The sequence below is a fragment of the Antribacter sp. NEAU-D49 genome, from assembly GCF_057158775.1.
The window spans coordinates 55,955-112,006 of record NZ_JBXTSN010000017.1 but is presented as its reverse complement, the minus strand read 5'-3'; the positions used below and the strand labels follow the sequence as shown (position 1 = coordinate 112,006).

General features: G+C 74.2%; 51 protein-coding genes. 20 read left to right on the top strand and 31 right to left on the bottom strand.

Going from position 1 to position 56,052, the window contains the following annotated elements:
• Positions 1-28 precede the first annotated feature (28 nt).
• From AC060K_RS14400 to AC060K_RS14385, 4 genes are all read right to left on the bottom strand, one after another.
• Positions 29-484 (bottom strand): MaoC family dehydratase, encoded by a 456-nt coding sequence (locus tag AC060K_RS14400; protein ID WP_483766086.1) that lies wholly within the window; start codon positions 482-484, stop codon positions 29-31.
• Positions 481-1,242: a 3-oxoacyl-ACP reductase FabG gene (gene fabG / locus AC060K_RS14395; RefSeq protein ID WP_483766085.1), complete on the bottom strand. Its 762-nt coding sequence runs from the start codon at positions 1,240-1,242 to the stop codon at positions 481-483. The genes AC060K_RS14400 and fabG overlap by 4 nt, the downstream gene beginning before the upstream one ends.
• Entirely contained in the window at positions 1,239-2,354 is a 1,116-nt protein-coding gene (locus AC060K_RS14390; protein ID WP_483766084.1) for a zinc-binding dehydrogenase, read from the bottom strand. Before AC060K_RS14390 ends, fabG begins: the two co-directional genes overlap by 4 nt.
• 115 nt (positions 2,355-2,469) lie before the next feature.
• Positions 2,470-3,552: a hypothetical protein gene (locus AC060K_RS14385; protein ID WP_483766083.1), complete on the bottom strand. Its 1,083-nt coding sequence runs from the start codon at positions 3,550-3,552 to the stop codon at positions 2,470-2,472.
• A 214-nt stretch (positions 3,553-3,766) separates the two neighbouring features.
• On the opposite strand from AC060K_RS14385, the gene AC060K_RS14380 reads away from it, so the two are divergent.
• From AC060K_RS14380 to AC060K_RS14365, 4 genes are all read left to right on the top strand, one after another.
• Positions 3,767-4,834 carry a hypothetical protein gene (locus AC060K_RS14380; protein WP_483766082.1) on the top strand — a complete coding sequence of 356 codons (1,068 nt, stop codon included), beginning with the start codon at positions 3,767-3,769 and terminating at the stop codon, positions 4,832-4,834.
• Positions 4,831-6,669, top strand: a complete 1,839-nt coding sequence (locus AC060K_RS14375) for a Y-family DNA polymerase (RefSeq protein WP_483766081.1) — start codon at positions 4,831-4,833, stop codon at positions 6,667-6,669. The genes AC060K_RS14380 and AC060K_RS14375 overlap by 4 nt, the downstream gene beginning before the upstream one ends.
• 83 nt (positions 6,670-6,752) lie before the next feature.
• Positions 6,753-10,058: an error-prone DNA polymerase gene (locus AC060K_RS14370; RefSeq protein ID WP_483766080.1), complete on the top strand. Its 3,306-nt coding sequence runs from the start codon at positions 6,753-6,755 to the stop codon at positions 10,056-10,058.
• A 19-nt stretch (positions 10,059-10,077) separates the two neighbouring features.
• Positions 10,078-10,713: an N-acetyltransferase family protein gene (locus AC060K_RS14365; protein WP_483766079.1), complete on the top strand. Its 636-nt coding sequence runs from the start codon at positions 10,078-10,080 to the stop codon at positions 10,711-10,713.
• A 9-nt stretch (positions 10,714-10,722) separates the two neighbouring features.
• Here the strand turns inward: AC060K_RS14365 and AC060K_RS14360 are convergent, their stop codons facing one another.
• From AC060K_RS14360 to AC060K_RS14345, 4 genes are all read right to left on the bottom strand, one after another.
• Positions 10,723-11,124, bottom strand: coding sequence for a hypothetical protein (locus tag AC060K_RS14360; protein WP_483766078.1), 402 nt, complete (start codon positions 11,122-11,124; stop codon positions 10,723-10,725).
• Between the two features lie 118 nt (positions 11,125-11,242).
• Positions 11,243-12,280, bottom strand: a complete 1,038-nt coding sequence (locus tag AC060K_RS14355) for a fatty acid desaturase family protein (RefSeq protein WP_483766077.1) — start codon at positions 12,278-12,280, stop codon at positions 11,243-11,245.
• 232 nt (positions 12,281-12,512) lie between these two features.
• Positions 12,513-13,313: a serine protein kinase RIO gene (locus AC060K_RS14350; RefSeq protein WP_483766091.1), complete on the bottom strand. Its 801-nt coding sequence runs from the start codon at positions 13,311-13,313 to the stop codon at positions 12,513-12,515.
• A gap of 447 nt (positions 13,314-13,760) precedes the next feature.
• Complete coding sequence (locus tag AC060K_RS14345; RefSeq protein WP_483766076.1) at positions 13,761-16,229, bottom strand: protein kinase domain-containing protein; 2,469 nt, start codon at positions 16,227-16,229, stop codon at positions 13,761-13,763.
• A 195-nt stretch (positions 16,230-16,424) separates the two neighbouring features.
• Between AC060K_RS14345 and AC060K_RS14340 the strand changes: the two genes are divergently transcribed.
• Positions 16,425-18,068, top strand: a complete 1,644-nt coding sequence (locus AC060K_RS14340) for a MinD/ParA family ATP-binding protein (protein ID WP_483766075.1) — start codon at positions 16,425-16,427, stop codon at positions 18,066-18,068.
• A 91-nt stretch (positions 18,069-18,159) separates the two neighbouring features.
• Here the strand turns inward: AC060K_RS14340 and AC060K_RS14335 are convergent, their stop codons facing one another.
• Positions 18,160-19,338: a benzoate/H(+) symporter BenE family transporter gene (locus AC060K_RS14335; RefSeq protein WP_483766074.1), complete on the bottom strand. Its 1,179-nt coding sequence runs from the start codon at positions 19,336-19,338 to the stop codon at positions 18,160-18,162.
• Between the two features lie 74 nt (positions 19,339-19,412).
• Positions 19,413-20,252 (bottom strand): metal-dependent hydrolase, encoded by an 840-nt coding sequence (locus tag AC060K_RS14330; protein ID WP_483766073.1) that lies wholly within the window; start codon positions 20,250-20,252, stop codon positions 19,413-19,415.
• Positions 20,253-20,831: 579 nt separating this feature from the next.
• Here AC060K_RS14330 and AC060K_RS14325 point away from each other — a divergent pair.
• Both AC060K_RS14325 and AC060K_RS14320 read left to right on the top strand, forming a co-directional pair.
• Positions 20,832-21,299, top strand: coding sequence for an HNH endonuclease (locus tag AC060K_RS14325; protein ID WP_483766072.1), 468 nt, complete (start codon positions 20,832-20,834; stop codon positions 21,297-21,299).
• Between the two features lie 173 nt (positions 21,300-21,472).
• A complete protein-coding gene (locus tag AC060K_RS14320; protein WP_483766071.1) occupies positions 21,473-22,591 on the top strand; it encodes a hypothetical protein in 1,119 nt (372 codons plus the stop codon).
• 15 nt (positions 22,592-22,606) lie between these two features.
• On the opposite strand, the gene AC060K_RS14315 is transcribed toward AC060K_RS14320, so the two are convergent.
• From AC060K_RS14315 to AC060K_RS14305, 3 genes are all read right to left on the bottom strand, one after another.
• Entirely contained in the window at positions 22,607-23,632 is a 1,026-nt protein-coding gene (locus AC060K_RS14315) for a DUF2804 domain-containing protein (RefSeq protein WP_483766070.1), read from the bottom strand.
• A gap of 127 nt (positions 23,633-23,759) precedes the next feature.
• Entirely contained in the window at positions 23,760-24,038 is a 279-nt protein-coding gene (locus AC060K_RS14310) for a WXG100 family type VII secretion target (protein WP_483766069.1), read from the bottom strand.
• 94 nt (positions 24,039-24,132) lie between these two features.
• Positions 24,133-25,197, bottom strand: coding sequence for an LLM class flavin-dependent oxidoreductase (locus AC060K_RS14305; RefSeq protein WP_483766068.1), 1,065 nt, complete (start codon positions 25,195-25,197; stop codon positions 24,133-24,135).
• 74 nt (positions 25,198-25,271) lie between these two features.
• Between AC060K_RS14305 and AC060K_RS14300 the strand changes: the two genes are divergently transcribed.
• The 4 genes from AC060K_RS14300 (at position 25,272) to AC060K_RS14285 (ending at position 30,428) form a co-directional block, all read left to right on the top strand.
• Positions 25,272-26,102 carry a TrmH family RNA methyltransferase gene (locus AC060K_RS14300; RefSeq protein ID WP_483766067.1) on the top strand — a complete coding sequence of 277 codons (831 nt, stop codon included), beginning with the start codon at positions 25,272-25,274 and terminating at the stop codon, positions 26,100-26,102.
• A 161-nt stretch (positions 26,103-26,263) separates the two neighbouring features.
• Entirely contained in the window at positions 26,264-27,994 is a 1,731-nt protein-coding gene (locus tag AC060K_RS14295; protein ID WP_483766066.1) for a purple acid phosphatase family protein, read from the top strand.
• A 159-nt stretch (positions 27,995-28,153) separates the two neighbouring features.
• Complete coding sequence (locus AC060K_RS14290) at positions 28,154-28,606, top strand: N-acetyltransferase family protein (RefSeq protein WP_483766065.1); 453 nt, start codon at positions 28,154-28,156, stop codon at positions 28,604-28,606.
• Between the two features lie 88 nt (positions 28,607-28,694).
• A complete protein-coding gene (locus AC060K_RS14285) occupies positions 28,695-30,428 on the top strand; it encodes a glycoside hydrolase family 13 protein (RefSeq protein ID WP_483766064.1) in 1,734 nt (577 codons plus the stop codon).
• Here the strand turns inward: AC060K_RS14285 and AC060K_RS14280 are convergent.
• Entirely contained in the window at positions 30,425-32,203 is a 1,779-nt protein-coding gene (locus AC060K_RS14280; RefSeq protein ID WP_483766063.1) for an ATP-dependent DNA ligase, read from the bottom strand. The genes AC060K_RS14285 and AC060K_RS14280 overlap by 4 nt on opposite strands.
• Positions 32,204-32,401: 198 nt before the next feature.
• Between AC060K_RS14280 and AC060K_RS14275 the strand changes: the two genes are divergently transcribed.
• Complete coding sequence (locus AC060K_RS14275; protein ID WP_483766062.1) at positions 32,402-33,328, top strand: RNA polymerase sigma-70 factor; 927 nt, start codon at positions 32,402-32,404, stop codon at positions 33,326-33,328.
• A 14-nt stretch (positions 33,329-33,342) separates the two neighbouring features.
• Here AC060K_RS14275 and AC060K_RS14270 read toward each other — a convergent pair whose 3' ends face one another.
• From AC060K_RS14270 to AC060K_RS14260, 3 genes are all read right to left on the bottom strand, one after another.
• Positions 33,343-34,083, bottom strand: coding sequence for an SDR family oxidoreductase (locus AC060K_RS14270; protein ID WP_483766061.1), 741 nt, complete (start codon positions 34,081-34,083; stop codon positions 33,343-33,345).
• 85 nt (positions 34,084-34,168) lie between these two features.
• Entirely contained in the window at positions 34,169-34,891 is a 723-nt protein-coding gene (locus tag AC060K_RS14265) for a VIT1/CCC1 transporter family protein (RefSeq protein WP_483766060.1), read from the bottom strand.
• 76 nt (positions 34,892-34,967) lie between these two features.
• On the bottom strand, positions 34,968-35,954 hold the full coding sequence (locus AC060K_RS14260) for an ArsR/SmtB family transcription factor (RefSeq protein ID WP_483766059.1): 987 nt from the start codon (positions 35,952-35,954) through the stop codon (positions 34,968-34,970).
• Between the two features lie 89 nt (positions 35,955-36,043).
• On the opposite strand from AC060K_RS14260, the gene AC060K_RS14255 reads away from it, so the two are divergent.
• Positions 36,044-37,237 carry an MFS transporter gene (locus tag AC060K_RS14255; RefSeq protein ID WP_483766058.1) on the top strand — a complete coding sequence of 398 codons (1,194 nt, stop codon included), beginning with the start codon at positions 36,044-36,046 and terminating at the stop codon, positions 37,235-37,237.
• Between the two features lie 65 nt (positions 37,238-37,302).
• Here AC060K_RS14255 and AC060K_RS14250 read toward each other — a convergent pair whose 3' ends face one another.
• Entirely contained in the window at positions 37,303-37,959 is a 657-nt protein-coding gene (locus AC060K_RS14250; protein ID WP_483766057.1) for a hypothetical protein, read from the bottom strand.
• A 348-nt stretch (positions 37,960-38,307) separates the two neighbouring features.
• Here AC060K_RS14250 and AC060K_RS14245 point away from each other — a divergent pair, with 348 nt between their 5' ends.
• A complete protein-coding gene (locus tag AC060K_RS14245) occupies positions 38,308-39,570 on the top strand; it encodes a GNAT family N-acetyltransferase (protein ID WP_483766056.1) in 1,263 nt (420 codons plus the stop codon).
• 12 nt (positions 39,571-39,582) lie between these two features.
• On the opposite strand, the gene AC060K_RS14240 is transcribed toward AC060K_RS14245, so the two are convergent.
• A complete protein-coding gene (locus AC060K_RS14240; RefSeq protein WP_483766055.1) occupies positions 39,583-40,527 on the bottom strand; it encodes a proline dehydrogenase family protein in 945 nt (314 codons plus the stop codon).
• Between the two features lie 85 nt (positions 40,528-40,612).
• Between AC060K_RS14240 and AC060K_RS14235 the strand changes: the two genes are divergently transcribed.
• Both AC060K_RS14235 and AC060K_RS14230 read left to right on the top strand, forming a co-directional pair.
• On the top strand, positions 40,613-41,281 hold the full coding sequence (locus AC060K_RS14235) for a hypothetical protein (RefSeq protein WP_483766054.1): 669 nt from the start codon (positions 40,613-40,615) through the stop codon (positions 41,279-41,281).
• Positions 41,282-41,306: 25 nt separating this feature from the next.
• Positions 41,307-41,768, top strand: coding sequence for an HtaA domain-containing protein (locus AC060K_RS14230; protein WP_483766053.1), 462 nt, complete (start codon positions 41,307-41,309; stop codon positions 41,766-41,768).
• 80 nt (positions 41,769-41,848) lie between these two features.
• Here AC060K_RS14230 and AC060K_RS14225 read toward each other — a convergent pair whose 3' ends face one another.
• From AC060K_RS14225 to AC060K_RS14215, 3 genes are read right to left on the bottom strand one after another with little or no spacing between them, the layout of a single operon-like run.
• Positions 41,849-42,226, bottom strand: coding sequence for a VOC family protein (locus AC060K_RS14225; RefSeq protein ID WP_483766052.1), 378 nt, complete (start codon positions 42,224-42,226; stop codon positions 41,849-41,851).
• 28 nt (positions 42,227-42,254) lie between these two features.
• On the bottom strand, positions 42,255-42,608 hold the full coding sequence (locus AC060K_RS14220; RefSeq protein WP_483766051.1) for a hypothetical protein: 354 nt from the start codon (positions 42,606-42,608) through the stop codon (positions 42,255-42,257).
• Entirely contained in the window at positions 42,605-43,075 is a 471-nt protein-coding gene (locus AC060K_RS14215) for a hypothetical protein (protein ID WP_483766050.1), read from the bottom strand. The genes AC060K_RS14220 and AC060K_RS14215 overlap by 4 nt, the downstream gene beginning before the upstream one ends.
• A gap of 87 nt (positions 43,076-43,162) precedes the next feature.
• Between AC060K_RS14215 and AC060K_RS14210 the strand changes: the two genes are divergently transcribed.
• Positions 43,163-43,789 (top strand): class I SAM-dependent methyltransferase, encoded by a 627-nt coding sequence (locus tag AC060K_RS14210; RefSeq protein WP_483766049.1) that lies wholly within the window; start codon positions 43,163-43,165, stop codon positions 43,787-43,789.
• Positions 43,790-43,846: 57 nt separating this feature from the next.
• On the opposite strand, the gene AC060K_RS14205 is transcribed toward AC060K_RS14210, so the two are convergent.
• Positions 43,847-44,809, bottom strand: coding sequence for an LLM class F420-dependent oxidoreductase (locus AC060K_RS14205; RefSeq protein WP_483766048.1), 963 nt, complete (start codon positions 44,807-44,809; stop codon positions 43,847-43,849).
• Between the two features lie 99 nt (positions 44,810-44,908).
• On the opposite strand from AC060K_RS14205, the gene AC060K_RS14200 reads away from it, so the two are divergent.
• On the top strand, positions 44,909-45,454 hold the full coding sequence (locus tag AC060K_RS14200) for a GNAT family N-acetyltransferase (RefSeq protein ID WP_483766047.1): 546 nt from the start codon (positions 44,909-44,911) through the stop codon (positions 45,452-45,454).
• A gap of 9 nt (positions 45,455-45,463) precedes the next feature.
• On the top strand, positions 45,464-46,156 hold the full coding sequence (locus AC060K_RS14195) for a hypothetical protein (RefSeq protein ID WP_483766046.1): 693 nt from the start codon (positions 45,464-45,466) through the stop codon (positions 46,154-46,156).
• A gap of 10 nt (positions 46,157-46,166) precedes the next feature.
• On the opposite strand, the gene AC060K_RS14190 is transcribed toward AC060K_RS14195, so the two are convergent.
• Positions 46,167-46,715: an AAA family ATPase gene (locus AC060K_RS14190; protein WP_483766045.1), complete on the bottom strand. Its 549-nt coding sequence runs from the start codon at positions 46,713-46,715 to the stop codon at positions 46,167-46,169.
• A gap of 112 nt (positions 46,716-46,827) precedes the next feature.
• Between AC060K_RS14190 and AC060K_RS14185 the strand changes: the two genes are divergently transcribed.
• Positions 46,828-49,266 (top strand): beta-galactosidase, encoded by a 2,439-nt coding sequence (locus AC060K_RS14185; protein ID WP_483766044.1) that lies wholly within the window; start codon positions 46,828-46,830, stop codon positions 49,264-49,266.
• Between the two features lie 10 nt (positions 49,267-49,276).
• Here the strand turns inward: AC060K_RS14185 and AC060K_RS14180 are convergent, their stop codons facing one another.
• The 7 genes from AC060K_RS14180 to AC060K_RS14150 all read right to left on the bottom strand — a co-directional run bounded on the left by AC060K_RS14180 (position 49,277) and on the right by AC060K_RS14150 (position 55,940).
• On the bottom strand, positions 49,277-50,008 hold the full coding sequence (locus AC060K_RS14180; RefSeq protein ID WP_483766043.1) for a phosphotransferase: 732 nt from the start codon (positions 50,006-50,008) through the stop codon (positions 49,277-49,279).
• A 23-nt stretch (positions 50,009-50,031) separates the two neighbouring features.
• Positions 50,032-51,594, bottom strand: a complete 1,563-nt coding sequence (locus tag AC060K_RS14175) for a hypothetical protein (protein WP_483766042.1) — start codon at positions 51,592-51,594, stop codon at positions 50,032-50,034.
• 47 nt (positions 51,595-51,641) lie between these two features.
• Positions 51,642-52,268, bottom strand: coding sequence for a hypothetical protein (locus tag AC060K_RS14170; RefSeq protein WP_483766041.1), 627 nt, complete (start codon positions 52,266-52,268; stop codon positions 51,642-51,644).
• A complete protein-coding gene (locus tag AC060K_RS14165; RefSeq protein ID WP_483766040.1) occupies positions 52,265-53,005 on the bottom strand; it encodes a MerR family transcriptional regulator in 741 nt (246 codons plus the stop codon). The genes AC060K_RS14170 and AC060K_RS14165 overlap by 4 nt, the downstream gene beginning before the upstream one ends.
• 131 nt (positions 53,006-53,136) lie before the next feature.
• A complete protein-coding gene (locus AC060K_RS14160) occupies positions 53,137-54,099 on the bottom strand; it encodes a DMT family transporter (RefSeq protein WP_483766039.1) in 963 nt (320 codons plus the stop codon).
• A 272-nt stretch (positions 54,100-54,371) separates the two neighbouring features.
• Positions 54,372-54,827, bottom strand: coding sequence for a nitroreductase/quinone reductase family protein (locus tag AC060K_RS14155; RefSeq protein ID WP_483766038.1), 456 nt, complete (start codon positions 54,825-54,827; stop codon positions 54,372-54,374).
• A gap of 126 nt (positions 54,828-54,953) precedes the next feature.
• On the bottom strand, positions 54,954-55,940 hold the full coding sequence (locus tag AC060K_RS14150) for a nuclease-related domain-containing protein (protein ID WP_483766037.1): 987 nt from the start codon (positions 55,938-55,940) through the stop codon (positions 54,954-54,956).
• Between the last annotated feature and the right edge of the window lie 112 nt (positions 55,941-56,052).

Here is a 56,052-nt window from a genome sequence, read left to right as displayed (position 1 = left end):
CGCCACAGCCATACCCACAGCGAACTTGTCAGGCGGGGACGTACAGGGACAGCGTCTGCGCCACCAGCGCCGGCTTGTCGCCGCCCTCGATCTCGATCGTCACCGTGGAGCTGAGCCGCACGCCCATCGACGTCGGCTCCGCGCCCGTGATCTCGGTCGCCGCCCGCACCCGCGACCCGGCGGGCACAGGGCTGAGGAAGCGCACCTTGTCCAGGCCGTAGTTCATGGCCATGGCGATCCCGTCCACCTCGACGAGCGACGCCGCGAGGTGCGGCAGGAGCGACAGCGTGAGGTACCCGTGCGCGATCGTCGCCCCGAAGGGGCCCTCCGCGGCCCGCGCCGGGTCGACGTGGATCCACTGGTGGTCCTCGGTGGCGTCGGCGAACGCGTCGATCCGCGCCTGGTCGATCGTGAACCACTCGCCCGTGGCGCGGGAGCCCACGGCGGCGGCCAGCTCGGCGGGGCTCGAGACGTGGATGGTCATGCGCGCGGCCCGCCCGCCACGTACAGGACCTGACCGGACACGAAGCCGGCCTCCTCGGAGCAGAAGAACGAGATCGCGGCGGCGATGTCCTCCGGCTGCCCCACGCGGCCCACGGGCACCTCCTTGGCCATGCCGGCGAGGAAGTCCTCGAACGGTACGCCCACCCGCTCCGCGGTCTCACGGATCATGTCGGTCTGGATCACGCCGGGCGCCACGGCGTTGGCGGTGATGCCGAACTTGCCGAGCTCGATCGCGAGCGTCTTGGTGAAGCCCTGCATGCCGGCCTTGGCGGCGGCGTAGTTGGCCTGGCCGCGGTTGCCCAGCGCCGAGGTGGACGACAGGTTCACCACCCGGCCCCACTTCGCCTCGACCATGTGGGCCTGGAGGGCCCGGGTCATGAGGAACGCGCCGCGCAGGTGCACGCTCATCACGGAGTCCCAGTCGTTCTCGGACATCTTGAACAGCAGGTTGTCGCGCAGGATCCCGGCGTTGTTCACCAGGATCGTGGGCGCGCCCAGCTCGTCGCGCACCCGGGCCACCGCCGCCTCGACGGCCGCGGCGTCGGCGACGTCGACGCCCACGGCGAGCGCACGGCCGCCGTCGGACACGATCTGGGCCGCGGTCTCGGCCGCCTGCTCCTCGAGGAGGTCGAGGACGGCGACGGCGTGGCCGTCGGCGGAGAGGCGGCGGGCGGTCGCGGCGCCGATGCCGCGGGCGCCGCCGGTGACGACAGCGACTCGGGGGGTGGGGGAGGTCATGCGGGGGTCCTTTCGTCGAACGTGATGAGCTGGCGGAGCTCCTCGCCGGCGGCGAGGCGGTCGAGGGCGGCGGGCAGGTCGTCCAGGCCGATGCGGGCGGAGACGAGCCGCTCGAGCGGCAGGCGCCCGGCCCGCCACAGGTCCACATAACGCGGGATGTCGCGTTCCGGCACGGCGGACCCCAGGTAGGAGCCGACGACGGTGCGCGCCTGGGCGGTCAGCGTCAGCGGGGAGATGCTCGCCCGGGCGTCGGGGGCGGGCAGGCCGACGGTCACGGTGGTGCCGCCGGGGGCGGTGAGGGCGAACGCCGTCTCGAAGGCGCGGGCGGACCCGGCAGCCTCGACGACGACGGGGGCGGTGACGCCGGCCGCGAGGGCGTCGGCGGGCGTGTACGCGGCGGTGGCGCCGAGGGAGCGGGCGAGGTCGAGCTTGGCGGGCACCATGTCGACGCCGACCACCTCGTGCCCGAGCGCGGCGGCCACGAGGACGGCGGCCATGCCGACCCCGCCCAGCCCGACCACGACGACGGGTTCACCCGGGGCCGGCCGTCCCGCGTTGAGGACCGCGCCGCCACCGGTGAGGACGGCGCAGCCGAGGAGCGCGGCGACGTCGGCGGGCACGTCGTCGTCGACGGGCACCACGGAGGTGCGGCTGACGACGGCGTGGGTGGCGAACGCGCTGACGCCGAGGTGATGGTTCACGGGGACGCCGTCGCGGTGCAGGCGGAGCCCGCCGCCCACGAGGGTGCCCGCCGCGTTGGCCGCGCTGCCGGGGGAGCAGGGGAGGCGGCCGTCGGTGCGGCACTCGGCGCAGTCGCCGCAGCGGGGGAGGAACGTCATGACGACGCGCTGCCCGGGGGCGAGGCCGGCGCCGGGGCCCGCCTCCTCCACGACGCCCGCGGCCTCGTGGCCGAGGAGCATGGGGGTGGGGCGGACGCGGTTGCCGTCGACGACGCTGAGGTCGGAGTGGCACAGGCCCGCGGCCTCGATCCGGACCAGGAGCTCGCCGGGGCCGGGCGGGTCCAGGTGGACGCGCCCGACGGTCAGCGGGCGGGACGTGGCGTAGGGCGCGGGGGCGCCGCAGCGTTCGAGCACGGCACCGGTGATCTCCATCGATCCGACCTCCTCGTCGTAGGTCCCGACAGCATACCGACTGTACGGTATGTTCCGGTACACCGGGTGCTGCGATACCTCCGGTGCTGCGATGGTCGGGGGACCCGGGAGCGGACTACGTCCCGGCGGGGGCCGGGGTCGCCGCGGCCCGGCGCTCCGCGTTGCGCTCCTCCCAGGTCTGCACCACCCAGAAGGCCAGGAAGCCGAGCAGGAGGACGAACTCGAGGTTCCAGAACCAGCGGGAGTCCTCGTCCACCCAGCCGACGAGCCGCGCGCCCGCGGTCGCCACCAGGCCGACCAGGATGGCGAGGAAGACCGCGACGTACGCCGCGGAGACCACGACCTGCCGTGGGTCCGGCGCCGACGCGTTCGCGGCGTGACGGCGCACCCCGGTGAGGCCGCCGATCGACCCGAGCCCGCTGAGCAGCGCGACCACGGCCATCGGGGCGAAGACGAGCACCGCGGCGGCGTCGTGGGCGTTGAGGAGGAACGAGCTGTCCTCGGCCGGCCCGGCGTTCTCGACGGCGAACCAGACGATCCAGGCGATCCACACCGCCCAGGCGAGGCTCGCGCCGGCCAGCTCCTCGTTCCTCGTGGGCTCCCGGTCGCTCGCGTCGAGGACCCGCTCGCGGAACCACGACCACAGCGTCCAGCGTGCCGGGCTCGCGGCGGCCCGCGGGCGCGTCCAGATGTAGATCGTGGCGAGGGCGAGCCCGACGGTCCCGATCGTGAGGTAGCAGGCCGTCGTGAACTCCGCCCGCAGCACCCACTCGGCGCACGCGGCCGCGTCCCAGCCGGGCTCGGTGGGGCGCGGCGGCAGCTGCGCTGCGAGCGTGCCCGTCTCCTGGCCGAAGCACCGCAGGCTCGCCGGGTCGTGGGTCGGCACGAACGCGACCAGCGGGGCGAAGAGGCCGGCGAAGTTCAGCAGCGGCTCCTGGAGGCCGCGGCCCCGGATGGCGATCATCGCGGCGCCCACCGCCACCAGCACCCCCACGAAGATGCTCTGCACCGGCGTGTACCAGGAGGCGCTGATGGACCCGAGCGGGACGTCGTTCAGTGGCGAGCGGTCCCAGACGATGACGGCCCCGGCCAGCAGGACGATCATCAGGATGATGGCGACGCGCAGGTAGAGGTAGGTCGCCGCGGCGTGGCTCGCGGTAGCGAGCGGTTCCGCCGGGGTCTGGGGGGTTTCGTCCACGATCGATCATCCTGCCAGCGCCCGGTCCTTCGTGCCCAGGGCCGGGCTGCGGCGTCCGGGCCCGGCTCGGCCGCTGACCTGCGCGGTTGACACCCTTGCAGCGCCGGAGTGTACTGGTGTTCTATCGAACACTCGTTCGAGTTGGGTCGGGTACGTGCCGCCCCGAACAGAGCTAGACCGGGTCACCACCGGCAGCACCATCGCTGGAGGGTCCATGACCGTCGTCGTCCCCGACCACCCGCCGGACAGCACCGCCACCGACCGGCACGACCGGGCGCGCGCCGCCCTCCAGGCGGCGGAGCTACGGACCGGCGTGCGGCGTGGCGCCCGGCGTCACGGGGCGGCGGTGGTGCCGCTGCAGGCGGCGGCTCCCGGGCCGACGCCCGCACCGCGGCGGACGGCCGGCCCGGCGCCGGGTCTTGCTCTTGCCCCGGTGGCTGGGCCGGCCCCCGCCCGTCGGCACGACGGCGTGGTCGGCGAGAGCCCCCGCCTGCACCCCGTCCACCCCGACCTGGCGGGGCTCCTCCCCGACGGCGGCCTGAAAGAGGGCAGCACCGTCGTGGTGCGCAACTCCACCACCCTTCTCCTGGCCCTCCTCACGGAGGCGTCGAGGGCGGGGGCGTGGGTCGCGCTCGTGGGCCACCCCGCGGCCGGCCTCGCGGCCGCGGGCTGGGGGCTCGACCTCGACCGCACCGTGACGGTTCCCACGCCCGGCCCCGATGCGCCGGCCGTGGTGGCGGCGCTGCTCGACGGCATCGACCTCGTCGTCGTGGGACCAAGGACCCCGTTGCTGGAGAGTGACCGACGGCGGCTCTCGGCGCGCGCCCGCGAGCGCGGCAGCGTGCTGATCGCCGTGGACGAGGCCGCCGACCTCGCCGCACCCGGGCGCGGCAGAACGCCGTCGCGATCAGGCGATCGTGCACCGGAATCAGGCGTTGACGGTGCACGATCGCCTGATCGTGGCGCCCACGTGGTGCTCGACGTCCGGGGTGGCTGCTGGTCCGGCTCCGACCGCGGGGCCGGCTGGCTGCGCCGCCGCAGCCTGACCGTGCACCGCACGGGCCGGGGCGCCGCCGCGCGCCCTGTCGACCTGGAGGTCGAGGTGCCGCTCCGGGTGGAGGTCGTGGTGCCGGGGACGCGCGTCGGCAGGGTGGTGAACGCGCGCCCGTCGCCCGCCCGCCTCCACGCGGTGCCCGACGCCGGCCCGGCGCCTGCTCCCGCCGGGCCGGCGCCTGCTCCTGCCGGCCCGGCCGAGGATCCCGACGAGCGGCTCGCCGGATGAGCACGCACACCACCCGTACCGCCGTCCTCTGGGTGCCGGACTGGCCGGTCGTCGCGGGGCTCGCGGTCGCGGGCCTGGGCTCGCACGTGCCGGCGGCGGTGCTCGGCGGGTCGAGCAGCAGCGGCGCGGGGGCGGGCACGGGCCAGCGGCTGGTCGCGGTGTCGGCGGTGGCGCGCGCGGCCGGGGTGCGGCGCGGGATGCGGCGGCGCCAGGCGCAGGAGCGCTGCCCGGACCTCGTCCTCCTGCCGGTCGACGACGGCCGCGACGCCCGCGAGTTCGAGCCCGTCGCCGTCGCGGCGGAGACCGTCGTGGCGGGCCTCGAGATCGCCCGCCCGGGCCTTGTCCTCCTGCCCGCCGACGGCGCCGCGCGCTACCACGGCTCCGAGGAGGCGCTGGCGCATGCGCTGGTGGAGCAGGTCGCCGACCGCACCGGCCACGAGTGCCAGGTGGGCGTCGCCGACGGCTTCCTCGCCGCCGTGCTCGCCGCCCGCGAGAGCCACGTGGTCCCGCCCGGCGGGTCGCGGGCCTACCTCGCGCCCCGGCCGGTGGGTGACCTGCTGCACGCGTCGACGGTGCCGGGCGCTACCCGCTCCCCGGGCGAGACGGTGCCGGGAGGCGCGCGACCGGCGTCGGGCAAGGGCATCGACGTGGGAGACGTCGCGGAGCTGACCGACCTCTGGCGCCGCCTCGGCCTGCACACGCTCGGCGACCTCGCGGCCCTGCCCGAGGCGAGCGTGCTCGCCCGGTTCGGTGCCGCCGGGACCTGGGCGCACCGGCTGGCGTGCGGCGAGGACGTGCGTCCGCCGGCGCGCCGCCGCATCGAGGGCGAGCTCACCGCAGGGCAGGAGCTGGACCCGCCGGCGACCCGGGTGGACGTCGCGACCTTCGCGGCCCGCCGCCTCGCCGACGACCTGCACCACCAGCTCGCCTCCCGCGGCCTTGCGTGCGGCCGGCTGCGGATCACGGCGCGCGCCGTCGACCCCGTCAGCGGCGACGCCCGCACCCTGGAGCGGCTGTGGCGGGTCGACGACGGCGCCCTCGGCGGGCTCACCGCCGCCCGGATCACCGACCGGGTGCGCTGGCAGCTGGAGGGCTGGCTCACGGCGTCGGCGGTGGGGCGGGCCCGCCGGGCCCGGGAGCACGCCGGGGTGAACGCCCCAGACCGCTTCCAGGATCGCGAAGAGGCCGTTACCCGGACCTGGAAGCAGTCTGGCGCGCACCCCGAGGACCAGCCCGCCCTCGAGATCGCGCACCTCGCCCTGACCGCCGAGGAGGTCGCGCCCGCCGGTGTGCTCCAGCCGCGGCTGTGGGGCCCGAGCGCCGGCGAGGACCTCCGGGCCCGCCGTGCGCTGGAGCGCGTCCAGGGCCTGCTCGGCGGCGACGCGGTGCTCACCCTCCAGGTCCAGGGCGGTCGCGACCCGCGCGACCGCGTCCACCTCGTCCCCTTCGGCGAGGAGGCACCCCCCGCGCGCGAGCCCGGCCGTCCCTGGCCGGGCGCCCTGCCCCCGCCCGGGCCGTCGCTCGTGCTGCCCGAGCCGGTCCCCGCCGTCGTCCTCGACGCCGAGGGGCGCCCCGTCGTGGTCAGTTCCCGCCTCGCCCTCAGCGGCGCCCCCGCCCGGGTGCGGGTGGAGGCCCCGCCCGGGGCGGCCCCGGCGTCAGCCCGGGACCTGGCCTGCGCCGTCGTGGACTGGGCGGGACCCTGGCCCGTCGCGGAGCGGTGGTGGTCGGTCGCGGCGCGGCGCCGCGTCTTCCTGCAGGTGGTGTCCGACGACGGCCGCGGCCTCCTGCTGTCCGCCACCGCGGGCGTCTGGTCGCTGGAGGCGCTGTATGACTGAGCCGAAGGTGCAGCGGAACGTGGGGCCGCAGCGAAGCCCGGGCCCGCGTGGAGCGGAACCGCAGGCTCAGGCATGGAGGGGCGATGACTGAGCACGGGTACGCCGAGCTCCACGCCCACTCCGCGTTCAGCTTCCTCGACGGCGCCTCCCACCCGGAGGAGCTTGCCGCCGAGGCCGCCCGCCTGGGGTTGCGTGCCCTTGCGATCACCGACCACGACGGCCTGTACGGCGTGGTGCGGTTCGCGCAGGCGGCCAAGGCCGTGGGGCTGCGGGCGGCGTTCGGCGCGGAGCTGCACCTGCCCGCGCCCGCCGACCCGGGCGCGCCCGAGGGCAGCCCCGGCAGCCGCCCGGTGCTCGACGAGCCCACCGGCATCCCCGACCCCCGCGCCACCCACCTGCTGGTCCTGGCCCGCGGGCCGGACGGCTACCGCCGCCTGTCCAGCGCGATCGCCACAGCGCACCTCGCCACCGGGGTCAAGGGCGCCGCCCGCTACCGGCTCGAAGAGCTGGGGGAGCACGCCCGCGGCGAATGGCTGGTCCTCACCGGCTGCCGCAAGGGCGCGGTCCGTCGTGCCCTCGTCACACGGGGGTACGACGCCGCCCGGGGCGAGCTCGGCGCCCTGGTCGCCGCGTTCGGCCGGGACAACGTCGCCGTCGAGGTCACCGCCACCGGCGACCCCCGTGACGCCGACCTGCACGCCGCCCTCGCGGACCTCGCCGCCGACGCCCGCCTCCCGCTCGTCGCCACCACAGCCGCCCACTACGCCCACCCCCGGGACGCGGACCTGGCGGGGGCGCTCGCGGCGATCCGCGCGCGGTCCTCGCTCGACGACCTGGACGGCTGGCTGCCGGGCGCGCCGACGGCGCACCTGCGGTCGGCCGACGAGATGCTGCGCCTGCACCACCGCCACCCCGACGCGGTCGGGACGGCGGCCGCGCTGGGGGAGGAGTGCGCGTTCGACCTCGAGCTCATCGCGCCCCAGCTGCCCCCGTACCCGGTGCCGCCCGGCCACGACGAGGCGTCCTGGCTGCGGGAGCTCGCCTACCGCGGGGCGGAGGAGCGGTACGGCCCCCGGGCGGGGAACGCGCGCGCCTGGCAGCAGGTGGACCGCGAGCTGCAGGTCATCGTGGACCTCCACTTCCCGGGCTACTTCCTCGTGGTGTACGACCTGGTCGAGTTCTGCCGCACCCGCGGGATCCTCGCGCAGGGGCGGGGCAGCGCCGCCAACTCGGCGGTCTGCTACGCGCTCGGCATCACCGCCGTCGACGCAGTGCGGCACAACCTGCTGTTCGAGCGCTTCCTCGCCCCCGAGCGGGACGGACCGCCCGACATCGACGTGGACATCGAGTCGGTGCGCCGCGAGGAGGTGATCCAGCACGTCTACGAGCGGTTCGGGCGCACGCACGCCGCGCAGGTGGCGAACGTGATCTCGTACCGGCCCAAGTCCGCCGTGCGCGACGCCGCCCGTGCGCTCGGCCACGACGTGGGGCAGCAGGATGCGTGGTCCAAGTCGATCGAGCGGTGGGGGTCGCTGCGGGGGCCCGCGGGCCGGTTCGTCGATCCCGTCGCCGCCGCCGACGACCCGGTGCGGCGCGCCGACGACGCGCACGACGTGGTGCCGTTCCGCGCGCCGCCCTCGGCCGAGCAGGAGGGCGAGATCCCGGACGACGTGCTCGACCTGGCCGACCGCCTGCTCCGCCTGCCCCGCCACCTCGGCATCCACTCGGGCGGAATGGTGATGTGCGACCGCCCCGTGATCGAGGTGTGCCCCGTGGAGTGGGCCCGCATGGAGGGCCGCACGGTGCTGCAGTGGGACAAGGAGGACTGCGCCGACGCCGGCCTGGTGAAGTTCGACCTGCTGGGCCTCGGCATGCTCACGGCGATCCGGTACGCGTTCGAGTTCATCGAGGAGCACACCGGCGAGCGCCTGACGCTCCACGGGCTGCCCCCGGAGGACCCGCTGGTCTACGACCTGCTCTGCGCCGCCGACACCGTGGGCGTGTTCCAGGTGGAGTCGCGCGCGCAGATGGCGACGCTGCCGCGCCTGCAGCCGCGAAAGTTCTACGACATCGTCATCGAGGTGGCGCTCATCCGGCCCGGCCCCATCCAGGGCGGGTCGGTGCACCCGTACATCGAGCGGGCGCGCGGGCGGCAGCCCGTGACCTTCCTGCACCCGCTGCTGGAGAGCTCCCTGGGGCGTACCCTCGGCGTGCCGCTGTTCCAGGAGCAGCTCATGCAGATGGCGATCGACGTGGCGGGGTTCAGCGGCGCCGAGGCGGACCAGCTGCGGCGCGCGATGGGGTCCAAGCGGTCGGTGGAGCGCATGGAGGCGCTGCGCGAGCGGCTGCTGAAGGGCATGACGGAGCGCGACGTCCCGCCTGACGTGCAGGAGCAGATCTACGACAAGCTCAAGGCCTTCGCCGACTTCGGCTTCCCCGAGTCGCACGCCTACTCCTTCGCGTACCTCGTGTACGCCAGCGCGTGGCTCAAGGTGCACCATCCGGCCGCGTTCTGCGCGGGCCTGCTGGCGGCGCAGCCCATGGGGTTCTACTCGCCGCAGTCGCTCGTCGCCGACGCGCGCCGGCACGGCGTCACGGTGCTGCGCCCGGACGTGAACGCGTCCCGCGTCCTCGCCTGCGTGGAACGCCTGCCGGACGGCGGTGAGGGTGGCGGTGAGCTCGCCGTGCGGATGGGCCTCGACAGCGTGCGCACCGTCAGCAAGGAGCTGGCGGAGAAGATCGTCGCCGCCCGCGCCGTCCCTGCGGCGGAGGCGGGGTTCCGGGACCTGCGCGACCTCGTGCGGCGCGTCGACCTGAGCACCGCCCAGCTCGAGGCGCTCGCCACGGCGGGTGCGCTGGAGAGCCTCGGCGTGGGGCGCCGGGAGGCGCTGTGGGCGGCGGGCGCGCTGGGGCAGGAGGGGCCGGGCACGCTGCCGGGCGTGTCGGTGGGCGTGGACGCGCCCACGCTGCCGGGGATGAGCGAGGTGGAGCTCGCCGTCGCGGACGTGTGGGCCACGGGCGTCATGCCCGACTCGTACCCGACGCAGCACGTGCGGCCGGGGCTGGCCGCCGCCGGGGTCCTCACGGTGGCGGAGGCGTGCGCGACCGAGCCGGGGCGGCGCATCGCCGTCGGCGGCGTCGTGACGCACCGGCAGAGGCCCGGCACCGCCGGGGGCGTCACGTTCCTCTCGATCGAGGACGAGACGGGGCTGCTGAACGTCATCTGCACGGTGGGGCTGTGGCAGCGGTTCCGGCGGGTCGCGCGGTCGTCGCCCGCGCTGGTGGTGCGAGGACGCGTCGAGTCGGCCGACGGCGCGGTGAACCTCCTGGCCGAGCACCTGTCGCCGCTGTCGCTGCGGGTGGCGGCGACGTCGAGGGACTTCCGCTGAGCGGGAGTACGGTGCCGGTATGACGGCAGAGACTCTTCCCGTCACCGTCGTCCCCGCGACCGAGGACCGGTTCGACGACGTGGCGGCGGTGCTCAACCCGACCGGCCGCGAGCAGGCGTGCTGGTGCATGCACTGGCGTCTGCCCCCGCGGGAGGACGCCGCCCGGCGCGGTGAGTACCTGCGCGACCTGACCACTCGCGAGCCGGCCCCGGGCATGCTCGCCTACGTCCGGCCGGGCGGCACGGGTGGCCTCGCTGCGGACGACGGTCCAGCCGGCCCGGAGGTCGCCGGCTGGCTCGGGTTCTCGCCCCGGTCCCTGGCGCGGTCGCTCCAGCGCTCGCGGGTGCTGCCGCCGGCCGAGCCGGAGGAGTGGCCCACCACGTGGGCGGTCATGTGCGTCACCGTGCGCCCCGGCTTCCGCCGCCGCGGCGTGGCGCGCGAGCTGCTGCGCGGCGCCGTCGACTATGCCGCCGCGCACGGCGCGCGCGTGATCGAGGGCTTCCCGGTGGACCCGGGTCCGGGCGCGCGGGTACCGGTCAGTGCGGCGTTCGTCGGCACGGTGGGGCTGTTCGAGTCGGTGGGGTTCGACGTCGTCGGGCCCACCTCCTCGACGAGCGGCCGGCTGACCCGGTGGCACGTCCGCCGCGAGCTCTGAACCCTGCGTTCAGGAACGCAGGGGCACGATCACGCAGACCTCGAACCCGTCCCGGCTCCGCCGCAGCAGGTAGCGGACCTCCTCGGCCGCGCCCTCGGCGGCGTTCTCGTCGCGGTAGCTCCAGCGCACGCCCGCCCAGAGCAGCTCGTCCGTGACCTCCTCGACGGACCGAAGGTCGGCCACCGCCGCCACGAGGTCCTCCTCGCGGTGCGCGGCGAGGCGCTCCCGGTGGGCACCGAGCACCGTCTCGGGATCCGTCACGAGGACCGAGCGGTCCGCCGCGACCTGGAGGGCAGGAAAGGAGAACCGCTGCGCCACACCGTCGAGGTCGCCGGCGCCGAGCGCGGCGCCGTAGTCGGCGAGGAAGCGGGTGAGGTCGTCACGGTCATAGACGTCGGCGGGGAGGACCATGCTTCTCACGCTATGCCCGACGCCGCCCCGCCGCCCGGCCGCCGCCCGCCCCGCCGCCCCGCTCCGGACAGCACGAGACCCCGGGACGCCGTCGTCCCGGGGTCTCGTGTCGCGGAGGTCAGACTCCGCGCATCTGCTTGTACATGGGGCAGTCGAAGGGGTCGCGTGCCGAGAGGCCGACCCGGTTGAGGTACTGCACCACGATCCCGTAGGACGCGATGAGGTTGGTCTCGGTGTAGGGGAGACCGAGGTTGGCGCAGTGCTCACGCACGATCTCGCGTGCCCGGCCCAGGTGCGGGCGAGGCATGTTCGGGAAGAGGTGGTGCTCGATCTGGTAGTTGAGCCCGCCCATGAGGATGCTCATGGCCCAGCCGCCGGTGATGTTGCGCGACGTCAGGACCTGCTTCGACAGGAAGTCGATCTTGGAGTCGGCGGGGATGATCGCCATGCCCTTGTGGTTGGGGGCGAACGACGCACCCATGTACACGCCGAAGACGGCCATCTGCACGCCGATGAACGCGAACCCGAGCCCGATCGGCAGCACCAGGAAGATCGCGGTGACGTAGAGCGCCAGGCGTAGCACGATGGTGACGAGCTCGCCGATCCGCGACCGCAGGGTCTCAGGCGTGCCGGTGAACAGCGACCGGATGGACGTGTAGTGCAGGTTGATGCCCTCCAGGGTCAGGAGGGGGAAGAACAGCCAGCCCTGGTAGCGCGTGATGAGGGCCATGAAGCCACGGTGCTCACGGGCGCCTTCCTCGGTGAAGACGATCGTGTCGTTGGCGATGTCGGGGTCCTTGCCGACCCGGTTCGGGTTGGCGTGGTGACGGGTGTGCTTCGTCATCCACCAGGAGTAGCTGATGCCGACCACGCCGTTGGCGAGGAACTTGCCGAGGCGGTCGTTCGCGGGGCCGGAGGTCAGCACCTGACGGTGCGATGCCTCGTGCGCCACGAAGGCGAACTGCGTCAGGACCAGTCCGAGGCCACCGGCCATCAGGAGCTGGAACCAGGAGTCGCCGAGGAGGATGAAGCCGGTGACGAGCCCGCCGAAGCCGAGCGTCAGGGCGGCGAGCGTCCAGAGGTAGTAACCGTGCGTGCGGTGGAGCAGCCCGGCCTCGCGGACCGTCTGTGACAGAGCCGTGTAGGTGCTGGTCACAGGCTGTTCGCCGGTCCGGCGGGGTTGGGTCGGCCGGAAGCCCGGGCGAACGGCGGCGGAGGAGGTCATGGGCGCCTCGCAGTGGTCGGTGTCGACTTCCCAGCCGCGGAGTTGGGCAGGTTCGCCCGGTGGTGCAGATGGCCTGATCGTACGGGCATGCGGGAGTGTGCGTCGCGCACCGCGCGTGAACACCTGGCGAAGGTTCCCGCGCGGTGCGCTGGAGGGGCGATCTTTACCAAGCCTGCGCGAGCAGGTCGGCGAAGAGCGCGTCCGGGTCATGGTCGAGGCCGCGGGCGGTGAACCAGGCGCACATGGTGCGGCAGTCGCGGAGCAGGAACTCCGAGGCGAACGGGTTTGCGGCCAGGTCCACGACCTGCGGCAGGTCGATGATGACGAGCCGTTCGCCGTGCGCCAGCACGTTGTACGGGGAGAGGTCGCCGTGGGCGTACCCCAGCCGTGCGAGGACGGACATGCCGTCCACGAGCTGCTCCCAGTACGACTCCAGGAGGTCGCGCCCGGGCCTGGCCTGGTGGAGCCGGGGTGCGGCGACCGCGCCGTCGGGCCCCTCGTCGCCGACGAACTCCATGAGCACCTCCGTGTCGTCCACCTGGACGGGGTACGGCACGGGGGCGCCCGCCTCCCAGGCGGCGCCGAGCGCCATGAACTCGGCGTCGGCCCACTGGGTGGCGGCGACGGCGCGGCCCCAGGCGGACTTGCGGTCCGCGACGGCCCGCTGGTCGCGGGTGCGCCGAGAGGTACGGCCCTCGGTGTAGCCGGCGTCGCGGTGGAACAGCTTGTGCTCGGCGCCGCGGTAGCGCTTGGCGACGAGCAGCATGCGCTGCTCGTCGTCGCCGGGCACGGCGCGCTCCAGCAGGTAGGCGTCGGCCTCTTTGCCCGTCTTGAGGATGCCGAGATCGGTGTCGATCGCGGCGTCCGACGTGACGAGCCAGTCGGGGCGCGGCTCGGGGCCGCGCTGGCCCTTGGCCACGAAGGTCCAGGTGGACCAGCGCTGCCCGGGCCCGGGCTGCCCGATCTCCCCGGGGTCCTCACGAAGCTCCGCGGTGAAGGCAGGGCTTTGTGGCGTGGGGGCGACGTCCGTGGCGGCCTGGTCGTCGGGGTGCGGCCCCTCGAGGTCGAGGCGTGCGGACGCGCGGCGCGCGCGGAGGTACGGGGTGGACGGTGCTGCGGGAAAACGGGACACGATGTGCTCCTCGGGAGGTGAGGAGCGCGGCCGGCGGTGCCGGCGGGCCCGGCCGCGTCAGCGGCTGGCGGGCATGGCGCTCCTCGGTACGGGGGAGAGGCTGTGTGCCGGGTCGGTGTTGACACGGCGCGGCGAGACAGTGACGTCAGCCATGGCTCGACCTCCCCTCCGTACGGCCTCCCGGAGCGTGCCGGGCAGGCGAATCTTGCCGGTCCCCCGTCGGGGACCGTGCGAGGAGCATGTCACGCGGCCGCGGGGCCGCTCAACGGAATTACGGGGTCAGCCGCCCCAGCCGCCGAACATGTTCTGCAGTGCCTCGTCGACGGTGCTCTGGACGGTGTCCGCGATGTCCTTCTGCGCGTCCTCCACGCCCTGGTTGATCTCGTTCTCCACGTCGTCGCGGGCTTCCTCGATGCTCTGCTCGACGGCCTGCTCGGCGTCCTCGCGCACCTGCTGGGCGAAACCGACGAGCGCCTGGACCGCCACCAGGATCGACCAGACGATGAGGATCAGCACGTACGGCCAGATCTTGCGGCGCTTGCCGCCGCGCAGCGAGCCGACGGCGTTGACCAGGATCGAGAGCAGCAGCCCGACCACCGGGATGGCCATGTTGGACACGTACGGGGTCCAGGCCGGGCCGAGCCCGAAGGTGGCCACCGCGAGGTCGCCGAGGGCAGTGAAGAGGGGGAACGTCGAGGCGTCGGGCATCACGTCACCCGGCAGCATCAGCCGCACCACCTGGTAGAGGGACAGCGTGAGCAGCAGCCGGGGGATCCAGGTGCCCAGGACCACGCCGACGAGCCGCCAGCCGGTGTCCGTGCCGTCGTCGCCCCGCCGGTCGTCGCGCGAGCCGTCCCTGCGGTCGTCCCGGCGCGGGTCGTCGCGACGGTCGAGGGCGCCGGGCCCGTCCGGACGGCCACCCGGTCCTGCCGGGCCACCGCCCGGGCCGCCGGGGTGCTGGGGGCCGGGCTGCGCCGTCGGGCCGCCGGGTGCGCCTGCCTGGAGGGGGCGTCCGTACTGGTCCACCTGGCCGGGGGCCGGGTAGCCCTGCGGGCCGTACCCGGCGGGCTGCGGGGCATACCCGGGGCCGCCCGGCGCGGTCTGCTGCGGCGCGTACGCCGGGGCGACCCGCTGTGCCGGACGGGCCGCGGGCTGCTGCGGCAGCCGGGTCGTCGCACCCGGACCGGTCGCGCTGAGCCGCGCCGTCGCGGCGGGGTCGTGCGCGGCGCGGGGGTCGAGGCGCTGGGTGGGTGCGCCGCCGTCGTGCGCGGCGGCTGCGCCGAGGCCGGCGGCGCCTGCCGCACCCAGCGCGCCGCGGGACCCCGCGCCGCGTCCGGTGGCGTCCCGGAACGCGGTCCAGCCGCGGTAGGAGTTCTCGTACCCGGGCGGCGGGGCGGCGGCGGTCCACCGCATCGCCGACCAGACGAAGTCCTTGATCTCGCCCGGCGTGCGCCCCCCGGCGCGCTGACGGCCGACGGCGGCCACGTGGTCGGCGACGACCTGCTCCGCGGCGCCGTCGAACCCGTCGGCGTGCAGCTCGTGCAGCCGCCGCATGAGCGCCTGGTCGTAGACGAGGTTGGTCATGGGCTCGCCCGGCTGGACGGGTGCGGACACCACGGGAGCCGTCGCGACGGGCGCGGCGGGAACCGCGCTCGCGGTGAGCACCTCGGTGACGAGCGACCGCTCGGCGCGCGTGGCCTCGGTGGCGTCGAGGAGGCCCGGGTCGGGCTCCTCCTGCCCCAGCAGGGCGAGCACCGTGCGCGCGATGTTGTGCAGCGGCGGCCGGTCCTCGGGCAGGTGCCGGGTCATGGCCAGCACGAGGGGCAGCAGCCGCTCGTCCACGGGGCCTACGTCCTCGGCGGTGAGGTCGCGTCCCAGGAAGTTCACGCTGTCGGGCAGCGTGCCGGTGGCGAGGAACACGAGCAGCAGGCCCAGGCTGTACACGTCGGAGCGGGCGTGCGGCTTGCGCGCGAACAGCTCCGGCGCCATGTAGGCGATGGTGCCCGCCGCGTGCGTGGACGTGGTGGAGCCGTGCCCCTTGGCGATGCCGAGGTCGATCAGCACCGCCCGGCCCTCGCTCGCGATGATGTTGGCCGGCTTCACGTCCCGGTGCAGGTAGTGCTCCTCCTGGAGCACGGCGAGGGCGCCGGTGACGTCGTCGGCGACGCGGAGGACGTCGCGCCGGGAGAGCGGGCCGTTCTGCTGCACGAGCTGCTGCAGCGTGGGGCCGGGCACCAGCTCCATGGCGAACCACGGGGTCTCGGCGTCGAGGTCGCCGCGGACGAACTGCGGGAAGCCGCGGCCGCCGAGCCGCGCCAGCAGCGTGGCCTCGCTGACAAAGCGTTCCAGCGTGCCGTGCTCGGAGTTGGTCAGGACCTTGAGAGCCACCTCGCCGTCCTGGTCGGACGACGCGCGGTACACGTGCGCGAACCCGCCGTGGCCCAGCGACTCGTGGAGGGTGAAGCCGCCCAGGATCTCGCCCGTGGCGGGGATGCGGCTGCGGCCGGTCGGCGTGACCGGCGGTGCGGGAGGCGGCGGGGCGGGAGGGCCGCCGAGCGCCACGGTCGGTGCGATGCCGGGCGGAGGAGCGGGGCGCTCGTCCTGGATCCGCACCGTCGCGGCGGGCCCGGGGGTCATCCGGACCGTCGGGCCCTGGGGCGGCGCCACCCGGACCGTGGGCTCCTCGGCAGGACCGGGGGGAGGCACGGTGGGCTGGCCACCGGGAAAGCGGACGGTCTCGTCGGACAAAAGGAGCTCCTCGGGCACGCACACCGGACCTAACCGGCGGATTACCTGCAACCTATCAGGAACGAGAGGGCCCGCCGAGGCCCCCTGGATCCGCAGGTTCCGCCCGTTCCGGTCGACCGCGAGCGCACTTTGCCCCAGGCTGGCACGGGGTGGTTCCCCGCACCCCGGACACCCACGGATCCCCAGGAGATGGCAATGAGCACCGACACCGTTCCACTGTGGCCCCACGTCCAGGCGGTCGTCCGCGAGGACGGCACCGGCGAGGTGGTCGTGGACGGGACGCCGTACCCCGTCTTCGCCGCGGGGCTCGAGGAGGCGCGGGTCGAGGTGCTGCGCCGGGTCACGCTGACGGCGGCCCAGGTGGGGCGGGCGGTACGGGCCACCGCCGAGGGGCCGGAGGGGGTCTGGGCGCTGATCGTGCACCCGGACGGCACGGTGGTGCCGCAGGACACGGCGCCCCGGCCCGCGGTGCCGGTCGCCGCACCGGTCGCGCCCGAGCCGGTGGCCGTTCCGGCTCCGGTCGCCGAGACGGTGCCCGTGGCCTCCGTGGCCACGGCCGGGCCCGACGGCGCGCCGGTGACCGACCCCGTGACCGAGCCCATGATCGACCGGGTGCCGCCCGCGGCGTCGCCCGAGGTCGCACCCTTGGAGGCTCACCAGCAGGAGCCTGCGCAGCTGGAGCCTGACTACGTGGAGGTCGACTCCGAGATCGACGCCACGACGACGGTCCGGGGGAGCGCCCCCTCGGGCGTCGCGGAGTGGATGCGGCACCAGTCACCGTCGGTCGGGCCGGTCGGGCCGGTCGGGCCGACGGCGCCTGTCGCGCTCGCCCAGCCGACGTCTGGCCAGCCCGCCCCGGCTCTGGTGCCGTCGCGGCCCGAGGCGGCCGAGACGACGTCGGGCAGCCCGCGGACCCGGCGCGAGGCGCGTCAGTCCTTCCTGCAGCGCGAGCAGGTGGAGGAGCCGGCCGCACGCGGGCTGCGGGGTGCCCTCGCTCGCGTGGGCATCCGGCTGGGCCCCAGCGAGTCCGAGCGTGCCGAGCGCGACGACGAGCGCTCCGTCAGCCAGCACTGGCCCGGCCCCCGGACCGTGGCGGTCGTGAACGGCAAGGGCGGCGCCGGCAAGACGCCGTCGACGGTGCTCCTCGCCGCCGTGTTCGCCCGGTACGGCGGCGCCGGCGTCGTGACGTGGGACAACAACCAGACCCGCGGCACGCTCGGCTGGCGCACCGAGCAGGGTCCGCACGGGTCCACGCTGCTCGACCTGCTGCCGCAGACCGACCGGCTGCTCGGCACGTCCGCCCAGGCGGCGGACCTGGCCCGGTTCGTCCACCACCAGACCCGCGACAAGTTCGACGTGCTGCGCTCCAAGCCCATGGCCCTCGCGCACGAGCAGCGAGTGGAGCCGGAGGACGTCGACGCCATCCACTCCGTGCTGTCGAAGTACTACCGGATGATCTTCATCGACTCGGGCAACGACGAGTCCGACCCGATGTGGCTGCGCATGATCGACCACACGGACCAGCTCGTGGTCGCCACCACCACCCGCGACGACCACGCGGAGGCCGGGGCGCTGCTGCTGGAGGCGCTCGCGGCCCGCGACGGCCGGTCCGCGTACCTGGCGCAGCAGGCGGTGACCGTCGTGTCTCAGGCGGACCCCAAGGCGACCCCGGACGATGTGCGCCGGGTGGCCGAGGGCTACAGCTCGCTGGCGCGCGACGTCGTGACGATCCCGTTCGACCCGGCCATGGTCGACGGCCACCTGCGGTTCGGCGCCCTGCGCCCGACGACGCAGCGGGCCTGGCTCGCCGCGGGCGCGGCGGTGGCGCGGGGCCTGTAGCGGCGACCGCCGAGGGAGTGTCTTCGTCGGACGGGCTGACTGTCTCGGCGGGGAGGCCTTGCCGAGACAGTGACGTGGCCCGACGGGCGCCCTATCTCGGCGGGGGCGGCGCGGGCTTCCGGCGGAAAGACAGCGCGAACCGGACCGCCAGGCCCGCCGCCAGCGCCCAGAACGCCGCGCCCACGCCGAGGAAGGTCACTCCGCTCGCGGCCACCACGAAGGTGACGACGGCGGACTCGCGGCCGGCGGCCGGTCCGGCGGCGGCCGCGAGCGACGACCCGAGGGTCGCGAGCAGGGCGAGGCCGGCGACGGCCTCCACGATGCCGTCGGGACCGCTGCTGACCAGAGTGGTGAGGGCCGCGGAGAGCAGCGCCAGCACGAGGTACGCCCACCCCGACGTGTGCGAGGCGATCCAGCGCCGGCGCGGGTCGGGGTCGGCGTCGGGCGACGCGGCGAGCGCGGCCGTGATCGCGGCCAGGTTGATCGCGTGCCCGCCGGCGGCGGCTCCGGCCGCGGTGCCGAGACCCGTGACCACCATCGTCTCGCGCCAGGGCACCTTGTACCCGTAGGAGGCGAGGACGGCGACGCCCGGCACGTTCTGCGACGCCATCGTCACGACGTACAGGGGCACGGCGATGCCGAGGGTCGACGCCCAGGTGAGCTCCGGCGTCGTCCACTCGAGGCGCGGCAGCAGGGCGCCCGTGACCCCGTCGCCCTGCGCGGCCGAGGTCGCGATCACGGCGAGGGCGACGGCGAAGGCCGCGGGGACCGCCCATCGCGGCGCGAGGCGGAGGAGGACCAGCCAGGTCAGCACCACGGGGCCGACGAGCAGGGGCTGGGCGGCGAACGCCCGGACCGGCTCGAGGCAGAGGGACACCAGCACGCCCGCGAGCATCGCCTGCGCGATCGGCGTGGGGATCGACGCGATGACCTCGCCGAGACGCGGCCAGGCCGCCGTGAGCAGGATGAGCGCACCGACCAGGAGGAACGCGCCCACGGCGGCGGGCCAGCCGCCCGCGACCACGCCGGTGCTCGCGAGGAGGGCCGCCCCCGGCGTGGACCACGCCAGGGTGAGCGGGATGCGGTGGCGCGTGGTGAGCCACAGCATCCCGAGCGCCTGCACGACGCACACCGCGAGCAGGCCCGACGCCGCCTGGGCCGGTGTGGCGCCGACGGCCCGCAGCCCCGCGAGCACCACCGCGTACGAGCTGGTGAAGCCCACGAGGGCGGCGAGGAGGCCCGCGAGGACAGGGGTGGTGAGGCCGTGCATGGGTCGGACCCTAGCCCGCCGGCGGCCGCCGGGCCCAGGTGGCGGGCCCTCCGGTCAGCACAGGTGGCGGGCCGTCAGGCCCAGGTGGTGACCATGGTGCCGACGCCGTCCACCACAGCGTTCCACACGCTCATCGTGTCGAAGCCCATCTGGTCGAGGGCCGCCCACACGACGCCGACGATGGCGTACAGCGAGACGGGCGTCATGAGGATCCACTCACGCTTGGAGCCGGCCGAGCCCAGGATCGGGAAGGCGAAGTTGCCGCCGTAGCGCCACATGTCGTCGAACGGCAGCCTCTTGTTGGCGCGGACCCAGCGGGGCGAGCGGACGCGGATGGGCCAGAGCAGCGGCACACCCTGGGTGGTGATGAAGTCGCCGAGGATGTGGACCACGCAGCCGAGCGCCACGGAGAACGGCATCCAGTACCACTCGCTGGGCGCGAAGATCGCGATGAGCACGGCCATGCTGACGGAGGCCGTCCACGGCAGGATCTTGGTGTCCCGCGTGATCTTGAGTGCCTTGAGCGCGAACGCGACGAGCAGGATGCAGACGATTCCGGGGCCGATGAGGATCGTCGCGAGGTCACCCTCGAGCCCCGTGTCGATCGCGAGCATGCCCACGAGCCAGGCGATCGCCGTGAAGACGAGCACGCCGACGATCGAGTGGGTGCCCTTGCGGTGCCCGCCCGAGACCGTCTCCACGACCTTGACCACCGCGTCCGAGACGGGCGACAGCGAGTTCGCGATGGTGCCGCTGTGGTGGTCGGCGTCCGGCAGCAGGGCGGCACCCGCGCACACGACGGCTCCCGTCATGATCCCCACGTCCGAGACGGGATACCACCCGAAGGCGATCGGTGTGGTTGCGGTCACTGCGACCCAGGCTGCGGCTCCCGACGCGGCGTGGTGGCCTCCCATCATGGCGGTGTGCGCTCCACTTCCTTCGGGTGTCCCGAATGTTCAGGTTCCCCCGGTTGGTCCGGGGCGGGAGCCACCCTAGCGCGGGGTACCGACACAGCCCGGTACCCGCTGTACGGCGGGTCGCCACGCCGGTCCCCGACCGCCACGCCGGGGCCTTGGCGCGCTCATGGGTCACGGATCGGGTAAACCTATAGACGGTGCCAAGGTGGGGTGTGTACCTTTCTTCACACACGGCCTCGGCCGCCGCAGCATCGAGTGAGCCCGCAGGACCCATCAACAGACCAGCCTGAGCACGGAGAGGACGAGGAACCCATGGCACGCACGTCGCGCACGGACCAGGCGATCAGCCTGCGTCGCGTCGGTGATGCCACCGCCTCGTCCTACCCCACCACCGCGAAGCACCTTCGGGACGGCCGTGAGGCCATCCGGGGCGCTATACGACCCTGACCCGGCGCACGCCGGACCAGTGCTCGTGAGCCGCCTCGGGATCTTTGTTCCCGGGCGGCTCTTGTCGTCCCGGGAGGTAGTACCGACAGTCCGGCACACGCACGACGACGACCAGTAAGGAGCAGGCCCGTGGCAGACGTCCTCATACTCAACGCCGGCTACGAGCCGCTGCACCGGGTCTCGGTGCGCCACGCGATCCACATGCTGGTTCGCGAGGTGGCCGTGGTGGAGGAGGCCGTCGACGGAGCGACGTTCGGTCCCTTCCCCTTACCCCGGGTGCTGCGGCTCGTCCGGTACGTGGCGATGCGCTGGCGCTACAAGGCCAACGGCGCGCCCACGTGCACCAAGCAGGGCGTGAAGCGCCGCGACGGCGAGTGCGCCTACTGCGGCGGCCCCGCGGAGACCGTCGACCACGTGCTGCCGCGCTCGCGCGGGGGCCCCTCGACGTGGCTCAACCTCGTCGCCGCGTGCTACCCGTGCAACTCGTTCAAGGCGGACCGCACGCCGGCCGAGGCCGGCCTGGTGCTCCAGCTGACGCCGTACGTGCCGCACAGCGAGTACGCGCGCTCGATCAGGCGCGCGGCCACGGCGGCCTGATCGCCACGGTCACCTGATCGCCACGGTGCCCGACGCCGGTCTGGTCGCCTTCTCCGGAAGGCGACCAGACCGGCGTCGGGCATCCGGGCGTTGTACGGGGTTTACCTCATTGTGGGCAGTTTGAGGAGAGACGTACGGTCACCAGGTCAGTGCGGACGAACCTGGGAGGCATCATGCGTCGTCGGTCCCACCTCGTCGCGGCCCTCGCGACAACGCTCCTGCTCGCGAGCCCCGCGGTGCTCCCGTCGGTGGCAGCCCCGCCCGGCCCCGCCGACGGGCCCGTCGCCCAGGCCGCCTCGCTGCAGGTCTTCGGCACCTGGCACTGCGGCGACGACTACTGCACCTGGTCGACCGTGCGCGACATGGCCGACTTCGACGCCAAGAACCACTGGATCGTGGACCGGGGCGACGGGCGCCCGTCGGTCAACCTGGTGGTGCTGAGCTTCGTGAACCCGCTCGACCTGCTGCAGGGGACGGACGACGCAGCGCACGTCGACGGGGTGCCCGTCGGCATGAACCAGGCGGTCGTGGACTACTTCACGTCACGTGGGATCCGGGTGCAGCTGTCGGTCGGCGGGATCACGTACACCGACGACTGGAACGCGGCCCTCGCCACCGACCCGGCAGGACTGGGACGTGCGGCCGCCGCGGCGGCGACCCGGCTCGGCGTCGGCATCGAGATCGACTACGAGGAGAACACCGCGCCGAACCTCGCGGGGCTCCAGGCGTTCATCGACGCCTACCGCGCGGTGCATCCCTACGACGCGACCGGCGCCGACCCCCGCGCCCGCCTCACGATCGACCTCGCCGCGGGCGACCGCTACCTCCAGGGGATCACCCGGAAGGCCACCGCGGACTGGCTGCGCACCGACCTGCCGGTGCTGGACTACGCCAACGCGATGGTGCCCGCCCGTCAGCCCAGCCCGTCCACGGCGATCGCGAACTGGCAGGAGCACATCGACGGCAAGGCCCAGTACGCGCCGCCGATCCCGCCGCTCGCCCCGGCGAAGTTCACCGGCTCCCTGTACCTCACCGGCCGGAACGCGGTGGAGGCGGACTGCAACAGCTTTGCGTCGTCGGTGATGAAGGCGACGAGCTCGTGGGTGACGACGGCAGCGCCGAACGGGGCGGGGACCACGACCGGCCTGCTCGGCTACATGTTCTGGGCGGCCGAGCGGCCGTCCGTGCGGGGGTCGTCCACGGTGCCGCCGAGCTCGTGCGAGGGCGGGGTCGGCGTGGGGGCCACGACCTTCGGCATCCCGATCCCGATGCCGGCGCTCCGCCAGAGCTGAACCGGCAGGGCCGGGTCAGAGCCGCGCGCGCATGCTCTCGCACACCCCGTGGACGCCGTCGAGCACGTGCGGGCGTCCGCCGGCGAGGAGGGTGCCGTCGTACCGGCCGAACATCTGGAAGTAGTCGATGGCGAAGATGCCGAGCTGGTGCGTCACGTGCTTGCGCCCTTGCGGGGTGAAGGTGGCGTCGAGGCGGCCGTCGGCGGACGCGACGTGCCAGGGCGCGGTCTCCGGGTCACCGGTGGGCGTGAAGGTGACGTCGGCGAGCGGCTCGACGCCGTCGGCCGCCCAGATGCCCGACTCCTCCTCCTGGCCGGGCACCTCCGGCCGGTCGGCGAAGTTGGCGCCCACCGGACCGTCCGGTGTCGGGAACGCGAACGTTCCCCAGATCCACCGCGTGCGGTAGGGCAGGAGGGAGCGGTGCTCGTCGAGGATGGCGAGGTCACGCTTCGGGTCGAAGACGATCTCCCGGTCGCCGGCGCGCAGGCTCCCGCTCACCGGGTAGAGCACCTTGTGCGTGTACATCCGGTTGCGCCCGCCCGGCAGGCGGGAGCTCACGGACAGCGGGCCGGACGCGCCGCCGTGGTGGAGCACCAGCTCGCCCGTGAACGTGGGCGCCGTCGCGCTGGCGTCGATGTCGATGCGGACCACGTGCCGCACGTCGTCCCCGGTCTCCGGGGTGTCGAGCTCGTACCCGATGCGGTAGCCGGGCCGGTCGAACGACATCTCGCGCCCGTAGAAGCCCGCGGGCAGGCGGAGGGAGCCGCCCCGGGCGTTCGCCGCGTGCTCGAACCGGGTGCCGTCCGTGCGGTGAGCGACGTAGATCTCGGAGCTCGCCAGGTAGTGGGCGTCCTGGATGATCATCGAGGACGCCCAGTCCGGATGGACCAGCGTGAAGCCGACCCACTCCTTGAGGCGCAGGCGGCGCAACGGCCGGGCGAGGGGGCCGAACTCGGCCAGGGGATCGACGCGCGCGGGCCGGCTGGTGAACCGGCCGTACAGGCGGGTGCGTCCGTCGACGACGTTGTCGGGAGCGTTCATGGCGTCACAGTAGTGCTGGCGGGGGTTGCCGGTGGACCGGCCACGATCACCACGACCTGACCGGCGGCACGCACAAGGACAGCCACCCCGCAGCGCGGGGTGGCTGTCCGTGACTCGATGCAGAGCGTCAGCTCTGGTTCGAGGTCTGCTCCTGCATCTGAGCGTTCTTGGTCGCGTTGCGGCCGGCCTCGCGCAGCGACTCGGCAGCCTTCTTCAGCGCCACCTTGTGCTGGCTGTTCCACTCGTTCTTGAAGCGCTCCGCGTCCGGGCCCTTCCACGAGACGGACTCGACCTGCGAGGAGACCTGGTTCACGATCTGGTCCACCTCGTCAGCCTTCTGGGTCAGACGCTGACCCAGCTCACGAACCTGCGAGACATTCAGACCCCACATGCCGCCATCAGCCATGATGTACTCCCTCAGTCAGGGCCGCCCCCTGCGGGCGACCGGCTTCCATGACCCGTACTCAACCAGACGCCGGGCCGGAGGGACATGGGGAGGACTACCCACCGAGCTCCCGGGTGAGGAGCTCGAGCGTGGCGACGCGGCCGGGGGTCGCGTCGAGGGGCTCGTCAGCGCGTGATCCGGCGGCCGGCACGAGCATGACCTCGCCTATGCCGTGCCGAGCAGCGAGGCGTCGCACCTCGGCCGCGGCGCCCGCCGGGTCGGACACCAGCCAGCGCGCCCGCATCGCCTCGACCGCCTGGTCGATCACCGCGTCCGCCGGGGCGGCGAGCGCCTCCTCGACGGTCTCGAGCCGGCCGAGCGGCCGGCCCGACCGCAGCCGCGCCATCTGCCGCAGCTGGGGCAGTGCGCGCTCCTGGGCTTCGGCCTCGGTGGGCGCGACGACGGCGTTGAGCGTCAGGAACGTCTGGGGCGTGGGGTGCGCCTCGCTGGGCCGGTAGCGGTCGCGGTACAGGGCGAGGATCTGGTCGAGACCCTGTCCGGAGAAGTGGTTCGCGAAGACGTAGGGCAGCCCGAGCTCCGCCGCGAGGCGGGCGGAGAAGTCGGACGATCCGAGGAGCCACACGGTCGGCACGGAGCCGGCGGCGGGGGTGGCACGCACCTGGTACAGGTCGCCGGTGCCCAGGCGGAGGGATGCGCCGTCGGGCCCCAGGAGGGCCAGGATGTCGGTGACGTGCTGGTCGAAGCGGTCCACGTCCGCCGTCGGGCCCGTGGCCCGGAGCAGCGCGGTGACCACGGGGTCGCTGCCGGGCGCGCGCCCGAGCCCGAGGTCGATGCGGCCGGGCGCCAGCGCCTCCAGTGCGGCGAACTGCTCGGCGACGACCAGAGGCGCGTGGTTGGGCAGCATCACGCCGCCCGACCCGACGCGGATCCGCGACGTCCGCGCCACGGCGGCCGCGATCATGACGGGCGGGGTGGACGCGGCGACGGCGGCCATGTTGTGGTGCTCGGCGAACCAGTAGCGGGTGAGACCCAGCCGGTCCGCGGCCTGGACCAGGTCGAGGGACGCGGCGAGCGCCTGGGCGCTGGTCTGGCCGGTGCGGACGGGAACGAGGTCGAGGACGGACAGGCGCGGGGCCGGCCCTTGCGGTTCGGTGCTCATCCTCTGGCTCAACCGCGTCGGGTCCCGTGCTGTTCCGGGCGGCCGGCCGACGCGCGGACGGTAACCTTCACGGCATGGCGGACCTGCGCATCACGACCCGGAACGCCCGCTTCCAGCTGCTCCAGACGCTGCTGACGAACCGCACCAAGCGGGGGCGGGCGGGCGAGTTCCTGGTGCAGGGCGTCCGGCCGATCACGCTCGCGCTGGAGCACGGCTGGACCGTGCGCACGGTCCTCTACGACGCCGAGCGGCGCCTGTCGGGCTGGGCGCAGGACGTGCTCCGCACGAGCGGCGCGGAGCGGATCGCCATGGCGCCCGAGCTTCTGGCCGAGCTGGGCGAGAAGGACGACGGCGCGGCGGAGCTCGTCGCGGTGGTCGCGATGCCCGACGACGACCTGGGGCGCCTGCCCGTCCACGACACCTTCTGCGGGGTCGTGTTCGACCGGCCCACGCAGCCCGGGAACATCGGCAGCATCGTGCGGTCGGCCGACGCGTTCGGTGCGGACGGGCTGATCGTCACGGGCCACGCGGCCGACCCGTACGACCCCCGGTCGGTGCGGGCGTCGACGGGGTCGATCTTCGCCGTCCCGGTGGTGCGGGCGCCGTCGCACCGGGAGGTGCTCGACTGGCTCGCGAAGGAGCGGGCGGGCGGGCGGCCCGTCACCGTCGTGGGCACCGACGAGGACGGCGACGCCGACGTGTACGACACCGACCTGACGGGTCCGGTCCTGCTGCTGGTGGGCAACGAGACCGTGGGCCTCAGCGCCGCCTGGCGCGAGGCGGCGGACGTCACGGTGAGCATCCCGATGACTGGTGCGGCGAGCTCGCTGAACGCGGCCAACGCGGCGTCGGTGGTGCTCTACGAGGCGCGCAGGCAGCGCCTGGCGGCGGGCCCTCGCGCCTGAGCCGCCGGTCCGCTTCGAGAACGTCATCAGGTGCTGCTTCGAGGCGGCAAGCCGTACCTCATGACGTTCTCGAGGCGGACAGGGTGACCGGCCGTCCGAGCGACGCCCCCCGTTCAGCAGGTGCTCGGCGTCCGTTCACGGACATCCGGGACTTTAGGTACATGACGCTCACACGTTCACCGCGCAGCGCCGCGCAGACAGGCGCCGCCCTCGCTGCCTCCCTCGTCACAGCCGTCGTCCTCGTGGGGGTCGGGTTGTCCCCGGTCGTCGCGGCGCCGTCCGGCCAGGGGGCCGACGGCGGGGTGGTCGCCGCCGCCGTGGGGCCCACCCGGGTGGTCCTCACCCCGCCGCAGGACGCGTCGACGTCGCAGTCGTTCTCATGGCTGGCGGCCTCGGAGGCGCAGACCTCCGGTGTGGTCGAGCTGCGCCAGGCCGGCTCCACGAGCGTGCGGACCTTGGCGGCGCGGGACGCGGGCGTGGTGAACGGCAACCCGTTGCACCACTTCTCGGCCACGGCCACCGGGCTGACGCCGGCCACGAGCTACGAGTACCGGGTGGGCTCGGACGTCGCCTGGAGCCCCTGGTACACGTTCCGTACCGCGGCGGCCGGGGCGGGGGACTTCTCGTTCCTGTACTACGGCGACGCGCAGATCGGCCTCGACACCACCTGGCCCGCCGTCGTGGCGCGTGCGCGCCAGACCGCTCCCCAGGCGGTCGGCTCCGTCCACGCGGGCGACCTGATCGACACCGGCAGCAGCGAGACCCAGTGGCTCAACTGGTTCGCAGGCATGGGCACCTCCGCGGCCACGACGAACGTCCTCGCCGCCCCCGGCAACCACGAGTACTCCGGGGACAACCTGCTCCGGTCGTGGAAGGCGAACTTCGAGTACCCGCTGAACAACCCGAGCACCGCGACTGCGCCGCAGCTGGCCGCGCTTGCCGTGGGTGACACGGACGTGGCCCGGCAGTACGCGGCCTACCTCGCGCACTGGACGGAGTTCGCCGCCGAGACCGCCTACTTCGTCGACTACCAGGACGTGCGGTTCATCACCCTGAACGCCACCCGCGACACGACGTTCCTCACCCCGTCGAACCTGCCGGCCTGCTCGGGCACGTCCTGCCCCAGCACCCGGGTGGCCGACCTGTGGGTCCGGTTCCAGGCCGAGTGGCTGGACCACGTCCTGGCCACGAGCCCGCAGAAGTGGAGCGTCGTGACCTTCCACCAGCCGGTCTACTCGGCCTCGACCGGTCGCGACGAGCCCACGCTGCGCGCCCACTGGGTACCGGTGTTCGAGAACCGCAACGTCGACCTGGTCCTGATGGGCCACGACCACGTCTACGCCCGCGGCTACAACAACGCCGACCGCACCGCCGAGCCCGGCGTGACCGACGGCCCCGTCTACGTGGTGTCGAACTCGGGAGCCAAGCACTACGACCTCGCCTCGGCCAGCAGCAACGTCTGGACCCAGAACGGCGCCACGCAGGTGCGGCGCGGCGAGGACTTCACCACCTTCCAGGTCGTCGACGTCACCGCGACGACCCTGCACTACCGCTCCTACATCGCCGAGAAGACGGCCACCGCGACGACGACCCTCCCTGTCGGCGCGGTCTGGGACGAGCTGACGGTCACCAGGACCGCTTCGGGCAAGCGGGTCACCGAGGGCGGTCCGACGTCGAGCCCCAGCCCCACGCCCAGCCCCACCCCGACGGTGACGCCGACGCCCGACCCGACCCCGACGCCGTCGTGCGCCGCGAGCGCCTGGACCTCGCGGAAGTGGTACGCCGACGGCGACCGGGTGGTGCGATCCGGCCACCTGTACGAGGCCGTCCGCCGCAACCGCGGCGAGGACCCGCTCACGAGCGGCGCCTGGAGCAACCTGGGCGCCTGCTGAGCACGGCGCCTCTGCCCGGGGCACGGGGAGGCGGGCGTGGGCCCGTCTCCCCGTGCGCCTGACGAACGTCTGGTGAGAACGTGACGACCGGGTGACTCTTCTTCACGCATTACGCCCATGGTCTCGTGCTGACACCCCCGGACCTGCAATGATCCTTGGGTGTCTCTCGATGTGCGCCTTGCTTCAGAAACCGATGTCGACATCGTGGTCGACCTCTTCCGGAACTACCTGAGGTTCTACGGCCAGGACGTCCCTGACGCTCCTGTGCGCGAGTACGTCACCGCGCGCCGGGAAGCCTCCGACAGCGTGGTCCTGGTCGCGGAGCTCGACGGTGAGGTGGTCGGGTTCGCCCAGTCGTATCCCACGTGGTCGTCGGTCAGCCTGGGTCCCGTCTGGGTGCTCAACGACCTGTTCGTGGACCCGGAGATCCGTGGCTCCGGGGCGGGCCGGGCGCTGGTGCGCGAGACGTGCGCCCGGGCCACGGCGGCCGGCGCCGTCCGGGTCTCGCTCGCCACGGCCTGGGACAACATGGCCGCGCAGTCCCTGTACGAGTCGGAGGGTTTCGTCCGCGACGCGGACTTCATCCACTACGCGTACGTGACGGGCGTGTAGCGCTCGGGTCGCCGGGGGCCGCTCGGGCTGCCGGTGACGCCCTCCTGCGGCAGAGTCGACACGGCACGGACCGACGGAAGGAGCATGCGTGACGTACGACGACGCCCCCTGGTGGACCCGCTCGGTGGTGTACCAGGTGTATCCCCGGTCGTTCCAGGACTCGAACGGCGACGGCGTGGGCGACCTGCGGGGCATCCTCCAGCGGGTCGACCACCTCGCCGAGCTCGGGGTCGACGTGCTGTGGCTGTCGCCGGTGTACCGCAGCCCGCAGGACGACAACGGCTACGACATCAGCGACTACCAGGACATCGACCCGGTGTTCGGCTCCCTCGACGACTTCGACGCCCTCGTGGCCGCGCTGCACGAGCGCGGCATCCGCCTCGTCATGGACCTCGTGGTGAACCACACCAGCGACGAGCACCCGTGGTTCGCGGAGTCACGGTCCAGCACGGACAACCCGAAGCGCGACTGGTACTGGTGGCGCCCCGCGCGCGACGGCATGGTCCCCGGCGCGCCCGGCGCCGAGCCCACCAACTGGGGGAGCGCCTTCTCGGGGCCGGCCTGGGAGTTCGACGAGGTCACCGGCGAGTACTACCTGCACCTGTTCAGCCGCAAGCAGCCCGACCTCAACTGGGAGAACCCCGACGTGCGCCAGGCGGTCTACGCCATGATGCGCTGGTGGCTCGACCGGGGCGTGGACGGCTTCCGGATGGATGTCATCAACCTCATCTCCAAGCCGGTCGGCGAGGACGGGTCGCTGCCCGACGGGACGCCCGGCCCGTACGGTCTCGCAGGGCTCGGCGAGTCCGCGCACGGCCCCCGCCTGCACGAGTTCCTGCACGAGATGCACCAGGAGGTGTTCGCCGGCCGGGACCCGCGGCTGCTCACGGTGGGGGAGACCCCCGGCGCCACGGTCGAGGACGCGCGCCTGTTCACCGACCCGGCGCGGCAGGAGATCGACATGGTCTTCACGTTCGAGCACGTCGACCTGGACCACGGGCTCGGCGGCAAGTTCGACCCGCGCCCCCTGCGGCTCACCGACCTCAAGGCGGTGCTGGGACGGTGGCAGGCGGGCTTGTCCGACGTCGGCTGGAACTCGCTCTACTGGTCCAACCACGACCAGCCGCGGGCGGTGTCGCGCTACGGCGACGACACGGTGTTCCGGCGGGAGTCCGCGACCATGCTCGCCACGGTGCTGCACCTCCACCGGGGCACGCCGTACGTGTACCAGGGCGAGGAGATCGGCATGACGAACGGCGCGTTCACGTCGTTCGAGCAGTACCGCGACATCGAGGTGCTCAACCACATCACCGACGTGCGGGAGCGCGGCTACCAGGAGGACGCCGAGCTGCTCGCCGCGCTGGCGCCGCTGAACCGCGACAACGCCCGCACCCCGGTGCAGTGGGACGCGTCCGAGAACGCGGGCTTCACCACGGGGACGCCGTGGATCGCGGTCAACCCGAACCACGTGGAGATCAACGCCGAGGCCGACAAGGCCGACTCGCGGTCGATCTTCCGCCACTACCAGCGGCTCATCGAGCTGCGGCACACGGAGCCGGCCGTCGCCCTGGGCGACTTCACCATGCTCCTCGCCGACCACGAGCACGTCTACGCGTTCACCCGCGCTTTCGAAGGTGTGGAGCTGCTCGTGCTCGGCAGCTTCTCGGGCGAGGAGCAGGCGGTCGAGGTGGGCAAGGAGTGGTCGGACGACGCCGGGGCCGAGGCGCTGCTCGGCAACTACGCGCCGGCCGCCTGGGTGGGCGGCGACGGTCGCATCACCCTGCGGCCGTGGGAAGCGGTGGTACGAAGGCGCCGGGCCTAGGACGTGGCAGGCCCGGCGAGCGCCCGCACCGTGTCGATCGTGTCCGCCTCGGCCGCCGACTTGTCCTCGCGGTAGCGCAGCACGCGGGCGAACCGCAGGGCCAGGCCGCCCGGGTAGCGGGTGGAGCGCTGGAGGCCGTCGAACGCGATCTCCACGACCTGCTCCGGCCGGACGTGGACGACGTGGCCCTCACGCCGGGTCTCCAGCTGGAGGAACCGCTGGGTCTGCCACTCGAGCATCGCGTCGGTCATGCCCTTGAAGGTCTTGCCGAGCATCACGAAGCCGCCGTCCGCGTCGCGCGCGCCCAGGTGGATGTTGGACAGCCAGCCCTGACGCCGGCCAGAGCCCCACTCGACGGCCAGCACCACGAGGTCGAGCGTCTGCCGCGGCTTCACCTTGACCCACCCGGCGCCGCGACGGCCGGCCGCGTACGGAGCGTCGAGCGACTTGACCACCACGCCTTCCTGACCTTCGCGCAGCGCCCCGGCGAAGAACTCGGCGGCCTCGTCCGCGTCGGACGTGACCGCCCGGCGCACCGTCCGGCCCGGCGCGACGCGGTCGAGGACCGTGAGGCGCTCGCGGAGCGGCTCGTCGAGCAGGTCGCGGCCTTCGGCGTGCAGCACGTCGAAGAAGAACGGCACCAGCTCCAGCCGGGCGGCCAGCTCCGCCTCGGCCGACGGCGCGGGCGGGTCGGCTGAGGCGGCGTCGGCCAGGTCGTTGGAGGCGTCGCCGTCGGCCACCGTGTCGCCCGCGCTGCCCGGGCCGCCCGCTCTGCCCGACGCCGAAGCCCGCGTGGCCGAGCGGGCCGCCGTCTCCTGGAACGGCCGGGGCACGCCGTCCGGGCCGAGGGCGAGCGCCTCGCCGTCGAGGACCAGCGGGTCCGCGGGAAGCGCCCGGACGGCGGCGACGATCTCGGGCGTGCGGTCGGTGATGTCGTCGAGGGAGCGGGTGAAGACGCGCACGTCGTCGCCGCGGCGGTGCACCTGGATGCGGATGCCGTCGAGCTTGACGTCCACGCAGGCCTGCGGGGAGGGATCCGCGCCCGGGTCCACGCCGAGCTTGGTGAGGGCGGCGTGGATGTCGGGCGCAGACTGCGCCAGCATGGGCCGGACCGGGCGCCCGGGCTCGAGCCGGAACGCGGCGAGCGTCTCCGCCACGTCCCCGCCGGACACGGCGGACGCGAGAGCCGCTCGCGCCACCGGGCCGGAGGCCCCGCGCAGCATGACGGCGCGGCGGACGGCGTCGGCGGGGGCGCCCGCGGCGTCGGCCACCGCGTCCACGACGAGGGAGTCGAGCGCGCCCTGCCGCAGGTCACCGGCCACGAGCCCGCGGAGGAACGCCTGCTCCCGCTCGGTCGCGGCGGCGAAGAGGCGCGCGGCCGCGGCCGTACGGGCGGTGTCCGATCCGGGACCGGAGAGCCCGGCCATCGCCTCGAAGGCGGCGTCGACCTGGGCGACGGTGAGTGTCGGCTCGGCGGCCGGGGCAGGCAGGGCGCGCAGCGAGGCCCACCCGAGCCCGGTGCGGCGCTGGCGCAGCTCGCCGGAGAGGTAGGCGACGACGATCTCGACGTCGTCGCCCGCCCCGGCGCTGCCGGTGGCTGCGCTGTCGGCCCCGGTGCCACCGTCCCCGGCACCCCCGGCACCCCCGGCCGACGGGCCCCCCGCCGCCGCCTCCGCCGTTCGGCGCAGCAGGTCCGCGAGCGCCGCCCGCTTGGCGAGGCGCGAGCGGGTGGCGGCGACGGCGTCCGACGTGGCGGCGACCTCGGCGAGCAGCATGCTCCCATCGTGGCCGCGCGGCGGCGCGCCCGCCCGCCGGCCCTGGCCCGGCGACCGGGAGCCCGCGGCGTGAGCCCGCCGCGTGATCGGCAGTTCGGTGCGTGATCGGCAACTCGAACTGCCGATCACGCACCGAACTGCCGATCACACGGACCCGGGCCGGGCCGGACAGCCGGGCCCGGGCGTAGGCTCGGCGCGATGACTGCCGGCGCCCCCACCGACCTCGACGACGCCGCGGAGGTCTTCTCGACCGTCCGCCGCCGGCTGTTCGGTGTCGCGTACCGCATGCTCGGCTCCGTGACCGAGGCGGAGGACGTGGTCCAGGAGACGTGGATCCGCTGGCAGACGACCGACCGGGCGGCGGTCCGCAACCCGCACGCGTTCCTCACCACGACCGCTACCCGGCTGGCGATCAACGTGCTGCAGAGCGCCCGGGCGCGCCGCGAGACGTACACCGGGCCGTGGTTGCCGGAGCCTGTCGATACCAGCGCGGACCCGACGCTCGGCGCCGAGCGGGCCGAGGCGCTGGACGTGGCGCTGCTGGTGCTGCTGGAGCGGCTGACCCCCACGGAGCGTGCCGCGTACGTGCTGCGCGAGGCCTTCGACTACGGGTACGGCGCCATCGCCGATGTGCTGCAGACCTCCGAGGCGGCCGCGCGCCAGCTCGTGAGCCGAGCCCGCAAGCACCTCGCCGCGGGCCGCCGGCACACGGTGAGCACCGAGGCGCGGCGCGCGCTCCTCGACGCGTTCCTCGCGGCTGCCCGAGCGGGCGACGTCGCCCGGCTCGAGAGCCTGCTCGCCGAGGACGTCGAGAGCTGGTCCGACGGCGGCGGTGCGGTCCGCAACGTGTCGCGCATCCCCGTCGTCGGGCGGGTGCGGGTGGCCCGCTACCTGCACGCGTTCGCGGAGCGCTTCTGGCCGGGCGTGGAGACGCAGCCGCTGGAGGTCAACGGCGGCACGGCCGACGGCCTGTACCGGGACGGCGAGCTGTTCGCCGTCGTGACTCTGCAGGCCTCGGACCGGGGCGTGGAGCAGATCCACTGGCAGATGAGCCCGGCCAAGCTGGAGCCGCTCCGGCGCGGCGCCGGCCACCTGCCGGAGCAGGGCGGCCCGCACCGCGCCTGAGCCGGTGCCCTGTCTCAGCCCTGGGTGGCCCGCCACTCCGCATAGGTGATCTCGCCCAGGCGGGCGGCTCCTGCGGGGACGAGGGCGCCGTCGTCGAGCACCGCGCCGAAGTAGGTCGCGGTGGGGTCGGTGCGCACCTCACGAGGATCGGCGTGCGACGCGAGGTCGGTACGGACGATCTCGTCGAAGCCGAACACCTCCGGCCCGGCGATCTCCACGGTCGCGGCCAGCGGGGCGCCGGACGCGACCTCGGCGACGATCCGGGCGACGTCGGCCGACGCGATCGGCTGGAAACGCACCGGCGGCATGTGGACCACGCCGTCGACGGTCGCGGAGTCCGCGATCCGGCCGAGGAACTCCAGGAACTGCGTGGACCGCACGATCGACCACGAGGACCCGGAGGACCGGACCAGGTCCTCCTGCGCCACCTTCGCGCGCATGTACCCGGAGTCGATGGCGTCGGCGCCCACGATCGAGAGGATCACGTGGTGCTGCACACCGGCCGCGGCCTCCGCGTCGAGCAGGTTCTTCGTCGACGTGCGGAAGAAGCTGGTCGCGTCCTCCTCGGTGAACGACGGCGAGTTGCTGAGGTCCACGACCACCTGGGCACCCTCCAGGGCCTCGGCCACCCCGGCGCCCGTGAGGGTGTCGACGCCGGTCTGGGGGGAGGCGGCGACGACGTCGTGCTCCTGCTCGAGGTTCTTGACCACCTGGCTGCCGACGAGGCCGGTCCCGCCGATGACGACGATCTTCATGGGGTGCTCCTTCGTTGCTCACGACGTGCCGGTCGGCCCGTCACGAGTACGACCGGGAGCACCCCGGATCTGTGACGGTTGTCCGCTACACCACGCCCGCGGTGCCCAGCAGGGAGCCGATCGCGAACGTGGCACCGAGCGCCAGCGCGCCACCGATCACCACCCGGAGGGTGGCCCGGAGCCGCGGGCTGCCGCCGATCCAGGCGGCGGTGGCGCCGGTCGCGGCGAGCGCGGCCAGCACCACGACGAACGTCACGAGCACCTTGGCGGGCTCGGGGACCACGAGGATGGCGACGAGGGGCAGGACCGCGCCCGCTGTGAACGCGACGGCGGAGGCGACGGCCGCGTGCCAGGGGCTCACGACGTCGTCGGCGTCGATGTTGAGCTCGGCGTCGAGGTGGGCGGCGAGCGCGTCGTGCGCGGTGAGCTCGGTGGCGACCTGGCGTGCGGTCGCGGGGGAGAGGCCCTTGGCCTCGTAGAGCGCGGTGAGCTCGGCCAGCTCCTCCTCGGGCATCTCGGCGAGCTCGCGCTCCTCCTTGGCGATGAGCGCCTTCTCGCTGTCGCTCTGGCTGCTCACCGACACGTACTCGCCGAGCGCCATGGAGATGGCGCCACCGACGAGGGCGGCGAGGCCCGCCGTGAGGATCGCGGCGTGCTGGGAGGTGGCTCCGGCGACGCCGACGACGACGGCCGCCACGGACACGATGCCGTCGTTCGCGCCGAGCACCCCGGCGCGGAGCCAGTTGAGCCGCTGGGCGAGACCCGCCGCGTGCGGTTCGCCGGTGTGGAGCTGGGCGTCGGTGGTCATGTCTCCAGCCAACCAGGGCGGAGGGGCCATTTCCAGCGAGGGCAGCCTTGCCTCAGCGGTGCGGCCCGGGCCGCGGTCAGCCCAGCGGGCTCACGAGGGCGTCGGCCGTCGCCGTGCGGGCGTAGAGCACGGAGCGCCCGGCGCGGTGGGCGCTCACCAGGCCGGCGTCGCGCATGGCCGTGAGGTGCTGGGAGGCGCCGGCCGCCGTGAGGCCCGCCCGTTGCGCGAGCTGGGTCGTGGAGGCGGGCGAGTCGAGCTCGGCGAGCAGGACGGCGCGGCTGCGGCCCAGGACCGCGGCGAGGGTGTCGATCCGCTCGGCGGGCTGCGGCGACCAGACGGTTCCCGCACCCAGGGCGGGGTAGGCGAGCTGGGGCGGGTCGGGCGGGACCGAGCGGGTCAGCACCCGGTCGCGGACGAACACGGACGGCACCAGCACGAGGCCCGGGCCCGAGCCGGCGCGGGTGACGCGGCAGCTGCGGCGTACCAGGTTGAGGGACCCTTCGTCCCAGCGGACGCTGTCGTGCAGCTCGTTGAGGACGTGGGCCGCACCGAGCCCGGCCACGGAGCGGGCCCGCTGGAACACGTCGGCCTCCAGGACCGTCCGGATACGTGACCACCAGGGTGCGATCGCGAGCCCCCAGTAGCGCTCCACCTCGCCGGCGACCTGCTCCAGGGTGGCGGCGGGGTCGGCGAGCAGCGCGGCCCGGCGTCCGGCGGGCAGCCCGCCGTGCCGCTCGAGCTCGTCGACGTCGGCCTCCAGCTGCGCCGCCGAGGAGGCCCGTACCGCGTCGAGCTCGTCGGCGAGGGCCGGGAACGCCGTCGTGGGCAGCGGGTTGAGCAGGTCGGCGAGGAAGCTGTCCGCCGGGATCAGGTCCGCGAGGCGGCCGACGTCGAGCCCGGCCGACCGGACGAGCGGACGCACGCGGGTGGCCCACCGGTCGTACGGGGCGGGGACAGCCGACAGCCGCAGGAGCCGGAAGCTCGTCACCACCTCCCACATCGGGGACACGGCGAAACGGGTGCGCGCCACGTCGTCGGCGGTGAAGGGGACCTGGACGTCCATGTGCGCTCCCTGGTGACTCGGGCGGGCGGTTCGATTCAGCCCCACCTTAATCATTCGGTCCGAGGGTGAGGCGCCCGCAGGCTCGCGGCATGCTCAGCTCCTACCGCGGACTCCCGCCCGTCGTGTGGACCGTCTTCGCCGGCACGGTCATCAACCGTCTCGGGTTCGTCGTGGTCCCGTTCCTCGTCTTCTTCCTCGGCGACCGGGGGATCGCCGACACCACCATCCCCGTCGTCCTCGGCGCGCTCGGCGTGGGCGGGCTCGTGGGCCCCGTCGTCGGCGGGTACCTGGCCGACCGGGTCGGCCGCCGTGCCACGCTCCTCGTCTCGCTCCTCGGCGCGGCCGCTGCGCTCGGCCTCCTCTACGTCGCGCCCGGCGCGTGGCCCATGGCCGCGGCCGCGCTCCTGCTGGGCTCCGCGTCGTCGGCCGGGCTCCCGGCCGCGAGCTCGATCGTCGTGGACGCCACGCCGCCCGAGCTGCGCCAGCGGGCGTTCGCCCTGCAGTACTGGGGCGTGAACCTCGGCACGGCCGTGGCCGGCGTGCTGGGCGGCTTCCTCGCCGAGCGGGGGTACGGGCTGCTCTTCGCCGTCGATGCCGCCACTTTCGTGGTCTTCGCGGTCCTCGTGGTGCTGCGGCTGCCGAACCTGCCGCGCCCGGTGTCCGACGGCGCCTCCGGCGTCGGGTACGGCGTGGTGCTCCGCGACCGGCTGATGCTCGTGCTGCTCGTGGTCCTGGGCGCCCAGCTGTTCGTCTACTCGCTCACCGAGTCGGTGCTGCCGCTCGCCGTGCGCGACGCCGGCCTGCCGCCCAGCGTCTACGGCATCCTCGCGGCCGTGAACGCCGTCGTCGTGGTGCTGCTGCAGCCCTGGGCCGCGGCGCGGGTGGCGCACCTGCCGCAGCTGCCGACGCTCGCGGCGGCCGGCCTGCTCATCGCGGCGGGCGTGGCCGCCACCGGCCTGGCGCGGACGCCGCTCGTCTTCGCGCTCACGGTGCTGGTCTGGTCGGTCGGCGAGGTCGTGGCGGGAGGCCAGGCGGCGTCGGTCGTCGCGAACCTGGCGCCCGCGCACGCCCGCGGCCGCTACCAGGGGGCCTTCCAGTGGACGTGGGGCGTGGGCCGGTTCGCCGCCCTCACCGTCGGCGTCGCCCTGCACACCAGCGGGGCGGCGGTGTGGTGGCTGAGCCTCGCCGTCGGCGTGGTCTCGTCGGTGGCCCTGCTGCTCCTGCGCGGCCGGATCGAGCGGCGGCTCACGCTGCCCGCCGTCGAGCCCGCCGCGAGCAGGTAGCTGTTCGCCCTCTGAGCGCGAGACGGGGAACAGCTGCCTGGTCGCCGACCCGCCGTCGGCCGGGGCTAGCGGCCCAGCACGAGCATCTCGTCCGCGCCCCGCTGGAACTCGTACGGCACGCGCCGACGCTCCGCCGTACGACCCTCCGCCCGGAACCGCTCGAGGAGGCGGGGGAGGAACGGCACCGGCTCACCGGTGCCCTGGAGCACGAGGGGGAAGACCCGCACCTCGCCCGCCACGCGCAGCAGGTCGGTGAGGGCGGCGTGGTGCCAGGCCTCGTCGAAGGTGTCGTCGGCCCAGGTGAACAGGAGGTGGGAGCAGACAGCGAGGTCGAAGGCGTCGTCGGCGAAAGGGAGCGTGGGCAGTTCGCCCGGGACGTAGGTGCCGGGGTGCGCGGTGAGGTCGGCCAGGAACGCCTCGCGCGCCTCGTCGCGCAGCGTCTGACGGCCCTCCGGGGAGCCGTACCAGTCCCACGTGAACCGGTCGGCGTGGGTGTCGATGATGGCGGTCCCGCCGGACACCGACCCCTCCACCGCCGCCCGGAGCACGTCCCGGTCGGCGTACGCCGGGTCGACGGCGGTGACGGCCCCGTCGCCCGCGTTCACCGCGGCGGCGAAGCCGGACGCGCCCGCGGAGCAGTCGAGGATCCGGCGGGTGAGGTCGGCGTCGGTCAGCCCGAGGAAGGCGCGGTACTCGGTGGCATGGCGTGAGGTGACCAGCATGGGAGCACGTTAGGGCAGCAGGTCCACGGCCCGGTGGCTGTCTCGGACCGTGGCGCCGCCTCGGCGGCTTGCCTACCCGCCCAGGGCTGTGAGACGGCCGGTGAGGAAGGACCGCTCGGCCTCGTTGCGGGTCAGGTCCACCGCCTGCCGGTACGCCGCGGCGGCTTCCTCGGCGCGGCCGAGCCGTCGCAGCAGGTCGGCCCGGACGGCAGGACTGAGCCATGACGGGTTCCTCTCGTGGTGGTCCGGTCCTGCCCGTCACCTGTCCGTCGAACGGCCGGCCGGAGATCGACACCGGGAGCGGATATCAGTGTGCGCGCCGAGCCCACGGGTGGCCACACTGGGCACGTGACGACCTCTGAGCTCCCCGGCGGCCTCCTGCTGCGCACCGCTCGCCCCGCCGACCTCGACCAGATCGGGGCGCTGCTGGTGGAGCGCGGCGAGGAGGGGGACGACGTCGACCACCGCCTCGTGGTGCAGGACCCCGACGCGGGCTGGGAGAGCTCCGCCGTGGTGGTCGACGGCGACCGCGTCGTGTCCACCGCGACGCTCCTCGACGAGACGGTGCGGGTCGACGGCGTCACGCTCCCCGCCGGCCAGGTCGAGCTCGTCGCCACGGCCACCGACCACGAGGGGCGCGGCCACGTCCGGGCGCTCATGGCGTGGGCCCACGAGCGCTCGCGGGCGCGAGGCCACGTGGTGCAGGTCATGATCGGGATCCCGTACTTCTACCGCCTGTTCGGCTACGAGTACGCGGTCGACATCCCCAGCGCGCGCGACCTGGTCGACCCCCCTCGGCCCGGTGCGGTGGGCCCCGACGGCGGTGCTGGTGCGGCTCCCGACGGCGCCTCCGCGGCCGGCGCGCTCCGCCCGGCGACCCCCGCCGACCTCCCGGAGCTGGCCCGGCTCCAGGACGCGGCGCAGGCGCCCTACGACGTGGCGGTGCCGCACCCGCTTCCGCGACGCCGCTGGCTGCTGGAGCACGGCGGCAGCACCACCTGGGTGCTCGACCGCGACGGCGCGCCGGTCGCGACCGCGCGGGCCCGGATCGACGACGACGCGGTCCTCGTGGCGGAGACGGCGGCCGACGACGACGCCGCCGCGGACGCCCTCCTCGCGGGTCTCGTCGCCCGGTACCCGGACCGGCCGCTGCGGATCGTCCACCGGCCGCTGACCGTCCCGGGCCGCCGGTGGGAGCCGCGCCTGGGCCCTGCCCGCGACGAGCCCGAGCAGTACTACGTCCGCGTACCGGACGAGGGCGCGCTGCTCGAGGCTCTGCGCCCGGTCCTGTCGGCCCGGCTCGCGGCCTCGGGGCTCGACCGCACGGGCCGCGACGTCGTGGTGTCGACGTTCCGGAGGCACCACCGCCTCGCCGTGACGCCCGAGGGCCTGGGCCCGGTCCGCACCGGCGGCGCACTCCAGAGCCCCGGCGCCGCGGGTGGCTGCGGCGTGGCGCCCGACGCGCTCGGCCCGCTGCTGTTCGGCCCGTACGGCATCGCGGGCCTGGCCCGCCGCCGGCCCGACGTCTACGCGGGCGCCGACGCAGAGCTCATGGCTGCGCTCTTCCCGCCCCGCACGGCCGACCTGCTCACCTACTACCTGCCCTGGTGACCGGAGCCGCGGTCAGCGCAGGTCCGCCAGGGCGGCCAGCACCCGGGCCTCCGGGTCCTCCGCGATGCGGTTGAGCACGTACAGCCACCACTCGCCGCCGAAGACCACGTACTCGCGTGTGCGCAGACCGTCATGGTGGAGCTGGTCCAGCAGCTCCGTGCCCAGGCCCAGGAGCATCTCGAACTCGACTCCCGGCTCGGCGAGCGCGGCGCCGTGCCGCTCGCGCAGCGCGGTGACCAGGGTCGCGTCGTGGGTGGCGATCGCGAGCGGATGGCGGGCCTGCAGGAGCCGGTCGGCGAGCGAGAGGTAGGCGGCGGCCAGCTCCGTGGTGTCCCGGCGGAGCGCCACGTCGTCGGGCTCCAGGAACGCACCCTTGACCAGCCGCACGGGGCCTGGCCGGAGCAGTACCCGCCGCAGGTCCTCCGGGGTACGGTGCAGCCGCGCCTGGAGCGTGATACCCACGTGGTCGAACTCCGCCGACAGTGCCTCATGGAGGTCGAGGACCAGGTCCGTCCGGTCCGAGCCCTCGGCCGAGATCATCAGCGCGGTGCCGAGGTCGGCGGTCGCGGCGGCCAGCTCGCGCGCGTGGGCGAGCCCCAGGTCCCGGGACACGAGGGCGCCCACATGGGTGAGGTCGAACGAGACGGTCGACGGGAGACCGTCGGCCCGGACGGCCTCGATCAGGTCGAGGAAGACGTCGGTCTCGCGCCGGGCCGTCGCCGCGTCCCGGATGCTCTCGCCGACGTACTCGATGCTCGGGGCGTGGCCACGCGCGAGGCCGGCGCGTGCCGTCGCGATCGCGTCCGTGGTGGTCTCGCCCGCGGTGTAGCGCCGGGCGACCCGGGCGGCTGCCGCCGCGAGGGCAGGCGTCGACATCACCTTCTGCTTCAGGTCCTCGTCCAGGGCCCACGCGCGGAGCGTGTCAGCGGCGAGCTGGTGCTGGGTGTCGGTGTCCACGCTCCTGGATGCTAGGGGACCCGTTCGGGCGAGGAGCGGTCTGGTCGCTCTGCGAGCGCGGGCCGCCCGTGGCACGGTGTGCGGCATGGCAGGACCGTTGCGGTACGCGGGCACCGCGGCCGCCTGGACGGCGGGACTCGTCCTCGCCGGTGTGCTCGGGGCGGCGGCTGCCCTGCGGCGCGGCCGCCCGCTGCACCCGCGGGGCACCGCCCTGACCGGCACGCTGGAGCTCGTGGACGACGCGGGCGCGCCGGGCGCGGGTGAGCTGGGCGCCCCGGTCCGCCGGGACGTCGTCGTCCGCATCTCCCGCGGCGGGGGCCTGCCCCCGCCCTGGCCGGACGTGGCGGGCCTCGCCATACGGTGGTTCGACGGCGACACGCCGCAGGACCTGCTGCTCGCCTCGACCGGGCTGAGCCTGATCGGGCGGTACGTGCTGCAGCTGCGGCTCTCGACGCCGGCCGGAGCCTTCAGCACGATCATGCCGCTCCGGTCCCGCGAGGGTCCCGTGGTGCTGGGGGCGCGGACGGCGGCCTACCCGGTGATCGAGCTGCTCTCGGCGACGCCGGCCGGGCCGTGGCGGCACCTCGGCCGGCTCACCCTGGGGGAGGCGGTCCCGGGCTCCCCACGGTTCGACCCGACGGCGAACGTACCCGGCGGGCTCGGTACCTACCGGTGGGAGGACCTGCTCCGCGCCCGGGCCTACGCGGCCGCCCGGCGCTGGGGCCGATCGACTGCGTCGAGCGGTGACCAGTAGAGTCGTGCCATTCCAAGGAGGAGAAATGGCGCATCTCGACTGGGCCGTCAAGGCCAGCCTGATCATGTACGTGGCGGGTGCCCCGGGCGGGCGGCTGGCGGTGGAGGGCGTCAGCGGTTCCGGCCCCGACTTCCACTTCCCCCTCGACACCGACCGGGTGCCCGCGCCCACCGCCGACGACACCTGGTTCGCCTTCACGGGCACCGTCCGGTTCATCGGCCACTTCGGGTCCTACGTGGGCCAGATCGCGCAGGCCGAGGTGACGCAGCGCGGTGACGACTGGGAGCTCTCCATCGTCGACGACGGCGCGGACGAGCGGACCGCCGCCTTCCGGCTGGCCGGGGCGCCTGTCCGCGAGGGCACGCGCCTCTCGTGGGAGGTGGTGGAGCTCACCGCCGACGGCGCCACGTTGTTCGGCGGGTCCTACCCCGAAGGCACGCGTTTCGAGCCGCTGGCGATCGAGCTGGGCGAGACGCCCGCCGCCTAGCCTCTCAGTTGTGGGTATGGCTGTGGCGACAATTCCCTGCTGAACTGTCGCCACAGCCATACCCACAACAGGGGATCGGGTCAGGCCGGCGGCTGGATGAGGTCCCACGGCATGCCGTAGAGGTCCTCGAAGACCGCGACCGTGCCGTACGCCTCGTGCCGCGGCTCCTCGCGGAAGCGCACGCCGCCCGCGAGCATGCGGGCGTGCTGGGCGGCGAAGTCGTCGGTCTCCAGGAAGAACGCGACGTCGCCCCCGGCCTGGCGGCCCACAGCGACGTCGTCCGTGGCGAGAGCCAGCACGAGGCCGGTCCCGCCCTCCGCCGGGCCGACGACGACGCGGCGCCACCCCGACTCGAAGGTGTCGTCCTGCCGGACGGCGAAGCCCAGGACGTCGACGAAGAAGCGGAGCGCCTCGTCGTGGTCGCGGACGAGGTAGGTCACGTCGGAGAGTCGCAGCACCCGCTGATCCTAGGTGCCGCGATATTCGTCAGTCGGTCACCTTCGGGTGTGAGGTGGACGCGTACTTGATCCAGCAGGTTCGCGCGTCGTGATCGACGAGGTACCAGATCCGGCCTCCGGACGTGACCTCGTACTGCCACTGCGGCAGGACGAGACCGTTGTGTGTGCCTGTCGAGAGGCTGCCTTTGAGGGGATGCTGGCGATGGTTCGCCGGCTCGGGGCAGGGGTTGCGTTCGAGTGCGTCGAACGCCGTCCGCGTGTTCGACGGGGCTTGTCGGCAGAGCTCCTCCCAGCCCTTGGCCGCGTCGTTCGTCGCGAACCGTAGAGTGAATCCATCGCCGTGTGGCGGGGGAGCGGCACGGTCTCCGCGCTTGGCACTCACCCGTCGCTCGGTCGTGGGACGGGACCGAAGTCGCCACGGTCTTGCCTCGTCAAGGCCTGACGGATCTCGGGGTCGGCATAGACCTCGGCGGTGTGCTGCCATTCGGTGAGTACCTGGGACACCGCGGCGGTATTGCCGAGGGCTGTGGCTGCTTCCGCAGCAGCGATGAACTCCTCCGTCATGGCGTCAGCGTCCGGCTGAGGCAGGAATCGCATCCAGGGAAGGGTCGCGGGAAGCGCCTCGCGAAGGACCTGAGGGTCCACCTGTGCAACGCGTGCGAGCAGGCGCGCAGTGAGGTGGACGACGACCGACTCCGACTCGGCGCGTTCCGCGGACATGAGGACCAGGTCGCCGGCGTCGCGACGGCGTAGCCGTACGGCCCGCGTGCGGCTCAGCCGCTCAGCGGTCTCTGCGGGGTGTCGGAGCAGCTCCGAGAAGGGGACGGAGTCCAAGGGCAGCGCGCTCATACTTCAACACTAGTTCTGAACTCACCGTCCGGCAATGGGGCGGTCGCCGCGCACCTGCCCACAGCAGCGACGCTAAGGTCAAGACCCATGACGCGTGATCCCTTCTGGAACCACAACACGCACTTTCACCCCGAGATCGTGCGTCACGCTGCCGGGGCCCAGAGCGCCCTCGACGTCGGCTGCGGGGAAGGCCTGCTCACGCGCCGTCTGGCGGCGGCGGGCGTGGCCAGGGTGGTCGGCCTGGACCTCGACCCGGCAGAGGTCGCCCGCGCGGAGGCGCTGGCCGACGGCGACCCGCGCCTCACCTACGTCGCGGCCGACGTGCTCGCCGGCCACGACGCTGGCCGGCAGGGCGGTGCCGCCCACGACCTCGGCACGTTCGACCTCGTCGCGTGCGTCGCCACGCTCCACCACCTGGACCTCGCGAAAGGGCTCGCCGTGCTCCGCGACCTCGTCGCACCCTGCGGTGTCCTGATGGTCGTGGGCCTGTCTCGCCCGGGGTCTGCCCTGGACCTGGCGTACAGCCTGGTCACCGTGCCCGTCTCCGCCGTCGCCCGGGCGTTCCGCGGCAGCTGGGAGCACGGCTCGCCCGTGGCCGACCCTGCGGAGACCTTCGACCAGGTGCGTCGAGCGGCGGGCGAGGTGATGCCGGGAGCCAGGGTCCGGCGTCGGCTCTACTGGCGCTACACGCTCGAGTGGCGCCGGCCCGCCTGACCGCCGGCCCGCCTGACCGCCTGACCGGCGGCTCCGGCGCCGCCCCGACGCGCCCCCTCAGAGCTTCCGCACCCGCTCCAGCAGCGGCCCGGCCGCCTCGGCGAGGAAGCGGTCCTGGTTCTCGTCGCCCACCTGCACGATCGCCAGGTCGGTGAACCCCGCCTCGACGAACGGCCGCGCGCTCTCGGCGAGCTTGTCGAGGTCCGGCCCGCACGCGATCGAGGACGCGACGTCCTCGGGCCGCACGAACTGCGACGCGCCGGAGAACCCGGCGGGCGTCGGCAGGTCGGCGTTGACCGACCACCCGCCGCCGAACCAGCGGAACTCCCGGTGGGCCCGCTCGACCGCCTTCTTCTCGTCCGGGTCCCAGCACACCGGCACCTGCCCGATCACCCGGGAGCCGCCGGGGTGCTTGGCGGTCCAGCCCTGCACCACGTCGGCGTCGGGCTGCACCTGGATCAGGTGGTCGGCCAGCGGTGCGAACCGTTCGACACCCTGTGCGCCGGAGACGGCGACGCCGAGCTGGACGGCGACGTCGGGCACGTCCCAGAGGCGTGCGGAGTCGACGCGGAAGTGCTGGCCTTCCCAGGTGACGAGCTCGCCGGTGAGGAGCTCGCGGATGATGTGCACGGCCTCCTCGAGGAGGTCGTGCCGCACGTCGATGCTGGGCCAGCCCTCGCCGATCACGTGCTCGTTGAGGTTCTCGCCCGCCCCGAGACCGAGGGTGAAGCGGCCGTCGGCGAGGAGCTGGAGCGTGGCCGCCTGCTGGGCGACGACGGCGGGGTGGTAGCGCATCGTCGGGCAGGTCACGTAGGTCATGAGCTCGACCCGGCTCGTCGCCTGCGCCACCGCGCCGAGGAGCACCCAGGCGTTGGGTGCGTGCCCCTGCTCGGTCAGCCACGGGCTGAAGTGGTCGCTCGAGACCTCGAAGTCGAAGCCGGCCTCCTCGGCTGCCACGGCATACCGCAGCAGCTCCCGCGGTCCGCTCTGCTCGGTCATGAGCGTGTATCCGACGTGCATGTCCGCTCCTCTCCCGTGCCGGTCGGTGCATCCCTTCCGACGCTAGGCAGGACCGGGTGCCACTCGCGCGGCGGGCGGCCCGGATGGTTCGCTGGGGGAGTGGACCCCGTGCTGACCGACCGCCTGACCCTCCGCCGAGTCACTCCTGCCGACGCCGCAGCCTTCCTCTCCTGGCGCTCCCGTCCCGACGTCGTCACGTACATGTACCAGCCACCATGGACCGAGGAGGTCGCCCGCCAGAAGCTCACGAGCTGGACGGACGCGCCGTTCGAGCAGACCGGCGACGCGCTCGTGCTGGCGGTCGAGCGACGCGACGAGCCGGGTGTGATCGGCGAGGCCCTGCTCAAGTGGGCGGCGGGCGCGCGTCAGGTCGAGGTGGGCTGGGCCCTGCACCCGGACGTGCGGGGTCAGGGCTACGCGACCGAGGCGGCCCGCGGGCTGCTCGGCCTCGCCTTCGGCACCTTCGGCTTCCACCGTGCCTTCGCGCGGGTCGACGAGGAGAACACCGCCTCGGTGCAGGTGTGCGAGCGCCTCGGCATGCGGCTGGAGGCTCGCCTCGTGGAGAACGACCTGCGCGACGGCGCGTGGGCCACGGAGGTGGACTTCGCGATCCTCGCCCGTGAGTTCGGCGCTCCCCTCGGCTAGGGTTCCAGCATGGACGACCCCGGGGTTCGCGCCCTCCGACTGGCCGGTGCAACCTGGGACGACGACGCCGAGGCGGGTGCCTGGCTCCGCGACCGCCTCACGGAGCTGAGCGCCCGCGTGGGCGGGGCGGTCCCGGACGGGTACGAGGCGTACGCCGTCGTGCCGATCTCGCCCCGGGTGGTCGACGCCGACGAGCCGTACGCCCCGCACGCCTGGCTCGACGCGCTGCTCGACGTCCTCGGCCCCGCCACCGGCGACCAGCCGGTGCACTGCGGCACGTGGGAGGGCTGGGGCGCGTTCTTCGACGCGGGCGAGGACCCTGGCACGGCGCCGGGCATGGACATCATGTTCGCGGGCGACGAGGACGCGACGGCGGAGGAGATCGAGCGGGTGACGGCCGAGGGTCGCGCGTACCTCGCCCGGGTGCGGCCCCAGCGGCCCGACGCCGAGCCGCTCGCCCTCCCGGACCGCCGGTACCACCTCTGGACCGGTCCGCTCCGGTCCGTCGGCGCGCTGAACGAGCTGACCGACCCGCCGTCGCTGGTCTGGCCCGACGACCGGTCCTGGTTCCTCGGCGTGCCGATCTACACGCTGGAGGCGGCGCTGGGCGGCCCGGCCTCGCTGATCGAGCAGGTTCTCGCCGACCCCCGGCTGGGCGCGCGCCGGGCGGACCGCTCGACCGAGCTCGACCTCGACGACTGACGCGCTGCCCCTAGCTCTCGGCCGCCACCTCGAACCGTGACCGGCCCTGCTCGACTGCGTCGACGATCCGGTCGGCCACCGTCGCGAAGCCGTCGGGTGCGTCGGTGAGCACGAACCCGGGCGCCCCGTCGTCGACCTCGCGGGCGAAGTCGTCGTACAGGTGCCGGGCCGCACCGAGGTCCGTGAACTCGTGCCCCTCGCGGGTGGCCACCCGGTGCAGGCACGTCTCGAGCGGCGGCAGCAGCACTACGTAGTCGATCACCGGCAGCCCCGTCGCCCGGGCGAACCCGGGCAGGAACCAGGGGCCCACGACGCCGTCGTACACCACCGTCATCCCGCCCGCCGCGAACCGGCCGGCGGCGGCGCTCGCGGCGAGCACCGTCGTCTCGTTCTGGGCGTGCGCCTCCGGGAGCCAGGGCGCCACCGCGCCGCGGCGGAGGAACCGGAAGAACGCGTCGCCCTCCACGAGGACGCTGGGTTCCCAGCGGTCGGCGAGGGCGGCGGCGATGGTGGACTTGCCGGACCCGGGCGGCCCGGTGACGACGAGGAGGCGCGGCACGAGGCGATGCTGGCAGGGCCGGCGACGCATGTCCACGGGATTCTCCCGGGACTGGGACCGTGCACAGTCTGCGCTTAGGCTGAGCCCGCACATGCCGCCTCGAAGGAGACAGATGACCCCCGACGCCTTGAAGCGCCCCGCCCGCACCCTCCGCGCGGCGCACCCGGAGCCCGAGCGGCGCGGCCACCTCGCGGTCGGCGACCCGCAGGGCGCTGCGAGCCGCATCGAGGTGACGAGCCGGTGGCTCGAGCGTGACGGCCGGCCGTGGTTTCCCGTCACGGGCGAGATCCACTACTCGCGCATCCCGCGCGAGCGCTGGTCGGAGGTCCTGGGGCATGCGGCCGCGGGCGGGCTCACGTCGGTCGCCTGCTACGTGTTCTGGCAGGCGCACGAGCCCTCCCCGGGCGACTTCCGGTGGGACGGCAACCTCGACCTCCGAGGGTTCGTGGAGCTGGCCGCGCGCCACGGGCTGGAGGTCGTCGCCCGGATCGGCCCGTGGGCGCACGGCGAGGCCCGGCACGGCGGGTTCCCCGACTGGCTCGTCGAGAGCGGCATCGCGACCCGCACCGACGACGCCGCGTACCTGGCGCGGGTCCGGCTCCTGTACGGGCAGATCGCCGCGCAGCTCACGGGCCTCACGCACGCGGACGGCGGCCCCGTCGTCGGCGTCCAGGTGGACAACGAGCTCTACGACCAGCCGCAGCACCTCGCGACCCTGCGCGAGATCGCGGAGGGGTTCGGCCTCCGGGTCCCGGTCTGGACGGCGACCGGCTGGGGCGGCGCGCAGGTCCCCGAGACCCTCCTGCCGGTGTACTCCGCCTATGCGGAGGGCTTCTGGGAGGAGTCCGACACGGAGTGGGCGCCGTTCGCGGCCTTCCACTTCCGGTACAGCGCCGTCCGCGACGACCTCACCGTCGGGGCCGACCTCCGCGAGGCGCTCGACGGCATCGTGCTCGACCCGGACGCCGTGCCGCTCAAGGACGACTCCCTGGTGCCCTTCGCCATGTGCGAGCTCGGTGGCGGCATGCACGTCGCCTACCACCGCCGGCCGCTCGTCACCGGCCGCGACGTCGACGCCGTCGGCCTCGCCAAGATCGGCAGCGGCTCGGTGTGGCAGGGCTACTACATGTACGCGGGCGGCACGCAGCGCGTGGGCCCCACCGGTCCGGAGCAGGAGTCGCACGCCACCGGCTACCCCAACGACGTGCCCGCTCTCACCTACGACTTCAACGCCCCCGTGGGCGAGCACGGCCAGGTCCGGCCGCACCACCACCTCCTGCGGCGACGCCACCTCTGGCTGCACGCCGAGGGCCACCGCCTCGCCACGATGGCGCCGCAGGTGGGCGGCGGCAGCGAGGACCCGGCCGAGCTGCGCTGGGCCGTCCGGTCCGACGGCCGCAGCGGCTACCTCTTCCTCACCACCTACCAGCCCGCCCAGCGCCCACTGCCCGCGCAGGACGGCGTCCAGATCACCGTCACGTTCGACGACGCCGAGGTCACCGTCCCCACCCGGCCCGTCGACCTCCCCACCGGGCTGACCACCGTCTGGCCGCTGCGGTACCGCCTCGCGGACGACCTCGTCCTGCGCAGCGCCACCGCCGAGGTGGTCACGCGCCTCGCGGACGAGTCGGGCCAGGTCGTGGTCCTCGCCGCGGCCGACGGCGTCCCGGTCGAGCTCGTGATCGAGGGCCAGGTCCCGGTGGGTGGCGCGGGCCGCGCGGAGGTGTCCGACCCCAGGGGCCCCCGCGAAGTACCGCAGCGCAGCGAGGACACTTCGTGGGGAGAGGGCGGGGCCACCGTCGTCCGGCTCGCCGTCGAGCCCGGACCTGCCTGCGTGGTGGAGCTGCCGGGCGTGCGCGTCCTCGTGCTCGACGCCGCGAGCGCGAACCGCCTCTACCGGCTCGACGTGGCCGGGCGTGAACGTCTCGTCCTCTCCGACGCCCCGGTGTATGCGGAGGACGGCGGCCTCGTGGTGCACACGTCCGAGCCGGTGTGCACGGTGGCGCTCCTGCCGCCGCCGGCTGGGCTGACGGCCGACGGCACGCCCGTCCGGGCCGCAGCACCGGACGGCCCCTGGCACCGGTGGACGGTCGCCGTCCCCTCCGCGGGCACCCGCACGCTCGCCTCAGGGCTGGCGCCCGTGGCCCCGGCCCCGCCCGAGCCGGTCCGCGGCGGCCCGATGCACCGCCTCAGCGCGCCCACGGACTTCTCCGGGGCGGCGTCGGTGGCCGTGGACGTCCCGGCGGACGCGCTCGCGGGCGTGGACCGCGCGCTGCTGAGAGTCCGCTGGACGGGCGACGCAGGCCGGGCGTTCGTAGGGGAGCGGCTGGTCGGCGACCACTTCTGGCACGGACGGGAGTGGGACGTGGACCTCACCCCGCACGCGGCCGAGGTGGCCGAGCACGGCGTCCGGCTGGAGCTGCTGCCGTGGCGGGCCGCGACCGGCGTGTGGGTGGACCCGACGGTCCGTCCGGCGTCGGACGGCCTGACCGTCGAGTCGGTGGACGTGGTGCGCGTGGCCCGGGTGCGCCTGGAGGCGACGGCGGGCTGAGCGCCCGGGCCTATGCGGCCGCGAGCCGGGCGGCGTCGCGCCGGTACATCGCCGCGTGGTCCAGGAGCTCGGGCCGTGCCGTTGCCCGGGCGTGCTCCTCCGACCAGTCGGCGAGGTCGAGGAGCCGCCCGGCCGCCGCCTGGAGCACGTCGCCGGCGCTGATCCCGGCGTCGGACCCGTACGCCGCCAGGAGGCGGTCGAGCCGCGCGTGCGGGTCGAGCCCGGCGGGCGGTGAGGCGTCCTCCCCGTACGGGCAGATGCGGTAGGCGAGGTACGCCAGGTCGCGGACGCGCGGACCCGGGGCGGCCATGTCCACGTCGATGAACCCGGCGAGCCGGCCGTCGGCGTAGACCATGTTGTACGGCGCCACGTCGTTGAGGCAGACCACCTCGGCGGGCTCGTGCGCGGGCAGCCGCCACGTGGAACCGTCGCGGGGGAAGCCGGCGCTCGCGTCGTGCCAGCGGCGCAGGAGCGTGGCCGCGTCGGTGAGGAACGCCTCGTCCCAGACCCAGTCGGGCTGGGGCCAGCCGCCCACCTCCCCGGGCAGGTACGAGAGCACCTCGCGGCCCTGGTCGTCGATCCCGAGCGGCGCCGGGACGCCGTCGACCCCGTGGGCGCGCACCCAGGCCAGCAGGGCGTGGATCGTGGGGGTCCACGGCCCCGCGGTGCGCCGCACCGTGTCGCCGACCCGCACCACCGAGCTGACGTTGCCGCCGTCGAGCGCCTGTTCATCCGGTCCCATGACGGTCAGCGTAGGGGTGCTGGTCAGCCCAGGCCGCGCAGGCCTACCGCCGACTCGTTGCCCGCCGTCACCAGGTGCCCGGCCACGGCGAACGGGATGTCGGGGCCGAGATCTCCGGACCACAGGACCTCACCGGTCCGGACGCCGATCCCGAACGCCGCGTACCCGGACGGGTTGCCGACCGTCGCGCCGCGGTCGTAGACGAGCATCGCCAGCCTCCCGTCGGTGAACGCGTTCAGCGCGGAGACGCCGCCGAGCACCACGGTGGTGCCGTCGGTGAGCGTCACCTCGTCCGGGACGGGCCAGGTCCACAAGGTCTCGCCCCCGACCAGCTCCACCGCCCGGACCGTCCTCCGGTCCTGCTCCTCGACGATGACCACACCGTCGGCGACCACCAGGACCTGGGTGTTGACCGCCGTGCTGACCGGTACCACGGCACCGTCGGGAAGGTGGGCGTCCAGGGACTCGCCGCTCGTCGTGAAGAAGACGTCGCTGCTGCGGTCCGTCGCGACAGGGAACGTGGGATACCCGGTCGCCTCGCGCAGCACCGCCCCGTCCCGGCCCAGGACCTCGACCCGCGTGCGCGCGTCCCCACCCTCCGGCCCCTGGTGGACCCGGAAGCGTGTCCCGTGGGCCTCGTAGACGTACGAGCCGGCGGGCTGGGCCAGCTCGTCGCCGTCCGGCGCGAACGCGGCGTCGATGCCGCACCCGGTGACCCGGACAAGGTGCTCCCGCACCACGACCTCGAGGTCGTCGTGCACCAGGACCGCTCGCGCCGCCGAGGGCCCTTCGAGGACGTTGCACCCGTGGAGCGTGCCGTCGTCGTCCACCGGGGCATCGAACCGGACGGTGCGCTCCCAGCGTGGCGTGCCCGTGGTCGCGTCCTCGAGGCGGACCACCACGTCCCGGCCGTCCAGGTGCCCGCCCGCGGGGAGACGGCACGAGCCGCTGTCGTCGCAGGCGACCTCGGGTGCGGGCACGGCCGGTCCGACGCGCTCGGCGCGCAGCAGGCTCCCGTCCGGGCCGGGCTGCGGTGAGCCGGTGCGGTCGGCGAGCGGGCGCGAGGCCTCCAGGACCCCGCCCGCCCCCACGACGAGCACATCCGACCCGTCGAGGCACACCAGCGGGCCGACCGTGCGCAGCCGGTCGAACCAGAGCATCGCGTCCCCGCAGTCGACGGTGGCGCCCGCCTCCAGGCTCCACCGCACCTCGCCGGTGGCGGGGTGCACGCCGTCGAGGCCGTCGCGGTCGCGGGTGACCAGGAGCCCGTCCAGCACGGCGACGGGCTCCAGCACGTCGTCGATCCGCCACCGAAGCTCCGGCAGGGTCTCGAGCGAGAGCACCCCGCCCGGGATCGCCGCCAGCGCCTCCCGCCGGTCCCGCTCGCGGGCTTCGCCCGCGGCCACCGCGGCGACGGCGACCGCCACGCCCACGATCACGACGGGCACGAGCACCGTGCGGTTCTGTCGAGCCCAGCGGGCCGCTCCGCCCGACGGCGCCGCGGCCGGCTCCGGCAGCACCTCGGCCTGCGCGCGCTCGTCGACGAGCTCGAAGGTGTAGGCGTCGTCGCCCGGGCGGTGGGCCATATCGGCAGGGTAACTCTCTGTCCGTCCGCTCGGGAGCGCGCCCGGCGTCAGCCTCCCGTGGGGCCCGCGACGGCTCGCTCCCCGGCGCGGAGGGCGTCGAGGAACGACGCCGGGTCGTCGGCGAAGAAGCGGATCGAGCGGACCTCTGCGCGCCGGCCGAAGGGACGGGTGACGGTCAGCGGGCCGGTGAGGTCGAGCACGAGGTTGGTCTGCGCGGACACGATGACGGCGAGCTCGTCGCCGTCGACCACGACCAGGCCCTCCTCGCTCAGGTTCCGGACCCGCCGCGCCTCCGCGACGAGCGGGCGGGGGACCCGGACGTCGAGGTAGGAGCCGTACCGCAGCCGCACCTCGTCCGCCGAGACCACGTGTGGTCGCGTGGCGCAGGCGGCGATCAGCGTCAGCACCAGAAGGACTCCGTACAGGTCGATCACCAGCACGACGACCCGGACGGCGTCGGGCACCCCGAGGGCTCGTAGCAGGAGCTCGATGCCGGCCGCCTCAGCGACCATCGCGACGAGGAACGCCAGCATCATGGGGTTCTGCTCGCGCGCGTAGGTGACGACCGTCGCACCCGGCGGGACCCCGTGGCGCCGTCGGGCCGCCCAGAGGCCGAGGCTGGCGAGGCCGCGGAGCTCCCCCGCCACGAGACGACGCAGCCAGGCGGGGATCATGAGCGCTCCTTCAGGGTCGTGACCAGCCGCTGCAGCACCGCCGTCTGGGCGGGTGACAGCTCCAGCGAGAGCGACGAGAGCCAGCCGCTCACGGCGTCGGGGTCCAGGTCCGCGGCCGCGGCGGCCAGCTCCTCGGGGAGCCGGGCCGCCAGGTCAGTGGCGAGCGGCACGACGCGCGGGTCGTCGGGCCTCGCGTCCGCGAGGTTGTCCAGCCTCGCGTACAGCGCCTCCACCTCGGCCACGGTCCCCGGCTCCGTGAGCGGCCGCAGCATCGCCGCGACACCCTCGCCCTCGCCGCCGGTGTCGACGAGGGCCAGCAGCTCGCGGTCGAAGGCGGCGAACCGGGACCCGCTCGCCGGGAGGGCGCGGAGCACCTCGGCCATCGCGGGCGACACCGTCGAGTCGGGGTGCAGGTCGGCCTCGGCGAGCAGGGCACCGAGGCGGGCCCGGCGCCGGGTGATGCTCTCCTGCTGCCGGGCGAGGTCGGCGTCCAGGTCCTGGAGGACCTCGCGGAGGTCTCGACCCCGCTCGTCGGCCAGGGCGTCGCGCACCTCGTCGAGCGACAGGCCCAGCTCGGTGAGGCGCCGTACCCGCGCCAGGACGACGGCGTCGCGCAGGCCGTACTCGCGGTAGCCGTTGGGCTGCCGCACGGGCTCGGGCAGCAGCCCGAGATGGTGGTAGTGCCGCACGGTCCGGGTCGAGACCCCGACCAGTGCCGCCAGCTCGCCGATTCGCATGGTCCCAGTAGAGACCTTGACGCTGCGGCAAGGTCAAGCGGGCAGCGCTCGCGGGTGTCCTCCGCGCGCGTGACCGGCAGTTCGGTGCGTGATCGGCAGTTCGAACTGCCGATCACGCACCGAACTACCGGTCACACGACTGGAGTGCGCGGGGCGGTCGACAGCAGCCCGATCGTCCCGAGGATGACGACGGTCCCCGCGATCCCCGGCACGGTGAGGCGCTCGCCGAGCACGACCGCCGCGGCCACAGCGGCCGTCACCGGCTCGAGGAGCGTCGCGACCGCCGCCGCGCTGCCCGGCGTGGTGCGCAAGCCGGCGTTGAACAGGGCGTACGCGAGAGCCATCGTGAAGACGCCGAGGTAGACCAGGCCCAGCGCGCCCGGGACGGTCGTCAGCGCGCCGAGCATCCCCGACAGGTCGGCGACGGCCACCAGCGGCACGGCGACCACGGCACCGGCCGCCGTGGTCGCCGTCGTCACCAGGAGCGGGTCGCCCGCCCGCGCGAGCCGGCCCGCCACCGCGACCGTCACCGCGTAGACGGTGCCCGACGCCAGGGCGAGCCCGAGGCCGAGGAGGGGGCGCGGGGCTGCCGGGCCGACGTCGGACGTGGCGACCAGGACCAGCCCCACCACGGCGAGCGCGACCGCGACAAGCTGGGTGAGGCCCGGGCGCATGCCGGACCGCCGTCCGCGGACCGCCTCGGCGGCGGTGAGCAGCACGGGCGCGACGCCCAGCGACACGACCGTGGCTACCGAGACGCCCGCCGAGACGACGGCGCCGAGGTACAGCGCCTGGTACGCGGCCGTGCCCACGCCGACCACGACCACGGCGACGGGCCGTTCCCGGGCGACGGTGACCGTGGCCAGCCGGCGGCGGGTCACGGCCACGGCGACGACGAGGACGGCCGCGGCGAGGAGCGTGCGGTACGCGCTGACCGTCAGGACGGAGAGGGGCACGTGCTCGCGGACGAGCTGGACGGCGAGGCCGCCTGTTCCCCAGAGGACACCGGCGGCGCAGACCTGCAGGAGGCCGGTGCGTGCCGTGGCGCGGGGGCTGGTGAGGGCGCCCGTGCGGGCAGGGGAGGAGAGAGGCATGAGAGCTCCAGGGTGAGACCGGGACGAGGACACCGTTCCCGGGGCACGCCAGGCCGCGGCCGCGCTACCGCGGCTGCTGCCGCGGAGGGGCCGCTCGACGCGCTCCGGTCAGACGACCGGAGGCGGCAGGACGAGGTGGCGGTGCGTCAGGCTCACGCGCCAAGGATGCCACGCGGGCATCGTCCGGGGGCTCCCTGTATGCCCGTGCGCGGCCTGTCGCGTGATCGGTAGTTCGGTGCGGCGCGGGGCGGGGCCGGGCGGCGGCGCGGCGCTCAGTTCTTCGGCTTCAGCCGGATGACCGGCAGCCTCCGGTCGGTCTTCTCCTGGTAGTCGGCGAACTGCTTGGACTCGGCGATGATCCGTGCCCAGGCCTCCTCGCGCTCCGCGCCCTGGAGCTCCTCGGCGACCACGTCGACCGCGCGGCCGCCGAGCTCGACCGTGACCTGGTCCGGGTGCGCGGCGAGGTTGTGGTACCAGCCCGGGTTGGTGGGGGAGCCGCCCACCGATGCGACGACCAGCCACGCGCCGGACGGGTCCGGGAACCAGGCGAGGGGCGACACCCTCTTCTCGCCCGTCTTCCGGCCGACGGTCGTCAGCACCAGGATGTTCATGCCCATCATCGGCCTGGCCGACCGCCGCGCGCGGGGCGCGAGCAGCTTGTTTCCCCAGCGGAAGACCCATCCCGGGATGCGTCTCCCGCGGGTTCCCTTGGGGTACGTGAAGCTCATGAGGCACCTTTCGTCGGAGGTGCGCGTCCGAGGCGAGAGCGCGCAGCACGACCGTAGCGCGCGAGGACATCTCCGCAGGTCTCCCGGCCGGACGACACGAGGACGGTCCCTTCGGGGAGGCGGCGGTCAGGCCGGAGCGGCTCCTGTCCAGGTGGACTCGCGGCGGGCGTGGGCGAAGAGCGCGTCGACGTCGAACTCGCGGATCTCCCGACCGGGATACTCCTGGAGCCACTCCACGAGCTCGCGCGGGGCGAGGGCCGCGACTGGCTCGTCGGGATCGGTCTCCTTCGTCGTGATGGAGGTGACGCCCACGAAGACCAGGATCGGCTGCGCTACGACCCGGATTCCCGTGCCGCCCTTGAGCGTCCCCGATGCCCGTCTGGCCTCGGTGCGAGCGCGCTCCACGATCGGGCTGCCCTGACCCGTCCCGCCGTGCGTCCTCCCGACCCAGACATTCTTGCCCGGGTGGCGCTTGGTGTTGATCGTGAAGACCCCGGTCGGACCGATCACCAGGTGGTCGATGTCCTTGTCCGGATTGGGGTCGACCGGGTCGGGCACCGAGTGGAGCACCCGCCACCGCGGGTCCTTGCGGACGAGCCGGTCGAGCTCCTTGCCGACGATGCGCTCGCCGACCAGACCGACGTGCCACGACTCGCGCCGCTCGGCGCCGGTCAGGGCACGCACGACGTTCTGGAGCCGTGATCGTCCGCGCCGGTCGTCGGCGAGCTTGCGGACCAGGCTGTGCCCGGGCCGGTTCAGGGCGATGTCACGTCCGGCAGGAGGTGCGACCGGTTCGGGAACGCTCGCGACGTCCGCGGGCCCCGGGGACGGCTCGACGGGCTCCTGGGCCGGCTCGACGACCCGTACGCGCTGGAGGGCCCCAGCCTCCTTGGCTGCCCTCCACGCCGCCGCGACCTCCGTGATGAGTGGCTCGTGCTCCACCGAGCCGTGGGGCGGTACCGCGACGGGGCGATCCTCGACGAGGCACCAGTAGCCGAGCTGCAGTCCGTCGGGCAGCCGGACGAAGAGGCGGGGCGTCTTTCCGTAGCCGGGCCAGTGGTTCACGTGTACGACTCGCCCGCCGACGGCGATCTCATAGAGGACAGGTGCCATGAGGCGCACTCTAGGTGTGTGCGCCCGAGTGTGCTCGGCGACGCCGTGATACCGCGCCGGTACGGGCTCGGCCACGCGAACGGGCCCCCGGGTCCGAGAACCGGGGGCCCGC

Bases quoted from the DNA above. Each gene is read 5' to 3' on its own strand.
- AC060K_RS14400 (WP_483766086.1), bottom strand. From the start codon at position 484: ATGACCATCCACGTCTCGAGCCCCGCCGAGCTGGCCGCCGCCGTGGGC.
- fabG (WP_483766085.1), bottom strand. From the start codon at position 1,242: ATGACCTCCCCCACCCCCCGAGTCGCTGTCGTCACCGGCGGCGCCCGC.
- AC060K_RS14390 (WP_483766084.1), bottom strand. From the start codon at position 2,354: ATGGAGATCACCGGTGCCGTGCTCGAACGCTGCGGCGCCCCCGCGCCC.
- AC060K_RS14380 (WP_483766082.1), top strand. From the start codon at position 3,767: ATGACCGTCGTCGTCCCCGACCACCCGCCGGACAGCACCGCCACCGAC.
- AC060K_RS14375 (WP_483766081.1), top strand. From the start codon at position 4,831: ATGAGCACGCACACCACCCGTACCGCCGTCCTCTGGGTGCCGGACTGG.
- AC060K_RS14370 (WP_483766080.1), top strand. From the start codon at position 6,753: ATGACTGAGCACGGGTACGCCGAGCTCCACGCCCACTCCGCGTTCAGC.
- AC060K_RS14365 (WP_483766079.1), top strand. From the start codon at position 10,078: ATGACGGCAGAGACTCTTCCCGTCACCGTCGTCCCCGCGACCGAGGAC.
- AC060K_RS14360 (WP_483766078.1), bottom strand. From the start codon at position 11,124: ATGGTCCTCCCCGCCGACGTCTATGACCGTGACGACCTCACCCGCTTC.
- AC060K_RS14340 (WP_483766075.1), top strand. From the start codon at position 16,425: ATGAGCACCGACACCGTTCCACTGTGGCCCCACGTCCAGGCGGTCGTC.
- AC060K_RS14335 (WP_483766074.1), bottom strand. From the start codon at position 19,338: ATGCACGGCCTCACCACCCCTGTCCTCGCGGGCCTCCTCGCCGCCCTC.
- AC060K_RS14330 (WP_483766073.1), bottom strand. From the start codon at position 20,252: ATGGGAGGCCACCACGCCGCGTCGGGAGCCGCAGCCTGGGTCGCAGTG.
- AC060K_RS14320 (WP_483766071.1), top strand. From the start codon at position 21,473: ATGCGTCGTCGGTCCCACCTCGTCGCGGCCCTCGCGACAACGCTCCTG.
- AC060K_RS14315 (WP_483766070.1), bottom strand. From the start codon at position 23,632: ATGAACGCTCCCGACAACGTCGTCGACGGACGCACCCGCCTGTACGGC.
- AC060K_RS14310 (WP_483766069.1), bottom strand. From the start codon at position 24,038: ATGGCTGATGGCGGCATGTGGGGTCTGAATGTCTCGCAGGTTCGTGAG.
- AC060K_RS14305 (WP_483766068.1), bottom strand. From the start codon at position 25,197: ATGAGCACCGAACCGCAAGGGCCGGCCCCGCGCCTGTCCGTCCTCGAC.
- AC060K_RS14300 (WP_483766067.1), top strand. From the start codon at position 25,272: ATGGCGGACCTGCGCATCACGACCCGGAACGCCCGCTTCCAGCTGCTC.
- AC060K_RS14295 (WP_483766066.1), top strand. From the start codon at position 26,264: ATGACGCTCACACGTTCACCGCGCAGCGCCGCGCAGACAGGCGCCGCC.
- AC060K_RS14280 (WP_483766063.1), bottom strand. From the start codon at position 32,203: ATGCTGCTCGCCGAGGTCGCCGCCACGTCGGACGCCGTCGCCGCCACC.
- AC060K_RS14275 (WP_483766062.1), top strand. From the start codon at position 32,402: ATGACTGCCGGCGCCCCCACCGACCTCGACGACGCCGCGGAGGTCTTC.
- AC060K_RS14270 (WP_483766061.1), bottom strand. From the start codon at position 34,083: ATGAAGATCGTCGTCATCGGCGGGACCGGCCTCGTCGGCAGCCAGGTG.
- AC060K_RS14265 (WP_483766060.1), bottom strand. From the start codon at position 34,891: ATGACCACCGACGCCCAGCTCCACACCGGCGAACCGCACGCGGCGGGT.
- AC060K_RS14260 (WP_483766059.1), bottom strand. From the start codon at position 35,954: ATGGACGTCCAGGTCCCCTTCACCGCCGACGACGTGGCGCGCACCCGT.
- AC060K_RS14255 (WP_483766058.1), top strand. From the start codon at position 36,044: ATGCTCAGCTCCTACCGCGGACTCCCGCCCGTCGTGTGGACCGTCTTC.
- AC060K_RS14250 (WP_483766057.1), bottom strand. From the start codon at position 37,959: ATGCTGGTCACCTCACGCCATGCCACCGAGTACCGCGCCTTCCTCGGG.
- AC060K_RS14235 (WP_483766054.1), top strand. From the start codon at position 40,613: ATGGCAGGACCGTTGCGGTACGCGGGCACCGCGGCCGCCTGGACGGCG.
- AC060K_RS14230 (WP_483766053.1), top strand. From the start codon at position 41,307: ATGGCGCATCTCGACTGGGCCGTCAAGGCCAGCCTGATCATGTACGTG.
- AC060K_RS14215 (WP_483766050.1), bottom strand. From the start codon at position 43,075: ATGAGCGCGCTGCCCTTGGACTCCGTCCCCTTCTCGGAGCTGCTCCGA.
- AC060K_RS14210 (WP_483766049.1), top strand. From the start codon at position 43,163: ATGACGCGTGATCCCTTCTGGAACCACAACACGCACTTTCACCCCGAG.
- AC060K_RS14205 (WP_483766048.1), bottom strand. From the start codon at position 44,809: ATGCACGTCGGATACACGCTCATGACCGAGCAGAGCGGACCGCGGGAG.
- AC060K_RS14195 (WP_483766046.1), top strand. From the start codon at position 45,464: ATGGACGACCCCGGGGTTCGCGCCCTCCGACTGGCCGGTGCAACCTGG.
- AC060K_RS14185 (WP_483766044.1), top strand. From the start codon at position 46,828: ATGACCCCCGACGCCTTGAAGCGCCCCGCCCGCACCCTCCGCGCGGCG.
- AC060K_RS14180 (WP_483766043.1), bottom strand. From the start codon at position 50,008: ATGGGACCGGATGAACAGGCGCTCGACGGCGGCAACGTCAGCTCGGTG.
- AC060K_RS14175 (WP_483766042.1), bottom strand. From the start codon at position 51,594: ATGGCCCACCGCCCGGGCGACGACGCCTACACCTTCGAGCTCGTCGAC.
- AC060K_RS14170 (WP_483766041.1), bottom strand. From the start codon at position 52,268: ATGATCCCCGCCTGGCTGCGTCGTCTCGTGGCGGGGGAGCTCCGCGGC.
- AC060K_RS14165 (WP_483766040.1), bottom strand. From the start codon at position 53,005: ATGCGAATCGGCGAGCTGGCGGCACTGGTCGGGGTCTCGACCCGGACC.
- AC060K_RS14160 (WP_483766039.1), bottom strand. From the start codon at position 54,099: ATGCCTCTCTCCTCCCCTGCCCGCACGGGCGCCCTCACCAGCCCCCGC.
- AC060K_RS14155 (WP_483766038.1), bottom strand. From the start codon at position 54,827: ATGAGCTTCACGTACCCCAAGGGAACCCGCGGGAGACGCATCCCGGGA.
- AC060K_RS14150 (WP_483766037.1), bottom strand. From the start codon at position 55,940: ATGGCACCTGTCCTCTATGAGATCGCCGTCGGCGGGCGAGTCGTACAC.